This is a genomic window from Cupriavidus phytohabitans (genome assembly GCF_000426345.1).
Lineage (GTDB): Bacteria > Pseudomonadota > Gammaproteobacteria > Burkholderiales > Burkholderiaceae > Cupriavidus.
This window is the reverse complement of sequence record NZ_AUFE01000022.1, coordinates 1-54,712: the sequence shown is the minus strand read 5'-3', so window position 1 is coordinate 54,712 and position 54,712 is coordinate 1. Positions and strand designations below refer to the sequence as shown.

Annotated in this window: 63 protein-coding genes (1 of these 63 cut by a window edge); 7 read left to right on the top strand and 56 right to left on the bottom strand. The window is 65.1% G+C overall.

The genetic code is table 11. The features are described 5' to 3' along the window. From K309_RS0117410 to pilM, 11 genes are all read right to left on the bottom strand, one after another. A protein-coding gene (locus tag K309_RS0117410; RefSeq protein WP_029047618.1) for a glutamate synthase subunit beta crosses the window boundary here: on the bottom strand, positions 1-480 show its start. 984 nt of this gene lie to the left of the window's left edge; the window shows 480 of its 1,464 coding nt (coding positions 1-480); its start codon is at positions 478-480; the stop codon falls past the left edge of the window. Between the two features lie 122 nt (positions 481-602). Next, entirely contained in the window at positions 603-5,396 is a 4,794-nt protein-coding gene (locus tag K309_RS0117405; RefSeq protein ID WP_035877766.1) for a glutamate synthase-related protein, read from the bottom strand. A gap of 286 nt (positions 5,397-5,682) precedes the next feature. Next, on the bottom strand, positions 5,683-6,408 hold the full coding sequence (locus K309_RS0117400) for a transposase (protein WP_029047616.1): 726 nt from the start codon (positions 6,406-6,408) through the stop codon (positions 5,683-5,685). An 88-nt stretch (positions 6,409-6,496) separates the two neighbouring features. Continuing rightward, the gene (locus K309_RS0117395; protein ID WP_156914387.1) at positions 6,497-7,633 is read right to left on the bottom strand and encodes a deoxyguanosinetriphosphate triphosphohydrolase; all 1,137 of its coding nucleotides are present in this window, start codon (positions 7,631-7,633) and stop codon (positions 6,497-6,499) included. 57 nt (positions 7,634-7,690) lie between these two features. Then, complete coding sequence (gene aroB, locus K309_RS0117390) at positions 7,691-8,797, bottom strand: 3-dehydroquinate synthase (protein WP_029047614.1); 1,107 nt, start codon at positions 8,795-8,797, stop codon at positions 7,691-7,693. Next, a complete protein-coding gene (locus K309_RS36735; RefSeq protein ID WP_035877764.1) occupies positions 8,794-9,327 on the bottom strand; it encodes a shikimate kinase in 534 nt (177 codons plus the stop codon). Before K309_RS36735 ends, aroB begins: the two co-directional genes overlap by 4 nt. Positions 9,328-9,680: 353 nt before the next feature. Continuing rightward, positions 9,681-11,804 (bottom strand): type IV pilus secretin PilQ, encoded by a 2,124-nt coding sequence (locus K309_RS0117380; RefSeq protein ID WP_029047613.1) that lies wholly within the window; start codon positions 11,802-11,804, stop codon positions 9,681-9,683. Then, positions 11,801-12,298 carry a pilus assembly protein PilP gene (locus K309_RS0117375; protein ID WP_035877761.1) on the bottom strand — a complete coding sequence of 166 codons (498 nt, stop codon included), beginning with the start codon at positions 12,296-12,298 and terminating at the stop codon, positions 11,801-11,803. The genes K309_RS0117380 and K309_RS0117375 overlap by 4 nt, the downstream gene beginning before the upstream one ends. A gap of 68 nt (positions 12,299-12,366) precedes the next feature. After that, on the bottom strand, positions 12,367-13,038 hold the full coding sequence (locus K309_RS0117370) for a type IV pilus inner membrane component PilO (RefSeq protein WP_029047611.1): 672 nt from the start codon (positions 13,036-13,038) through the stop codon (positions 12,367-12,369). Positions 13,039-13,040: 2 nt separating this feature from the next. Then, positions 13,041-13,715, bottom strand: a complete 675-nt coding sequence (locus K309_RS0117365) for a PilN domain-containing protein (RefSeq protein WP_029047610.1) — start codon at positions 13,713-13,715, stop codon at positions 13,041-13,043. A gap of 18 nt (positions 13,716-13,733) precedes the next feature. Next, positions 13,734-14,804 carry a type IV pilus assembly protein PilM gene (gene pilM, locus K309_RS0117360; RefSeq protein WP_029047609.1) on the bottom strand — a complete coding sequence of 357 codons (1,071 nt, stop codon included), beginning with the start codon at positions 14,802-14,804 and terminating at the stop codon, positions 13,734-13,736. Between the two features lie 379 nt (positions 14,805-15,183). Here pilM and K309_RS0117355 point away from each other — a divergent pair, with 379 nt between their 5' ends. Next, positions 15,184-17,559: a penicillin-binding protein 1A gene (locus K309_RS0117355; protein WP_029047608.1), complete on the top strand. Its 2,376-nt coding sequence runs from the start codon at positions 15,184-15,186 to the stop codon at positions 17,557-17,559. A 77-nt stretch (positions 17,560-17,636) separates the two neighbouring features. On the opposite strand, the gene cyaY is transcribed toward K309_RS0117355, so the two are convergent. Beyond that, positions 17,637-17,972, bottom strand: coding sequence for an iron donor protein CyaY (cyaY, locus tag K309_RS0117350; RefSeq protein ID WP_029047607.1), 336 nt, complete (start codon positions 17,970-17,972; stop codon positions 17,637-17,639). A gap of 177 nt (positions 17,973-18,149) precedes the next feature. Here cyaY and lptM point away from each other — a divergent pair, with 177 nt between their 5' ends. Beyond that, positions 18,150-18,383, top strand: coding sequence for an LPS translocon maturation chaperone LptM (gene lptM / locus K309_RS0117345; protein ID WP_029047606.1), 234 nt, complete (start codon positions 18,150-18,152; stop codon positions 18,381-18,383). A 2-nt stretch (positions 18,384-18,385) separates the two neighbouring features. Beyond that, a complete protein-coding gene (lysA, locus tag K309_RS0117340) occupies positions 18,386-19,645 on the top strand; it encodes a diaminopimelate decarboxylase (protein WP_029047605.1) in 1,260 nt (419 codons plus the stop codon). A gap of 72 nt (positions 19,646-19,717) precedes the next feature. Here lysA and msrQ read toward each other — a convergent pair whose 3' ends face one another. The 8 genes from msrQ to K309_RS0117300 form a co-directional block, all read right to left on the bottom strand. Next, positions 19,718-20,410 carry a protein-methionine-sulfoxide reductase heme-binding subunit MsrQ gene (gene msrQ, locus K309_RS0117335; RefSeq protein WP_029047604.1) on the bottom strand — a complete coding sequence of 231 codons (693 nt, stop codon included), beginning with the start codon at positions 20,408-20,410 and terminating at the stop codon, positions 19,718-19,720. Then, positions 20,410-21,411, bottom strand: coding sequence for a protein-methionine-sulfoxide reductase catalytic subunit MsrP (msrP, locus tag K309_RS0117330; protein ID WP_029047603.1), 1,002 nt, complete (start codon positions 21,409-21,411; stop codon positions 20,410-20,412). Before msrP ends, msrQ begins: the two co-directional genes overlap by 1 nt. A gap of 131 nt (positions 21,412-21,542) precedes the next feature. Then, entirely contained in the window at positions 21,543-22,391 is an 849-nt protein-coding gene (locus K309_RS0117325) for an anti-sigma factor family protein (RefSeq protein ID WP_029047602.1), read from the bottom strand. Continuing rightward, entirely contained in the window at positions 22,388-22,927 is a 540-nt protein-coding gene (locus tag K309_RS0117320; RefSeq protein ID WP_029047601.1) for an RNA polymerase sigma factor, read from the bottom strand. The genes K309_RS0117325 and K309_RS0117320 overlap by 4 nt, the downstream gene beginning before the upstream one ends. Before the next feature lie 38 nt (positions 22,928-22,965). Beyond that, positions 22,966-23,403 carry a COG4315 family predicted lipoprotein gene (locus K309_RS0117315; RefSeq protein WP_029047600.1) on the bottom strand — a complete coding sequence of 146 codons (438 nt, stop codon included), beginning with the start codon at positions 23,401-23,403 and terminating at the stop codon, positions 22,966-22,968. 161 nt (positions 23,404-23,564) lie between these two features. After that, on the bottom strand, positions 23,565-24,776 hold the full coding sequence (ccsB, locus tag K309_RS0117310; protein ID WP_029047599.1) for a c-type cytochrome biogenesis protein CcsB: 1,212 nt from the start codon (positions 24,774-24,776) through the stop codon (positions 23,565-23,567). 15 nt (positions 24,777-24,791) lie between these two features. Then, positions 24,792-26,981, bottom strand: a complete 2,190-nt coding sequence (locus tag K309_RS0117305; RefSeq protein WP_029047598.1) for a cytochrome c biogenesis protein ResB — start codon at positions 26,979-26,981, stop codon at positions 24,792-24,794. 169 nt (positions 26,982-27,150) lie between these two features. Further along, on the bottom strand, positions 27,151-27,810 hold the full coding sequence (locus K309_RS0117300; protein ID WP_029047597.1) for a c-type cytochrome: 660 nt from the start codon (positions 27,808-27,810) through the stop codon (positions 27,151-27,153). A gap of 507 nt (positions 27,811-28,317) precedes the next feature. Here K309_RS0117300 and yihA point away from each other — a divergent pair. The 3 genes from yihA (at position 28,318) to K309_RS0117285 (ending at position 31,535) form a co-directional block, all read left to right on the top strand. Continuing rightward, entirely contained in the window at positions 28,318-29,031 is a 714-nt protein-coding gene (gene yihA, locus K309_RS0117295) for a ribosome biogenesis GTP-binding protein YihA/YsxC (RefSeq protein WP_029047596.1), read from the top strand. 268 nt (positions 29,032-29,299) lie between these two features. Continuing rightward, entirely contained in the window at positions 29,300-30,292 is a 993-nt protein-coding gene (gene hemB / locus K309_RS0117290; RefSeq protein ID WP_029047595.1) for a porphobilinogen synthase, read from the top strand. Between the two features lie 31 nt (positions 30,293-30,323). Beyond that, positions 30,324-31,535, top strand: a complete 1,212-nt coding sequence (locus K309_RS0117285) for a magnesium transporter CorA family protein (RefSeq protein ID WP_029047594.1) — start codon at positions 30,324-30,326, stop codon at positions 31,533-31,535. Positions 31,536-31,555: 20 nt separating this feature from the next. On the opposite strand, the gene dsbD is transcribed toward K309_RS0117285, so the two are convergent. The 34 genes from dsbD to K309_RS0117115 form a co-directional block, all read right to left on the bottom strand. Continuing rightward, entirely contained in the window at positions 31,556-33,457 is a 1,902-nt protein-coding gene (gene dsbD / locus K309_RS0117280; RefSeq protein WP_029047593.1) for a protein-disulfide reductase DsbD, read from the bottom strand. A gap of 72 nt (positions 33,458-33,529) precedes the next feature. After that, the gene (gene cutA / locus K309_RS0117275) at positions 33,530-33,895 is read right to left on the bottom strand and encodes a divalent-cation tolerance protein CutA (RefSeq protein WP_029047592.1); all 366 of its coding nucleotides are present in this window, start codon (positions 33,893-33,895) and stop codon (positions 33,530-33,532) included. A 128-nt stretch (positions 33,896-34,023) separates the two neighbouring features. Then, a complete protein-coding gene (gene rplQ, locus K309_RS0117270) occupies positions 34,024-34,419 on the bottom strand; it encodes a 50S ribosomal protein L17 (protein ID WP_010812373.1) in 396 nt (131 codons plus the stop codon). A 137-nt stretch (positions 34,420-34,556) separates the two neighbouring features. After that, complete coding sequence (locus tag K309_RS0117265; protein WP_010812374.1) at positions 34,557-35,537, bottom strand: DNA-directed RNA polymerase subunit alpha; 981 nt, start codon at positions 35,535-35,537, stop codon at positions 34,557-34,559. Between the two features lie 167 nt (positions 35,538-35,704). Beyond that, complete coding sequence (rpsD, locus tag K309_RS0117260) at positions 35,705-36,328, bottom strand: 30S ribosomal protein S4 (protein ID WP_029047591.1); 624 nt, start codon at positions 36,326-36,328, stop codon at positions 35,705-35,707. 301 nt (positions 36,329-36,629) lie between these two features. Next, positions 36,630-37,028, bottom strand: a complete 399-nt coding sequence (rpsK, locus tag K309_RS0117255) for a 30S ribosomal protein S11 (protein ID WP_010812376.1) — start codon at positions 37,026-37,028, stop codon at positions 36,630-36,632. A 24-nt stretch (positions 37,029-37,052) separates the two neighbouring features. After that, the gene (rpsM, locus tag K309_RS0117250; RefSeq protein WP_010812377.1) at positions 37,053-37,418 is read right to left on the bottom strand and encodes a 30S ribosomal protein S13; all 366 of its coding nucleotides are present in this window, start codon (positions 37,416-37,418) and stop codon (positions 37,053-37,055) included. 19 nt (positions 37,419-37,437) lie between these two features. Beyond that, positions 37,438-37,554: a 50S ribosomal protein L36 gene (rpmJ, locus tag K309_RS0117245; RefSeq protein ID WP_008642959.1), complete on the bottom strand. Its 117-nt coding sequence runs from the start codon at positions 37,552-37,554 to the stop codon at positions 37,438-37,440. 30 nt (positions 37,555-37,584) lie between these two features. Beyond that, positions 37,585-37,803 (bottom strand): translation initiation factor IF-1, encoded by a 219-nt coding sequence (gene infA, locus K309_RS0117240; protein WP_029047590.1) that lies wholly within the window; start codon positions 37,801-37,803, stop codon positions 37,585-37,587. 23 nt (positions 37,804-37,826) lie between these two features. Continuing rightward, positions 37,827-39,170: a preprotein translocase subunit SecY gene (gene secY, locus K309_RS0117235; RefSeq protein WP_029047589.1), complete on the bottom strand. Its 1,344-nt coding sequence runs from the start codon at positions 39,168-39,170 to the stop codon at positions 37,827-37,829. Between the two features lie 44 nt (positions 39,171-39,214). After that, complete coding sequence (gene rplO, locus K309_RS0117230) at positions 39,215-39,649, bottom strand: 50S ribosomal protein L15 (protein ID WP_029047588.1); 435 nt, start codon at positions 39,647-39,649, stop codon at positions 39,215-39,217. Positions 39,650-39,668: 19 nt separating this feature from the next. After that, on the bottom strand, positions 39,669-39,851 hold the full coding sequence (gene rpmD / locus K309_RS0117225) for a 50S ribosomal protein L30 (protein ID WP_010812381.1): 183 nt from the start codon (positions 39,849-39,851) through the stop codon (positions 39,669-39,671). 10 nt (positions 39,852-39,861) lie between these two features. After that, complete coding sequence (gene rpsE / locus K309_RS0117220; RefSeq protein WP_006160449.1) at positions 39,862-40,380, bottom strand: 30S ribosomal protein S5; 519 nt, start codon at positions 40,378-40,380, stop codon at positions 39,862-39,864. Between the two features lie 21 nt (positions 40,381-40,401). After that, on the bottom strand, positions 40,402-40,758 hold the full coding sequence (gene rplR, locus K309_RS0117215; RefSeq protein ID WP_010812382.1) for a 50S ribosomal protein L18: 357 nt from the start codon (positions 40,756-40,758) through the stop codon (positions 40,402-40,404). 11 nt (positions 40,759-40,769) lie between these two features. Continuing rightward, a complete protein-coding gene (gene rplF, locus K309_RS0117210; protein ID WP_029047587.1) occupies positions 40,770-41,303 on the bottom strand; it encodes a 50S ribosomal protein L6 in 534 nt (177 codons plus the stop codon). A gap of 10 nt (positions 41,304-41,313) precedes the next feature. Next, complete coding sequence (rpsH, locus tag K309_RS0117205) at positions 41,314-41,709, bottom strand: 30S ribosomal protein S8 (RefSeq protein ID WP_010812384.1); 396 nt, start codon at positions 41,707-41,709, stop codon at positions 41,314-41,316. 27 nt (positions 41,710-41,736) lie between these two features. Then, positions 41,737-42,042 carry a 30S ribosomal protein S14 gene (gene rpsN, locus K309_RS0117200; protein WP_010812385.1) on the bottom strand — a complete coding sequence of 102 codons (306 nt, stop codon included), beginning with the start codon at positions 42,040-42,042 and terminating at the stop codon, positions 41,737-41,739. Between the two features lie 9 nt (positions 42,043-42,051). Then, entirely contained in the window at positions 42,052-42,594 is a 543-nt protein-coding gene (rplE, locus tag K309_RS0117195) for a 50S ribosomal protein L5 (RefSeq protein WP_010812386.1), read from the bottom strand. A 25-nt stretch (positions 42,595-42,619) separates the two neighbouring features. Further along, positions 42,620-42,928: a 50S ribosomal protein L24 gene (gene rplX / locus K309_RS0117190; protein ID WP_010812387.1), complete on the bottom strand. Its 309-nt coding sequence runs from the start codon at positions 42,926-42,928 to the stop codon at positions 42,620-42,622. A 9-nt stretch (positions 42,929-42,937) separates the two neighbouring features. Further along, positions 42,938-43,306: a 50S ribosomal protein L14 gene (rplN, locus tag K309_RS0117185; RefSeq protein ID WP_010812388.1), complete on the bottom strand. Its 369-nt coding sequence runs from the start codon at positions 43,304-43,306 to the stop codon at positions 42,938-42,940. Between the two features lie 278 nt (positions 43,307-43,584). After that, entirely contained in the window at positions 43,585-43,863 is a 279-nt protein-coding gene (gene rpsQ, locus K309_RS0117180) for a 30S ribosomal protein S17 (protein ID WP_010812389.1), read from the bottom strand. Then, entirely contained in the window at positions 43,860-44,054 is a 195-nt protein-coding gene (rpmC, locus tag K309_RS0117175; RefSeq protein WP_008642937.1) for a 50S ribosomal protein L29, read from the bottom strand. The genes rpsQ and rpmC overlap by 4 nt, the downstream gene beginning before the upstream one ends. Positions 44,055-44,065: 11 nt before the next feature. Further along, positions 44,066-44,482 (bottom strand): 50S ribosomal protein L16, encoded by a 417-nt coding sequence (gene rplP, locus K309_RS0117170; RefSeq protein WP_006576240.1) that lies wholly within the window; start codon positions 44,480-44,482, stop codon positions 44,066-44,068. A gap of 2 nt (positions 44,483-44,484) precedes the next feature. Beyond that, on the bottom strand, positions 44,485-45,282 hold the full coding sequence (rpsC, locus tag K309_RS0117165) for a 30S ribosomal protein S3 (RefSeq protein WP_029047586.1): 798 nt from the start codon (positions 45,280-45,282) through the stop codon (positions 44,485-44,487). 9 nt (positions 45,283-45,291) lie between these two features. Further along, positions 45,292-45,621, bottom strand: coding sequence for a 50S ribosomal protein L22 (gene rplV, locus K309_RS0117160; RefSeq protein WP_003271370.1), 330 nt, complete (start codon positions 45,619-45,621; stop codon positions 45,292-45,294). A 9-nt stretch (positions 45,622-45,630) separates the two neighbouring features. Continuing rightward, on the bottom strand, positions 45,631-45,906 hold the full coding sequence (gene rpsS / locus K309_RS0117155; protein ID WP_029047585.1) for a 30S ribosomal protein S19: 276 nt from the start codon (positions 45,904-45,906) through the stop codon (positions 45,631-45,633). A 22-nt stretch (positions 45,907-45,928) separates the two neighbouring features. After that, on the bottom strand, positions 45,929-46,759 hold the full coding sequence (gene rplB / locus K309_RS0117150; RefSeq protein WP_029047584.1) for a 50S ribosomal protein L2: 831 nt from the start codon (positions 46,757-46,759) through the stop codon (positions 45,929-45,931). A 2-nt stretch (positions 46,760-46,761) separates the two neighbouring features. Then, positions 46,762-47,076 carry a 50S ribosomal protein L23 gene (gene rplW / locus K309_RS0117145; RefSeq protein WP_006576245.1) on the bottom strand — a complete coding sequence of 105 codons (315 nt, stop codon included), beginning with the start codon at positions 47,074-47,076 and terminating at the stop codon, positions 46,762-46,764. Further along, on the bottom strand, positions 47,073-47,693 hold the full coding sequence (rplD, locus tag K309_RS0117140; protein WP_029047583.1) for a 50S ribosomal protein L4: 621 nt from the start codon (positions 47,691-47,693) through the stop codon (positions 47,073-47,075). The genes rplW and rplD overlap by 4 nt, the downstream gene beginning before the upstream one ends. Positions 47,694-47,705: 12 nt before the next feature. Further along, complete coding sequence (gene rplC, locus K309_RS0117135; RefSeq protein WP_010812397.1) at positions 47,706-48,356, bottom strand: 50S ribosomal protein L3; 651 nt, start codon at positions 48,354-48,356, stop codon at positions 47,706-47,708. Positions 48,357-48,646: 290 nt separating this feature from the next. Continuing rightward, positions 48,647-49,147 carry a flavin reductase family protein gene (locus K309_RS0117130; protein ID WP_029047582.1) on the bottom strand — a complete coding sequence of 167 codons (501 nt, stop codon included), beginning with the start codon at positions 49,145-49,147 and terminating at the stop codon, positions 48,647-48,649. A 1-nt stretch (position 49,148) separates the two neighbouring features. After that, complete coding sequence (locus K309_RS0117125) at positions 49,149-50,390, bottom strand: styrene monooxygenase/indole monooxygenase family protein (protein ID WP_029047581.1); 1,242 nt, start codon at positions 50,388-50,390, stop codon at positions 49,149-49,151. Between the two features lie 34 nt (positions 50,391-50,424). Further along, complete coding sequence (locus K309_RS0117120; protein ID WP_029047580.1) at positions 50,425-51,213, bottom strand: SDR family oxidoreductase; 789 nt, start codon at positions 51,211-51,213, stop codon at positions 50,425-50,427. An 82-nt stretch (positions 51,214-51,295) separates the two neighbouring features. Then, complete coding sequence (locus tag K309_RS0117115) at positions 51,296-52,525, bottom strand: dienelactone hydrolase family protein (RefSeq protein WP_029047579.1); 1,230 nt, start codon at positions 52,523-52,525, stop codon at positions 51,296-51,298. Positions 52,526-52,847: 322 nt separating this feature from the next. On the opposite strand from K309_RS0117115, the gene K309_RS0117110 reads away from it, so the two are divergent. Continuing rightward, a complete protein-coding gene (locus K309_RS0117110; protein WP_029047578.1) occupies positions 52,848-53,867 on the top strand; it encodes an AraC family transcriptional regulator in 1,020 nt (339 codons plus the stop codon). A 95-nt stretch (positions 53,868-53,962) separates the two neighbouring features. Here the strand turns inward: K309_RS0117110 and rpsJ are convergent, their stop codons facing one another. Beyond that, positions 53,963-54,271 carry a 30S ribosomal protein S10 gene (gene rpsJ / locus K309_RS0117105; protein ID WP_006160488.1) on the bottom strand — a complete coding sequence of 103 codons (309 nt, stop codon included), beginning with the start codon at positions 54,269-54,271 and terminating at the stop codon, positions 53,963-53,965. A 78-nt stretch (positions 54,272-54,349) separates the two neighbouring features. Continuing rightward, positions 54,350-54,712 (bottom strand): EF-Tu C-terminal domain-related protein (locus tag K309_RS36730; protein ID WP_035877751.1); only part of this gene is annotated, 363 nt, incomplete at its 5' end.

The following is a 54,712-nucleotide window of genomic DNA, read 5'->3' as shown; positions in this document are numbered from 1 at the left end:
CTGCGCGGCAGCCATGCCGGCGGGGCCGGAGCCGACCACGGCGACGGTCTTGCCGGTCTTGTGGCGCGGCAGCTGCGGCTTGACCCAGCCCTCTTCCCAGGCCTTGTCGATGATGGCGTGCTCGATCGACTTGATGCCCACCGGCAGCTCGTTGATGCCCAGCGTGCAGGCGGCTTCGCACGGCGCCGGGCAGATGCGGCCGGTGAACTCGGGGAAGTTGTTGGTCTGGTGCAGCACCTCGATCGCCGACTTCCAGTCCTGGCGGTACACCAGGTCGTTGAAGTCGGGGATGATGTTGTTGACCGGGCAGCCGTTGTTGCAGAACGGGATGCCGCAGTCCATGCAGCGCGCACCCTGGAGCTTCGCTTCGCTGTCGGACAGCGCGAACACGAATTCCTTGTAGTGCTTCACGCGCTTGACTACCGGTTCGTAGCCCTCATTCTGGCGCGGAAATTCGAGAAAGCCAGTCGCCTTACCCATGTTGCGTCCTTGGTCATGCTGCGCGGGACCGGCGGCTTCGCCGGCCCTGCGGTGGGGTCAGTATCTTGTCAGGGCCGCCGCGGCTTGCCGCGACCCGTCGCTACGTTGGTTTGCTGCTGCGCTCAGGCCGCGATGGCTTCGCGGTCGCTGTCGCGGGCTGCCTGTTCCTTGGCGTACATCTCGCCCAGCGCGCGCTTGTACTCGGTCGGGAAGACCTTGACGAACTTGCGGCGTGCCGTGGTCCAGTCAGCCAGCAGCGCCTTGGCGCGCTCGGAACCGGTGTAGCGGAAGTGCTGCTCGATCAGGTTGCGCAGGATGGCTTCATCCAGCACGCGCTTGCCGTCGACCTTGTGCCACGAGGCCTGGGGCTGGCCCTTCTCCTGGTCGGCCGAGGCCAGCACGGCTTCCAGCGCCACCATCGAGGTGTTGCAGCGCTTGTCGAACAGGCCGTCCTCGTCATAGACGTAGGCCACGCCGCCCGACATGCCGGCCGCGAAGTTGCGGCCGGTGCCGCCCAGCACCACCACCGTGCCGCCGGTCATGTACTCGCAACCGTGGTCGCCGGTGCCTTCCACCACTGCCACGGCGCCGGAGTTGCGCACCGCGAAGCGCTCGCCGGCCACGCCGTTGAAGAACGCTTCACCGGCAATGGCACCGTACAGCACGGTGTTGCCGACGATGATGTTGCGGGTCGGGTCGCCGCGGAACTCGTGCGGGGCACGCACGATCACGCGGCCGCCCGACAGGCCCTTGCCGACATAGTCGTTGCCGTCGCCCACCAGGTCCAGCGTGATGCCGTGCGCCAGGAACGCGCCGAACGACTGGCCGGCGGTGCCTTGCAGCTGGATGTGGATGGTGTCGTCGGGCAGGCCTTCGTGGCCGTGCTGCTTGGCGACCACGCCGGACAGCATCGCGCCGACGGTGCGGTTGACGTTCTTGACCGGCTGGATGAACGACACGCGCTCGCCCTTCTCGATCGCCGGGCGGGCCTTGGCGATCAGCACGTGGTCCAGCGCCTTGCCGGCTTCCTGCGACAGGCCGTGATCCTGCACGTCGGTGTGGTACAGCGGCACGTCCGCGCCCAGCGACACCTGGTGGAAGATGCGGCTGAAGTCCAGGCCGCGTGCCTTCCAGTGTTCGATGCCTGGCTTGGTGTCGAGCAGGTCGGCGCGGCCGATCAGCTCGTCGAAGGTGCGGATGCCCAGCTGGGCCATGATCTCGCGGGCTTCTTCGGCAACAAAGAAGAAGAAGTTGACCACGTGCTCCGGCTTGCCCTGGAACTTCTTGCGCAGCTGCGGATCCTGCGTGGCCACACCCACCGGGCAGGTGTTCAGGTGGCACTTGCGCATCATGATGCAACCCTCGGCGACCAGCGGTGCCGTGGCGAAGCCGAATTCGTCGGCGCCCAGCAGCGCGCCGATGACGACGTCGCGGCCGGTCTTCATCTGGCCGTCGGCCTGCACGCGGATGCGGTTGCGCAGGCCGTTGAGCAGCAGCGTCTGCTGCGTCTCGGCCAGGCCCAGCTCCCACGGCGTGCCGGCGTGCTTGATCGACGACCACGGCGAGGCGCCGGTGCCGCCATCATGGCCAGCGATCACGACGTGGTCGGCCTTGGCCTTGGACACGCCCGCGGCCACCGTGCCGACGCCCACTTCGGACACCAGCTTGACCGAGATATCCGACGACGGGTTGACGTTCTTCAGGTCGTGGATGAGCTGTGCCAGATCCTCGATCGAGTAGATGTCGTGGTGCGGGGGCGGCGAGATCAGGCCCACGCCCGGCACCGAGTAACGCAGCTTGCCGATGTAGTCCGAGACCTTGTGGCCCGGCAGCTGGCCGCCTTCGCCCGGCTTGGCGCCCTGTGCCATCTTGATCTGGATCTGGTCGGCGGAAGCCAGGTACTCGGCGGTCACGCCGAAGCGGCCCGACGCCACCTGCTTGATCTTCGAGCGCAGCGAGTCGCCGTCCTGCAGCGGCAGGTCGGCCTCGACCACGTCGCCCAGCAGGCTCTTCAGGCTGTCGCCCTGCTTGATGGGAATGCCGCGCAGTTCATTGCGATAGCGCTTCTCGTCTTCGCCGCCTTCGCCGGTGTTCGACTTGCCGCCGATGCGGTTCATCGCCACGGCCAGCGTGGCATGGGCTTCGGTCGAGATCGAGCCGAGCGACATCGCGCCGGTAGCAAAGCGCCGCACGATTTCCTTGGCAGGCTCGACTTCTTCCAGCGGAATCGCCTTGGCCGGGTCGACCTTGAACTCGAACAGACCGCGCAGCGTCATGTGGCGCTTGCTCTGGTCGTTGATGATGTTGGCGTATTCCTTGTACGTCTGGTACGCGCCCTTGCCGTCGTCGGCGCGCACCGAGTGCTGCAGCTTGGCGATCGAGTCCGGGGTCCACATGTGCTCTTCGCCACGGATGCGGAAGGCGTACTCGCCGCCGGCGTCCAGCATGTTTTCCAGCACCGGGCTGTTGCCGAAGGCATCGGTGTGCAGGCGCAGCGCTTCCTCGGCCACTTCGAAGATGCCGATGCCCTCGACGTTCGACGGCGTGCCGTGGAAGTACTTCTGCACCAGCTCGCGCGACAGGCCGATGGCTTCGAAGATCTGCGCGCCGGTGTACGACATGTAGGTCGAGATGCCCATCTTGGACATCACCTTGAACAGGCCCTTGCCGACCGCCTTGACGAAGTTCTTGACCGCCTTTTCCGGCGACAGGTCGCCCGACAGGCCGCTGGCCATGTCGGCCAGGGTTTCCATCGCCAGGTACGGGTGCACGGCTTCCGCGCCGTAGCCGGCCAGCAGCGCGAAGTGGTGCACTTCACGCGCGGTGCCGGTCTCGACCACCAGGCCGGTCGACGTGCGCAGGCCCTTCTCCACCAGGTGGTGGTGGATCGCGGACGTGGCCAGCAGAGCCGGGATGGCGACATGGTCGGCATCCACCGGGCGGTCGGTCACGATCAGGATGTTGTAGCCCGAGCGCACCGCATCCACGGCTTCGGCGCACAGCGAGGCCAGGCGCGCTTCGATGCCTTCCTTGCCCCACGCGGTCGGGTAGCAGATGTTCAGTTCATACGAACGGAACTTGCCGCCGGTGTAGTGCTCGATGTTGCGGATCTTGGCGATGTCCTTGAAGTCCAGCACGGGCTGGGACACTTCGAGGCGCATCGGCGGGTTGATGTTGTTCAGCTCGAGCAGGTTCGGCTTCGGGCCGATGAACGATACCAGCGACATCACCATGTTCTCGCGGATCGGGTCGATCGGCGGGTTGGTCACCTGGGCGAACAGCTGCTTGAAATAGTGGTACAGCGTCTTGTTCTTGGACGACAGGATCGCCAGCGGCGAGTCGTTGCCCATCGAGCCGGTGGCTTCTTCGCCGGCCAGCGCCATCGGCGCCATCAGGAACTTGACGTCTTCCTGGGTGTAGCCGAAGGCCTGCTGGCGGTCCAGCAGCTTGGCCACCGGCTTCTTCTCGGCGGCGACGTCTTCGGGCTTGGCGTCGATCTCGTCCAGCTTGATGCGAACGGCGTCGATCCAGCTCTTGTACGGCTTGGCGTTGGCCAGGTTGTCCTTGAGTTCCTTGTCGTCGATGATGCGGCCCTGCTCCATGTCGATCAGGAACATCTTGCCCGGCTGCAGGCGCCATTTCTCAACGATGCGCGACTCGGGGAACGGCAGCACGCCGGCTTCCGAGGCCAGCACCACGACGTCGTCCTCGGTCACGTAGAAACGTGCCGGGCGCAGGCCGTTGCGGTCCAGCGTGGCGCCGATCTGGCGGCCATCGGTGAAGCAGATCGCGGCGGGGCCGTCCCACGGCTCCATCATGGCGGCGTGGTACTCGTAGAAGGCGCGACGGTTGTCGTCCATCAGCGTGTGCTGTTCCCAGGCTTCCGGGATCATCATCATCATTGCGTGGACGAGCGGGTAGCCGGCCATCGTCAGCAGTTCGAGGCAGTTGTCGAACGATGCCGTATCGGACTGGCCCGGGTAGATCAGCGGCCACAGCTTGGGCAGGTCGTCGCCCAGCACCGGCGACGAGATCGCGCCGGTACGCGCGTTGATCCAGTTGACGTTGCCCTTGACCGTGTTGATTTCGCCGTTGTGGGCGACCATGCGGTACGGGTGGGCCAGTTCCCAGGCCGGGAAGGTGTTGGTCGAGAAGCGCTGGTGCACCAGGGCCAGGGCCGACACGGCGCGCTGGTCCTGCAGGTCCAGGTAGTACTCGCCGACCTGGTTGGCCAGCAGCAGGCCCTTGTACACCACGGTACGGGCCGACATCGACGGCACGAAGTATTCCTTGCCGTGCTTGAGCTTGAGCGCCTGGATGGCGTGGCTGGCGGTCTTGCGGATGACGTAGAGCTTACGTTCCAGCGCGTCCGTGGTCATGATATCGCGGCCGCGACCGATGAAGATCTGGCGGATCACGGGTTCGGTCTTGCGCACCGTCGGCGACATCGGCATGCGGGCGTCGACCGGCACGTCGCGCCAACCCAGCACGACCTGGCCTTCCAGGCGGACCGTGCGTTCCAGTTCCTGCTCGCAGGCCAGGCGCGAAGCGTGCTCCTTCGGCAGGAAGATCATGCCGACGCCGTATTCGCCGGCGGGCGGCAGGCTCACGCCCTGCGCGGCCATTTCCTCGCGGTAGAACTGGTCCGGAATCTGGATCAGGATACCGGCACCGTCGCCCATCAGCGCGTCCGCGCCGACGGCACCCCGGTGGTCCAGGTTCTCCAGGATCTTCAGGCCCTGGGAAATGATCTCGTGGGACTTCTTGCCCTTGATGTGCGCGACCATGCCGACGCCGCAGGCGTCATGCTCGTTGGTCGGGTCATACATGCCTTGCGCCTGCGGACGCAGGTCGAGGGCGGAGGAAGACTCGCTGATTTGCTCGCTGGTCTGCGCTTGGGCCGAAAGGTTCTTCATTTGGTCCACGGGCTGAATTCCGGTGAAGGCTGCGCGAACTGCTGGACTACCGGAACGGGGACCGCGCGCTCTCTTTAAATCCACCCAAACCGGTGGACCGGCGGGAAGGGAAATGGGGACGAAGCTGTCTGCGGGCCGCAGCGGCGTACACGAGCGTGACGCGCCGCACAATGACTGTGGGTGGAGCAACTATATGGGAATCCTGAAAAGCCCGCAAAAATTTTAAATGGGGTCAGAACACATTTAATATCGCACCGTTTCGGTGATCCAATTAAATGGGGACACATTAATTCTGCGCGGCTGGCGTCACCTCCTCCGGCGCGGAACGCACCTTTTTGGGGCGTCCTTTCGGGAGGGGCTGGACACGTCGGGTTGCGCCACGCTCGAGTTGCGCCAGGAATACCTCGCCGCCGAGAGGCCAGCCACTGTGAGCGTGGCTGCGGAGGGTCTCCAGCGTGCGGCTGGAAAGCCCCTCGGCGGTCAGCATGCGGTAGTTCGACTGCCGCTCGAACGGAGTATTGCCAAGTTCCCAGTAGGCGGAGTGATCGCTCACAAATGGGCTGGCCTCAATGCCGGCGTGATGGCGATAGCTGCTCCAGCGATCGGCTTCCGGCGTCGATACTTCGCCCGCGCGCATAGCATTGCCTTCGACGTACAGCATGGCTGGCAGAATCCACGGTGTCGGGTCGAATACCGCCGAGCGGAAGCGTCCTTCCCACAGCGTGCCGGTACGATTGGCGACGCGATTGAAGTAGCGCGCATAGCGGCGGCCGACCGCCTGCATGGTCAGGCTCAACGAGTCCGGGCCCTTGGGCGTGGCCACGAGGTGGACATGATTGGGCCGCAGCGCGTAGGCGTGGACCGCCAGGTCATGCTCGCGCGCGGCCATGCGCAGGCAGTCGAGGTAGTGCAGGTAGTCGTCCGGGCCGAGAAAGACGTCCTGGCGATTGTTGCCACGTTGCAACACCAGGGCGGGAAGTCCGGCGGGGGAAAAACGGGGAAGTCGGGCCATGGCAGGTCATGCGAGCGTCGATGCCCACATGATAGCCTGATCCGTCCCCACTTTATCTGAAGAGCCGGCGCGCTTCCGCGCGTCTCGGTCAGTTGCCCTCGCTGACCGCGAAGATGCGCCGGTGCTCGCGGATCGCATAGCGGTCCGTCATGCCGGCGATGTAGTGGGCGATCAGCCGTGGCTGATCGGCGCCATGGCCGGCCTGGTATTGCGGCGGCAGCAGGCGCGGATCGGACATGAAGGCTCCGAACAGGTCGCCGACAATGCGCTGGGCCTTGGCCGACATCCGCATTACCAGGTAATGCCGGTACAGGTGCCGGAACAGGAAGCGCTTCAATGTCGCCGCTTCCTCATGGAGTTGTGGACTGAAGCCCACCAGCGGGCCGGCGGCGCGCACGGCGTCGATATTACGCGGGTTGGCGGCGGCGATATTGCGGCTGGTGGTCTCGATCAGGTCGACGATCAGCGTGTTGATCATGCGCCGGACGGTCTCATTGATGGCACGCCGGCCATTCACGTCCGGGAAGGCATCGGCCACCTCGGCGCGATGGCGCGCCCACATCGGGACTTCGTCCAGCTGCTCCAGCGTCAGCAGGCCGGAGCGCAGGCCATCGTCGATATCGTGGTTGTTGTAGGCGATCTCGTCGGCCAGGTTGGCGAGCTGTGCCTCCAGCGACGGCTGCGTGCCCTCCAGGAAGCGCCGGCCCAATTCGCCCAGCGCCGCGGCATTGACGCGCGAGCAATGCTTCAGGATGCCCTCGCGGGTCTCGAAGGTGAGGTTCAGGCCATTGAAGCCGCCGTAGCGCTCCTCCAGCTCATCCACCACCAGCAGGCTCTGCAGGTTGTGCTCGAAGCCGCCATGATTCTTCATGCAGGCGTTGAGCGCATCCTGCCCGGCATGGCCGAAGGGCGTGTGGCCGAGGTCGTGCGCCAGCGAGATGGCCTCGACCAGGTCTTCGTTGAGGCGCAGGTTGCGCGCGATCGAACGGGCGATCTGCGCCACCTCCAGGCTGTGCGTCAGCCGGGTGCGGAACAGGTCCCCCTCATGGTTGACGAAGACCTGGGTCTTGTACTCGAGCCGCCGGAACGCGGTGCTGTGGATGACCCGGTCGCGGTCGCGCTGGAATTCGCTGCGCGACTGCGAAGCGGGTTCGGCGTGCACCCGCCCGCGCGTCTGCGCGGAGCGGGCGGCGTACGGGGCGAGGTGGCTTTCAAAGTCGGTCATGCGGCAATCCATTGGCTGGAGGTTTGGGGGCCTGGGTTGCGAGGCATAACCGGTCAATCACGCGACCGTGGCCTCGGTGGGAGGTTTAAGCACCGCGTGCTGCAGCGTGGCACGCAGGTCGGCGTCCGGCACCGTGGTGATGAACGCCTCGCCGAGCTTCTTCAGCAGGATGAACTTGATGCTGCCGGCCTCGGCCTTCTTGTCGACCTTCATCAGTTCGATATACCGGTCGGTGCCCAGTTCCGGCGCCACCACCGGCAGGTTGGCTGCCTGGGTCAGCTGGCGGATGCGGGCGCGCGTCTCGGTATCGATAAAGCCCAGCCGCAGCGACAGGTCCGCGGCCATCACCATGCCGCAGCCCACCGCTTCGCCGTGCAGCCAGGCGCCGTAGCCCATACCGGCCTCAATCGCGTGACCGAAAGTGTGGCCGAAGTTGAGGATGGCGCGCAGGCCGCCTTCGCGCTCGTCCTGCGCCACCACGCCGGCCTTGATTTCGCACGAACGCTGCACCGCCACCGCCATCAACTCAGGATCGCAGTCGTTCAGCGCCTTGATGTTGCGCTCGATCCAGGCAAAGTATTCGGCGTCGGCGATGGCGCCGTGCTTGATCACCTCGGCCATGCCGGCGGCCAGTTCGCGCGGGGGCAGCGTGCGCAGCGTGTCGATATCGGCGATCACCGCATTGGGCTGGTGGAACGCGCCGATCATGTTCTTGCCGAGCGGATGGTTGATGCCGGTCTTGCCGCCCACCGACGAATCCACCTGCGACAGCAACGTGGTCGGCACTTGGATGAATGGCACGCCGCGCATGTAGCAGGCGGCGGCAAACCCGGTCATGTCGCCCACCACCCCGCCGCCCAGCGCGACCAGCGTGGTCTTGCGGTCGGCGCCGGCCTGCAGCAGCGCATCGAAGATCAGGTTCAGCGTTTCCCACTGCTTGAAGGCCTCGCCGTCGGGCAACGTGACCGTGCGTACGGTCTTGCCGAGCGATTTCAGGCAGGCCTCGACGCGCGCAGCGTACAGCGGCCCCACTGTTTCGTTGGTGACGATGACGGCGTGCTGGCCGCGCACGTGCGGGCGCAGCAGCTCGGCATTGTCGAGCAGGCCGGTACCAATATGGATGGGGTAGCTGCGCGCTCCCAGGTCGACTTCAAGCGTGATCATGGATGGGTGGGGTCCTGCGGCGCCGGTTGCGCGGGATCGATCGCAAAGCCGGCCATTTCGAGTTGCATCAGCACCATATTAGCAAGCTGCGCCACCGAAGGCTTGCCGGTTTCAATAATGAAATCCGCCACCTCGCGGTAAAGCGGGTCGCGCTGGGCGTACAGCGCCTCTAGCTTGCCCTTGGGGTCTTCGGTCTGCAGCAGCGGGCGGTTCCGGTCGTGCCGGGTACGCAGCCACAGGTCGTGGGGGCTTGCGCGCAGGTAGACCACGGTGCCGCGGGCTTTCAGCACCTCGCGGTTTTCGGCGCGCAGCACCGCGCCGCCGCCGGTGGCCAGCACGATGCCCTGGCGCCCGGCCAGTTCGCGGATCATCGCGGCCTCGCGGTCGCGGAAACCGGCTTCGCCCTCGACCTCGAAGATCACCGGGATGCGCACGCCGCAGTGGGCCTCGATCTCGTGATCGGAATCGAAAAACGGATAATGCAGGCGCCGCGCCACCGTGCGGCCCACGGTGGTCTTGCCGGCGCCCATCAGGCCGACGAAAAAGAGATTGGGTCGATCGGATTCCGGTCGGTCGGATTCCTGTCGATCGGGGTGCGGGCGCGGTGCCGACCCTGTCGCAGAGGCTGTCACGGGACTGTCGTTCGGGAGCGCGGCGCCTGGGCCACCCTCCCCGGTTAGGAACTGCATCATCTTCTTATGTTGTGGTGCGCACGGCAAGTGCCGGCATGCAGCATCAGCCACATCCACGCATGTCTTGCCGCGCATGCCGGGCTCCTCCTGGCCTGGCCGGCCACCGGTCCAGTCCGGCGGCAACAAAAAAGGCCGCATCTGTCGATGCGGCCTGCCAGTCTACTGTATCCGGCGTCGAACCCCCGGCGCGGTCACCGCAGCGACACGCTTTCGTTAAGGATCCGCGGCGTGAGGAACACCAGCAGCTCGGTCCGGTTGCGGACCTTGGCGTTGTTCTTGAACAGGTAGCCGAGCACCGGGATATCGCCCAGCAGCGGCACCTTGTCGGTGTCGTTGGACTCCGTCTGCGTGTAGATGCCGCCGATCACCACGGTGCCGCCGTTTTCCACCAGCACCTGCGTCTGCACGTGCTTGGTGTCGATGGCAAAGCCCGAAGTGGTCTGGATACCGACGCTGTCCTTGTTGACGTCCACGTCCAGCAGCACATTGCCTTCAGGCGTGATCTGCGGCGTCACCTCCAGCTTCAGGTTGGCCTTGCGGAACTGCACCGAGGTGGCGCCGCTTGAGGTGGCGGCCTGGTACGGCAGCTCGGTGCCCTGCTCGATCAGCGCCTTGATGTTGTTGGCCGTGACCACGCGCGGGCTGGAGATGATCTTGCCCTTGCCGTCCGCCTCGAGCGCCGACAGCTCCAGCGCCAGGAAGCGGGTGGCCGCGCTGTTGAACAGGCTGACCGCGATGTTGGCCGGGTTGGTGCCGTTGATCGAGGCGGCCGGCAGACTCAGGAACGGGCCGTTGTCCGAGGTTGCGCCCGGCAGCACGTTGTTATAGGTGTTGCCGACTCTCGCGTTGTTGTACTGCCCGGCAAAGCCCAGCTTCACGCCGAGATTGCGGCTGAAGGAATCGGTCGCCTCGACGATGCGCGCCTCGATGATGACCTGGCGCACCGGGATGTCGATCTTGCCGATAAAGCTCTGCACCTCTTCCAGCTTGCTGGCGATATCCGACACGAACAGCTGGTTGGTGCGCGCATCGGCGGTCAGCGAGCCGCGCTTGGACAGCATGCGCGCGCTCGCGCCCGCGCCACCCGCCACGCCGGCCGGGGCCGCTGCGCCGCCGCCGGCACTCATGCCCAGCAGCATCCGGCGCACGTCTTCAGCGCGCTGGTAGTTGAGCTGGAATACCTGGCTGCGGATCGGCTCGAGGTCATTGATCTGCTGCTGCGACTCGAGCTCGAGCTTTTCCTTGGTCTGGAGTTCCGCCTTGGGCGCCACCCACAGCACATTGCCATTACGGCGCGAGGCCAGTCCCTTGGCATCCATCACGATCTGCAGGGCCTGGTCCCACGGCACATCCTTCAGCCGCAGCGTGATATTGCCCTGCACGCTTTCGCTGGTGATGATGTTCAGGTTGGTGAAGTCCGCGAACACCTGCAGCAGTGAACGGATGTCGATGTTCTGGAAGTTCAGCGACAGGCGCTCGCCACGGTAGCCCGGGCCGCTGATCAGCTTGGTCGGGTCTTCCTTGACTGGCCTCACCTCGACCACGAACTGCGTGTCGGTCTGGTAGGAACTGTATTCCCAGTGGCCGCGCGGCTCGATGCTCAGGCGCGCATTGCCATTGGTGTCGGAGGCAACCAGGCTCTGCACCGGCGAGCCGAAGTCGCTGACATCAAAGCGCCGCCGCAGGTGCTCAGGCAGCGTGGTGCCGAGGAAATCGACCACCACGTTCTTGCCCTGCTGCGCGATATTGATGCCCGAATCGCGCGAGGACAGGTCCACCACGACGCGTCCGGCGCCGTCCGCACCGCGCCGGAAGTCGATATGGCGCACCGACGGCCGCGCCGCCGCGGCCGCAGGCGTCATCGCCGCCGGCGCGAACGTGGGCGCGGCGTTCTTGACCGCGGGCGCCACATTGTCCAGCGCGACCACGAAGACATTGCCGCGCTGGTCGGTGCGATAGGTTGCGTTGCGCGTGAGCTCGAGGATCACGCGGGTGCGGTTGCCGATCTGCACCACGTTGGCGGCCTTGACCAGCTTGCCGTTGTAGTCATACTGCGCGCGCCCGTTGGCGATGCCGGTATCGGCAAAATCGATCGCCAGCCGTGCCGGGTTCTGCGTGGTGAAATCCATCGGCTTCTGCGCCGGTGGCCGTTCGAGTTCGATCGTGAACACGGTCTGCTCGCCGACCGTACTGACGTCGACCGCCTTGATCCGGTTGCTTTGTGCCAGTGCTGCCGGCGCGGCAATCAGCAGCAACAGCGCCAGCATTGCGCTTGCGGCGCCCGCGAGCGCACGATACCAGCGCGCGGGGGTCATGCCGACACCTCCAGCTTGAGGCTGGTCATTTTCTCTTTCCACTCGGATACCCCCTCCCGGACTAATTCGCGCAACACGATCTCCTGATCGGTGATGCGGACCACCCGGCCGTAACTCTGGCCGAGATACTGACCCACCTTCACGTGGTGGATCTTGTTATCGACGCGTACGATGCCGAAGGTCTCCCCCTGCTTTTTCAGTATCCCGAGCATCTTGAAATTCTCGAGGGGGTAGTCTTCCAGCGGCTGGCGCGGCCGCCCGGCTTCGGGCGAATCCGGCAGCGTCTTGTTCAGTTCGCCGATCTTGGCCTGGGCGAAGGGCTCCGGAGCATTGGCCGCGGCGTATTCGCGCGCCACGTAGGGCCTGGCTTCGGGCAACGGCTCGGGCGGCTTGGCGCGGGCGTTGCGCGTGGCATCCATCCACTGGCGCAGCGCGTCTTCGTCGCTGGCGCCGCAGGCGCCCAGCAGGCCCACGGCAAGCGCCGCAGCCGCCATCACGCGTGGCGATGCCTGCAGGCCCGACCATGCCGAGCCGCGAGCACGATGGGTGCGATGAGTGCGGCTCATTTGGCACCTCCCGTCTTGGCGGCGGCGGCAGCCGCGGCGGCCTTGCGTTGCGCGGCCTGCTCGTCCGGATCGAGCGCACGGTACGCCATTGCGACGGCCTCCATGGAGAGGCCGCCCTCCTTGGTATGGGCAAGCTGCAGGCTTTGCATCGACACGATCCGCGACAGCGCGGCCACGTCGGCGTTGAATTGCGCCACCTCGTGGTACCGGCCGGTCACGCGCAGGTTCACCGGGATCTCGGCGAAGTAAGGCTTGAGCACCGCCGCCTGCGGCTTGAACAGCTCGAACTGCAGGCCGCGCGCCACGCCGGCATGGTTGACGTCGGCCAGCAGCGCATCCATCTCGGTCTTGTTGGGCAGTTGCCGCTCCAGCAGGGCAACGCGCTGCTCGACCTGCTTCTTCTGTTCGCGCAATGCGTCGAGGTTGGCCACCTGCGCCACCTTGGACTGGTACGCCTGCTTCAGGTTTTCCTGTTCCAGCCGCTGGCGGTCGAGCTCGTCGAACTTGCCGCTCCAGTAGAACTGCCAGCCCAGCAGCAGCACCAGCGCCGCCGCCATCACGGCAAACAGCACGCGCGGCGCGGCCGGCCACGTTTCCGGCTCGTTGAGGTTGAGCCCGCGGAACTGGCTCGTCAGGTCGGCCAGGTTGATTTCACTATTGAGCGCCATGGTCAGGCTGCCTTTCCGGATGCGGCTGCTGGTGCGGGAGCTGAAGCGGGTGCGGTGGCGGGATTGCCCGGCGTAGCCTGCTTGCCATTGGCGCCCGGCGGCGTCTCCGGCGCGCGGTACGCGAAGCGCATCGAGAAATCGAACAGCCGGCGCTGCTCGCGCAGGTTGTTGGTCATCGTGACCGCCTTGGACTCGACCAACTCGGCCTTGTCCAGCCACGGCACACCGCCAAGGTTGCGCAGCAGTTCGGAAATGCGCTCGTTGGACTGCGCCACGCCAGCGATGGTGAAGGCCTCGCCCGCCTGCTTCAGGCTGGTGAGGTAGACGCCTTCCGGCACCTGGCGCACCAGTTCTTCCAGCAGCTGGACCGGGCGGTTGCGCTCGGTCTGCAGGCTTTCCACCGCCTTCTGGCGCTGCAGCAGCGCGTCGATATCCTTCTTGAGGTTGTTGACCTCGCGGATCTGGCCATCGAGCCTGGCGTTCTCCGCGCTCAGCACCTGGTTCAGCGCGACCACGGAGTCGATGCGCCCGTCGATATAGAGCCCGCCCAGCAGCAGCACCGCGGCACCGGCCGCGGCAGCGCCGCCCAGCATGGAATACACCTTCTTGCGCCGCGCCGCCTTGCGGGCTTCATGGTAAGGCAGCAGGTTGACCGAAGGCAGCGTGTTCGTGGACATTCGAATGCCTCCGGTGCGTTATTGCAGGCCGCGCAGGGCCAGGCCGGCACTGACGATATACGCCGGCAGGTCGCGCTGCAGGTAGCGCTCGTTGACCTTGGCGTGGGTCGCCATGTTGGCGAACGGATTCGCCAGCGTGGTCGTGATCTTGGTCTGCTGCTGGATCGCCGCCTGCACGCCCAGCAGCGAGGCATGGCCGCCGGACAGCAGGATCTCGTCGACGCGTCCCAGGCTGGAGCTGGCGATGAAGTTGCCGATGGCGGCCTGGACTTCCAGCGCCAGCGCATCGAGTGACGGCTTGAGCAGCTGCGCGCGCCACGCTTCGGGCAGCGTGTTCTTGCGCTTCTTGATCTCGGCCTTGAGCGCGTCGAGCGTGAACATGCGCGCCGCGCTCTGCGTGAGCTGGTCGCCGTAGCTGTTCAGCGGTTGTTCGTAGAGCTCTTTCCAGCCCTGGTAGAAGATCGCCTTGGAGCGGCTGCCGCCGAGGTGGACCACCGCCACCACGGGCAGCGCGCGCGCGTCGGCCTCGGACATCTCCTGTGGCACGCCCAGCATCTGCACGATCGAGCGCTGCACCGCGTACTCTTCGACGTCCATCACCTGCGGCTTGAGGCCGGCCATTTCGGCAGCGGTCACACGCTCCTGCACGCGGTCGCTGTTGGCCGCGGTGACGCGCACGCCGATGCCGCCCTCGGTCTCGCTGGGGCCGATCACGGCGAAGTCGAAGTTGACCGCCTGCGATGGCGGATAGAGCCGGTGTGCCTCGGACTCGACCTGCGAATACAGTTCGTCCTCGGACAGGTTGTCCGGCAGGCTGACCGTCTGCGATTCGGTCAGCATGGACGGCACGCCCAGCACCACCTCTTTCGAGCGGATGCCGGCCTTGCCGAGCGCACGCTTGAGCGCGATCCCGACGGCTTCAATGTTGATGACGTTGCCATCGGCAACGGCATTGCGGTCCAGCAGTTCGCTGGCGCACTTTTCCAGCCGATAGTCGTGCTTGCCGCCACCGACGGACAACTCGACTACCTTGATACTGGACGACCCGATATCCACGCCGACCGTAGTCCGGCGCAGAAGCCCCGACAAAATGCCCCGTCGCAAGGTGACCCCCCTGACTTTGAACTCGCCCACGGCATGTACGCTCTAATCGGGCGAGCCTTGTTTCTTGACCGAAACACTTGCTCTTATATGTTGGCCGATTCTCACAAAAACCGGCATCGGTGGCAACGTGCCGGTCTGACCACGATTTTTTTTTCAGAAGGCTCTCGCCAATCCGTTGCCAAAACCCCACGGTCGTCGGGTTCCCTTCCTCCTGAGCTTGCTGCATGCAACTTCGCCCTGCTTGCCGCCTTCCGCTGTCTTACATCTTGTAACAGCGCGGTAGCGGCGCGCGGGGCACTGCGCGCGCGGAGCGCCCGATGCCGGAAGATATAATGCCCGGCACCCCTGACTAGGTATTTTCCTTATGGCCACAGCACAACAGAAGCCGACCCATCCTGCCCGCCGCCCGATCTGGGCGCGCTTCATGTTCTGGGCGGTGGGGCTGGTTGTTGCCGGTGCCGTCATGATCGCGCTGCTGCTTGGCTATGCGCTGCTGGTGGCCGCGCCCAACCTGCCCTCGCTGGACACCATCACCGACTACCGGCCCAAGATCCCCTTGCGGATCTACACGGCGGACAATGTGCTGATCGGCGAGTTCGGCGAAGAGCGCCGCAACTTCGTGCCGATCGCCGAAATCCCCGATGTGATGAAAAAGGCCGTCCTGGCGATCGAGGACGACCGCTTCTACGAACACGGCGGCGTCGACTTCGTCGGCGTGATGCGCGCGGGGCTGGCCAACTTGCGCGGGGGACTGTCGCAAGGTGCGTCGACCATCACCATGCAGGTGGCGCGCAACTTCTTCCTGTCGAGCGAGAAGACCTATACCCGCAAGATCTACGAGATGCTGCTGGCGTACAAGATCGAGGCCAACCTGAACAAGGACCAGATCCTCGAGCTGTACATGAACCAGATCTACCTGGGCCAGCGCGCGTACGGCTTCGACAGCGCCGCGCGCGTGTACTTCGGCAAGTCGGTGCGCGACGTGACGCCGGCCGAAGCCGCGATGCTGGCCGGCCTGCCCAAGGCGCCGTCGGCGTACAACCCGGTAGTCAACCCGCGCCGCGCCAAGGTGCGCCAGGAATACATCCTGCAGCGCATGCGCGACCTGCGCTACATCACGCCCGAGCAATATGACGCAGCGGTGCGCGAGGAACTGAAGGTGCGCACCGAGGGCAACGAGTTCTCGACCCACGCCGAGTATGTCGCCGAAATCGTGCGCCAGCTGATGTATGCGCAATACCGTGAAGAAACCTATACGCGCGGGCTGACGGTCTACACCACGCTGACCAAGCCCGACCAGGATGCGGCGTACGAATCCGTGCGCACCGGCATCATGAACTACGAGCGCAAGCACGGCTACCGCGGCCCCGAGGCCTTTATCGACCTGCCTTCCGATCCGGCCGAGCGCGAGCAGGCGATCGACGATGCGCTGGTCGAGCACCCGGGCAGCGGCGACCTGCGCTCGGCCGTGGTCACCAGCGTGTCGTCGAAGCAGGTCAGGGCCACGCTGCTGTCGGGCGAGGTGGCGACCATCGAAGGCTCGGCGCTGCGCTTTATCTCGCCATCGATGTCGGCAAACGCGCAGCCCAAGATGAAGATGCGCCCCGGCGCGATCATCCGCGTGACGCAGGATGACAAGGGCAACTGGTCGGTCACGCAGCTGCCGGAAGTGGCAGCCGCGTTCGTGTCCCTGAACCCGCAGGACGGCGAGATCCGCTCGATGGTGGGCGGCTTCGACTTCAACCGCAACAAGTTCAACCACGTGACGCAGGCCTGGCGCCAGCCGGGTTCGAGCTTCAAGCCGTTCATCTATTCGGCGGCGTTGGAGAAGGGCTTCTCGCCAGCCACGGTGATCAACGACGCACCGCTCACGATCGGTCCCGATACTGGCGGCCAGGTGTGGGAGCCGAAGAACTACGACGGCCGCTTCGAAGGGCCGATGACCATGCGCCGCGCGTTGGCCAAGTCGAAGAACCTGGTTTCGGTGCGGATCCTGCGCGCGATCGGCACGCAGTATGCGCAGGACTACATCACCCGCTTCGGCTTCGAGGCCGACAAGCATCCCGCCTATCTGCCGATGGCGCTGGGCTCCGGCGCCGTGACCCCGCTGCAGATGGCGGGCGCGTATTCGGTGTTCGCCAACGGCGGCTACCGCGTCAACCCTTACCTGATCCAGAAGGTGGTGGACGCGCGCGGCAACGTGATCTCCGAAACGCATCCGCAACGCGCCGGCACCGATGCCGTGCGCGTGCTCGACGCACGCACCGCGTTTATCGCCGACACCATGCTGCGTGACGTGGTCCGCTACGGCACCGCCAACAGCGCCAAGCAGCGCCTGGGCCGCAACGACCTGGCCGGCAAGACCGGTACCACCAACGATGCGGTCGATGCCTGGTTCGCCGGCTACACGCCCAACCTGGTGGCGATCGCCTGGATGGGCTACGACCAGCCCAAGAGCCTGGGCGTGCGCGAGACCGGTGGCGGGCTGGCGCTGCCGATCTGGGTCGGCTACATGAGCAAGGCGCTCAAGGGCGTGCCCGAGTCGCCGGAGCGGCCGGCGCCCGAAGGCGTGCTGATGGTGGGTGGCGACTGGACCTTCGAGGAGAACGCGGGCGGTGCCGGCGTGGCCTCGGTCGGCCTGGGCGATCCGTGGCCGGGCAAGCCGGACGAATCCACGACACCGTCGCCGGATACCGAGCAGGAGAAGAAGAAGATCCTGGAAATGTTCGGCGGCGCCTGACGGGCCGCCAGCATCCGCCAGAAAGCAGAAAAGCCGGCCCGTGGCCGGCTTTTTCTTTGCACAACGCGTGCTGTGCTTCAGCCCAGCCTGAGCGCGGTGCCGGCCTGTTCGCTCACATAGCCCGACAGCGCCGCGTACAGCTCGCCGCCGTTGCGCGTGTCGACCCAGCGCTCGCCTTCGCGGCGGAAGTGGAAGCCGCCGGAGCGCGCCGCCACCCACAGTTCCTGCATCGGCGCCTGGCTGTTGATGATGATCTTGGAGCCGTTCTCGAACTCCAGCTCCATCACGTTGCCGGTGCGGCTGATTTCCACATCGGCATCGGCCGCGTCGGCGGCCGCTTCGACCGCGGCTTCGATGCGGTCCAGCTCCTGCGTGGCCAGGGCCAGGAACTCGCTTTCGCTCAAGGGGGGCATGCTAAACTCCGAGACCGCCGTTGCCGCCGCTGCCCGGATCGGGCGTACGTGGCGCGAACGGCTTTTTTGTTGAGAATTCATGTAGCGCAGAGCTTGGACGACCCGGCCGGATATGCGTCATTGGCGTCATTGCGCCGGAATCCGCCAACGCCATGCCAACAGCCTAAAGGACGACCGATGCTGCGTCGTGTTGCGATTGTATCGGCGTTTGCCGCCACCCTTGCGATGCCCCTGCTGGCCGGATGCGGCATCCGCGGGCCGCTGACCATGCCCAAGGTACCGCCCGAGCCGACCGCGCCAACCGTGGCCGATCCCGGACTGGGCCGCACCGATGTGGTGCCGCTTCCGGCGCCCGCTCCGGGCCCGGCCAGCCAGCCGGCATCGTCGCCCGCCGCCCCCACTACCCGATAACCATGACCGCTTTTTTCCATCGCCAGGACGGTGCGCTTGCCGTCGAGCAGGTGCCGCTGGCGCAGATCGCCGCTGAATTCGGCACGCCCACCTACGTCTATTCGCGCGCGGCGCTGACCGCCGCGTACCAGGCCTATGCAGCCGCCTGCCAGGGCCGCAAGGCGCAGGTCCAGTACGCCATGAAGGCCAACTCCAACCTGGCGGTGCTGCAGGTGTTCGCCAGGCTGGGCGCGGGCTTCGACATCGTTTCGGGCGGCGAACTCAGGCGCGTGCTGGCCGCCGGCGGCGACGCGCGCAAGGTGGTGTTCTCGGGCGTGGGCAAGAGCGCGGCGGAGATGGAACTGGCGCTGGCGCACGACGTGCGCTGCTTCAATGTCGAGTCGATCCCCGAGCTGGACCGCCTGAACGAGGTTGCCGGCCGGGTCGGCAAGCGCGCGCGCGTGTCGCTGCGCATCAACCCGGATGTCGACGCCAGGACCCATCCGTATATTTCCACCGGCCTGAAGGGCAACAAGTTCGGCATCGCCTTCGAGGACGTGCTGCCGACCTACCGCGCCGCGGCGGCGCTGCCGCACCTGGAAGTGACCGGCATCGACTGCCATATCGGCTCGCAGATCACCGAGGTCGAGCCCTACCTGGAAGCGCTGGACAAGGTGCTGGACGTGGTCGAGGCACTTGAGCGCGAGGGCATCAACCTCGAGCACATCGACGTGGGCGGCGGCCTGGGCATCACCTATACCGACGAGACGCCGCCCGACATCACCGGCTTTGCCACCACGCTGCTGGAACGCGTGGCCGCGCGTGGCCACGGCCACCGCGAGGTGCTGTTCGAACCGGGCCGTTCGCTGGTGGGCAATGCCGGCGTGCTGCTGACGCAGGTGGAATTCCTCAAGCCCGGCGCAGCCAAGAATTTCTGCATCGTCGATGCGGCCATGAACGACCTGGCCCGACCGGCGATGTACGAGGCTTACCACCGCATCGAGCCGGTCGCGCTGCGCGACGCTGCGCCGGTGACTTACGACATCGTCGGCCCGGTGTGCGAGTCGGGCGACTGGCTCGGCCGCGACCGCGCGCTGGCGGTGCAGCCGGGCGACCTGCTGGCGGTGATGTCCGCTGGCGCGTACGGCTTTACCATGAGCTCGAACTACAACACCCGCCCGCGCGCCGCCGAAGTGATGGTGGACGGCGCCCGCGTGCACCTGGTGCGCGAGCGCGAACTGGTTGAAGACCTGTTCCGCGACGAGCGCCTGCTGCAGGACTGATCGCCACCGCGCAGCCGGCTACGCGGCCGGTTGCGGCGCTGCGGGGCTGCTGCGCTGCGGCGCTGCGGCGCATCAGGCAGCCCTGCCCTTGCGCGCCCCCCACCAGACCCGCATCCCCAGCAGCACGAACACCACCGCGGCATAGATCGAGACTTCGCCGAAGTCGTTCTTGCCCGCCTTATGCCACCAGTAGTGCAGGATCGCCAGCACGGCGGTTGCATAGACCAGCTTGTGCAGCGCCTGCCAGCGCTTGCCGCCCAGGCGGCGCACCATGCCGTTGGTCGACGTCAGCGCCAGCGGCACCATCAGCACGAAGGCCGTGAACCCCACCGTGATAAAGGGACGCTTGTACACGTCCTTGATCATGTAGGCCAGGTCAAAGCCGCGATCCACCCCGATCCACAGCAGAAAGTGCTGCAAGCCGTAGAAGAACGCGAACAAACCCAGCATGCGGCGCAGCCTGATCAGCCAGTTCCAGCCGGTCAGCCGGCGCAGCGGCGTGATCGCCAGCGTCAGGCACAGCATCACCAGTGTCCAGGTGCCGGTGGAGCGGGTGACGAATTCCAGCGGGTTGGCGCCGTATTGCCCGGTTGCGCCCAGGTAAAGCAGCCGGATGAACGGCAGCAGCGCCAGCAGCCACAAGGCGATCTTGATGGCGCGCACGCGCTGCGGCGACAGGGCAGCCAGGCCGGCCGGCTGCTTGCGCGCCACACCGCCTGCGGCAGTCGCGGCGTTGGTAGTGGAAGCCATGCGTTCACCCACCATCAGAAGTTCTTCTTCAGGTCCATGCCCTGGTACAGCGATGCCACCTGCTGGCCGTAGCCGTTGAACGGCAGCGTCTTGCGCTTGGGCGCGAAGAGCGCGCCGAAACCGCCGCCGCGCTCTTCGCCGATGCGGCGCTCGGTCGCCTGGCTCCAGCGCGGGTGGTCGACGTCGGGGTTCACGTTGGAATAAAAACCGTATTCCTGCGGCGCCGCCAGGTTCCAGCTCGTGGGTGGCTGCTTGTCGACAAAGCGGATCCTGACGATCGACTTGGCGCTCTTGAAGCCGTATTTCCACGGCAGCACCACCCGTACCGGCGCGCCGTTCTGGTTGGGCAATACCTCGCCGTACAGGCCGAAGGTCAGCAGCGCCAGCGGGTGCAGCGCCTCGTCCATGCGCAGGCCTTCGCTGTAGGGCCAGTCGAGCACGCTGCTGCTGATGCCGGGCATCTGCTTCTTGTCGGCGAGCGTGATGAATTGCACATATTTCGCCCCGGGTTGCGGTTCGACGCGCCTGATCAGCTCGGCCAGCGGATAGCCGATCCACGGGATCACCATCGACCATCCTTCGACGCAGCGCAGGCGGTAGACGCGTTCCTCCATCGCCGCGATTTTCATCAGCTCATCGAGATCGTAGACCTTGGGCTTCTTCACCAGCCCTTCCACCGACACCTGCCATGGGCGCGGGCGCAGCGTGCCGGCGTTGCGCGCCGGGTCGGACTTGTCGGTGCCGAACTCGTAGAAGTTGTTGTAGGTGGTCACATCCTCGTAAGGCGTACGCTTCTCGGTCACGACGTAGGCATTGTTGGGCGTGGCCGCCAGCTTCGGGCCGTGCTGTCCCTGCGCCCAGGCGTTGCGGGCAAACCATGGCGCCAGCGTGGCGCCGGAGACGCCTGCAGCGGCCAGCGCCAGCATGCGGCGACGCGCCTCGAAGACATGGCGGGGGGTGATCTCGCCGGCGGCGATATCGCCGCCGCGCAGCCATTTGGGGGAAGGAATCAACATGGTTTTCCTCGTTGCCTTGCGCTTGCAGGATTGGACTCAGGGCTTGGTCGTGGCGTGCGGGCCAATCCTGACAAAATTTTTCGGTGCGGCGCAGGGGCGGCGCATGTGCGGCGTAGGCGCCGCGCCAGCGGCTACCCGCCCTGGTATTGCTGGTAGACCGCCTGCGCCAGCGTCAGCAGCCGGGCGCGCTCCAGTGGCCCGGCCAGCGCAAAGCCGAGGTCGCGGTCGATCCAGTAGAACGCCATCGGCGCCGGCCCTGTAGCCGGCCTCGCAGGCGGCCGCAGGGTGCCTTCGCGCGGCATGCGCTCGACGCGGAAGCCGGTGTCGGGCGTGCCCTGCGCCATGCGCCGCAACTGCAGCGACAGGCGCGTGCCGTCGTCCGCTTCGTACATCAGAATGGCGGACGGGCCGCCTTCGGCCACGCCCAGCCGCCCGCCGATCAGGTGGAAGCCCTGTGCGCGCAGGTCGGGCACTTGCAGCGCCATGCCGAGGCGCTTGGACAACCACGCGATCAGGTGTGCCTCGTCGCTGGCGGCGACCTCCACCGGGTGGCGCATTTCCGGCGCGTAGACCACGTGCGTGGCAAGCGCCTCGCGAGCAAAGCGCTCGCCGGGTGCCATCGCCACGGTGCTGCTACCCATCCGATCGTGGGCCATCCAGCCGAGCACGCCCCCGAGCGCCAGCAATGCCATCGACGCGCAGCCCGCGGCCAGCGTGATGGTCCAGCGCGGCGCGCGCCGGCGCACGGCCTGGCGCGGCTCGCCGTGAAGGGCGGGCGGCAGCGCGGCCAGCGGCACTGGTTCGTTCAATACGGGATCCAGCATGCCGTGCAGCGCATCGGCCTGGCGACGCCACGCGGCGACCTGCGCCGCTGCATCCGGGTGCTGCGCCAGGTACGCTTCCACCGCGGCGCGACGCGCGCCGGACAACTGGCCGTCGGCGTAGGCATGGAGATCGGCTTCGTGGATCGCGGACATCATTTCACCCGCTGCAGTGAGCTGGCGGCAGCCATTGGCTGGGCGGAGGCAGCGCCGTCGAGCAGTCGCCGCATCTGCTCGCGTGCACGTGCCAGCCGCGACATTACCGTGCCTTGCGGGATGTCGAGCACGCGCGCCGCCTCGGCATAGGTCAGTTGCTCCAGGCTGACCAGCAGCAGCACCGAACGCTGGGCTTCGGGCAACTGCGCCAGCGCCTGAAGCAGGTCGCGGCGCAGGCCAGGGTCCGCCACAGGCGCGCTGACCTCGGGCAGGGTATCGGTGGCCACCACCAGGTCCTTGCGCCGCAAGCTGTTGAGGCGCAGCCGGTGCATCAGGGTCAGCAGCCACGGCAACAGGCCGTCGGCGCCGTCGCCCCACCAGGCGCCGGGGCGCAGGCGGAAGTGCCAGCGGTAGCGCAGCGCGCGCTCGAGTGTGTCCTGCACCAGGTCGTCGGCCTGCGCCGCGTCGCCGGTGAGGCCGCGCGCATGGCGCCGCAGCCGCGGCGCCAGCGCTACGAGCTGGCCTTCAAAGCCTTCCATGCCGTGGCTTGCTTCAGGGCGTCCCGGACATCAGCCCGTCAGGGCTTGGCGACGTGCCAGACGTTGTTGAGATTGTCGCCAGTCTTGTCGCCAGGCTTGGCGTCCTTGGCAAAGCGGTACAGCGGCATGCCGCGGTAGGCCCACTGCTTGGCGCCGTCATCACGCGTGATGACGGTGTACTGGCCCGACGCGCTGGAGCCCGGCGCGGCCATCAGCGGCGGCCAGTTGGTGGCACAGGGGCCGTTGCAGGCGCTCTTGCCGCTGTTGGCGGTGTCGCGGTCGAAGGTGTACAGCGTCAAGCCCTGCGGATCGGTCAGCACGCCACTGGTCACCTTCACCGTGGGCGGCATGTTGCCGGCGCTGCTGCCGCCCATGCCCATGCCGGAACATCCGGCGAGCAGGACTGCCGCGCAGCCGACCGCCAGCGCGGCGGGACGAACGAGGGATGCTGCAGAGGTAAGACGCACACGTGCCATGATCTTGTTCTCCATGCTAACCGGTGCCGCCAGCCGGCACCGCTCCTCCAGTAAACACCGGATGGGATGCCTTTATTCCGTCACGTTGCAAAAATGTCGAAAAAAAACCTGCCCGGAGGCAGGTTTTTTTGCATTGCACCATGGTGCGTCTCGCGTGGCGCTCAAAGTTCGCCGTAGCTATGCAGGCCGGACAGGAACATGTTGACGCCAAGGAAAGCAAAGGTCGTCACCAGCAAGCCGACCAGCGCCCACCACGCAGCCACCGTCCCGCGCAGCCCCTTCATCAGGCGCATGTGCAGCCATGCCGCGTAGTTCAGCCACACGATCAAGGCCCAGGTCTCCTTCGGATCCCAGCTCCAGTAGCCGCCCCAGGCTTCGGCCGCCCACAGCGCGCCGAGGATGGTGGCGATGGTGAAGAAGGCAAACCCGACCGCGATGGCCTTGTACATCACGTCATCGAGCAATTCCAGCGACGGCAGCCGCTCGGCAAGGATGCCGCGCTGCTTGAGCAGGTACGCGACCGACACCATCGCCGCCAGCGCAAAGGTGCCGTAGCCGATAAAGTTGGCCGGCACGTGGATCTTCATCCACCAGCTCTGCAGCGCCGGCACCAGCGGCTGGATTTCCTGAGCGTTGCGGGTGACCGTGTACCACAGCAGGAAGCCCACCGCTGCCGACACAACCAGCATCACGAACGGGCCCAGCGCGCGCGTGCCGTAGCGGCCTTCGTAATACAGGTAGAACAGCGAAGTGATCAGCGTGAACAGCACGAACACTTCATACAGGTTCGAGATGGGGATATGGCCGATGTCGGTGCCGATCAGGTACGACTCGTACCAGCGCACCAGCATGCCGGTGAAGCCCAGCACGATCGCACCCCAGCACAGCTTGCTGCCGATGCTGTAGCCGGTGTCCGAGCGCGTTGCCAGCCCGACCCAATAGAACAGCGTGGACAGGAACACCAGCGCGCTCATCCACAGGATGGCCGACTGGCTCGACAAGAAGTACTTGAGGAAGAAGGCCTGGTCCGCGCGCGCGAGCTGGCCCTGGTAGAGCTGGATCGCGAACAGCGACAGCACCGTCAGTCCCAGCATCAGCGGACGTACCGCCTTCCAGTGCCAGCCGAGCAGTGCAAAGGTAGGCACCGCGCTGATCAGCACGGCCTTGTCGTAGCCATCCATCCACTGCCCGTATTGCGATAGCGCAATGCCCGCGCCGACGGCCAGCGCCAGCGCGAACAGCCAGTCCACCCACGTCAGCCGGCGCAGGAAGGAAGGTTCGAGATAGGCCTCATCGCCGGCGCCCCCGTGGGCGGGCGTGGCTTGCGTGGCGCCACGCATGGTTTGGTCGCCCGGATTCACGTTTGAAGACATAGCGTACCTGCTCGTTTAATGGCTGCCGCCTTGATGAGGCGCTTCAGCGGGGGTTCCGCCGGCGGCACGGCCGACGTCGTCGCGCAGTGCCGTGAATTCCTTTTCGAAGTCCATCGTGCGGCGCTGGGTCGACATCGCCATCAGTACATGGCTGCTGGACGGCGTGGCCATTCCCTCGGCGGGCTTGTCCTTGATCCAGACCCAGACGCGGCGCTCGCGGATATAGAACATCGCGAACACGCCCAGCGTCAGCAGCAGACAACCAAGATACACGATGTTCTTGCCCGGCGCACGGGTCATCTGGAACACGCTGGCCTTGATTTCCTTGAACTCGTCGAGCTGCAAGAATACCGGCGCGCCGTAGAAAAAACTGTCCGACAGCGCACTGATCGCCTGCTGAAGGAAGGTGCCGCTTTGTGCGCTGTTGGGCACCACCGGCAGGTTGTCCTGGGCGCGTGCCAGCTGCCACAGCTCCCACATCGAGCCATTCAGGATCTTCAGCAGCACGTCGGCGGCCTTCTGCTGGTCGGCCTGTGGCACCGACTTTTCCAGGAATGCCGCGATCGCGGTGAAGCCGCCCGGCGGCGAGTCCGGCGTCGGTCGCGTGGCGCCGGCAAACAGGTCGAGCGCGCGCAGCGCGCTTTCGGCAAGCTGGCGGCGCAGGTCGGCCTTGTCATCTCCCGGCATCGAGGCCAATGCAAAGCGGCGCGCGGCCTCGCCGCGCAGCGCGCGGTCCTGCAACGCAGCGCGCAGGCGCATCCAGTCGGCAACGCTGCCCTGGTCGTCAGCGGGAATGCGCAGGTAGCGGAATTGCTCGCTCGGCGATTCGCGCATGCCGGCCAGGAACACCGACTGCCCGTCCATCTGCACGGGCACCATGTAGTTGTTGTACTCGCGCGCCTGCCCGGTGCGATCGCGCAGCTTGTACTGCACCGAGGGGCCGACGTTGCGCAGCGTCTTGGCGCGGTCGGCACTGGCCGCGGCACCCAGGTGCTTCTCCAGCGTCTCGTTCAGCGATTTGCGCGCGACGCCGCGCGCATCGGGCTTGCCCGAGGCGTCAGTGACATTCTCGATATTCATCAGCCGGAAGTCGCTGAACTCCACCGTCACGCCTTCGCTGTCCGCACTGGTGCCGGTGCCCTTCAGCGGCGCATTGCCGCCCACGGCACCGTCGATGGCGAAGGTGCCGCGTGCAGCGCCCTGCATCGGATAGCCGACGAACTTCAGGCGCGAGCCGCCATCCTCGAAGCTGGACTGGTAAATGGCGATGCCGTTGACGATCAGCGGCTCGTTCACCTTGATGGTGGCCTCGGTCTGCTTGCCAGTGACGCGGTCGGTGACGATCACGTCGGAGGCGAACAGCTTGGGCATGCCGGTCTCGTAGAAATCGATCGAGAACTTCTTGAGCGTCAGCGCGAACGGCAGGTCCTGCACCAGCGCGCCGTCGGCGACGTTCAGGATGGCCGTGGACACGGTCTGCCCCTCGGGCACATACGCATTGCCGCGAAAGCCAGGGTTGGTCGCCGGCAGGCGGTGCTGCGGCGGTATCTCGCTGATCACCGCGTTGCCGCTGATCGGGGTCTTGCCGCCCAGCCACATCTGCGCGCGGATCAGCATGTCGCCATCGAGCAGGCCGCCGATGCAGATCACCACGATGGCGGTATGCGCCAGGATATAGCCGACCTTGTTGGCGGCCCCCGCCTTGCCCGCCAGCAGCGTGGCGCCCTCATGGTCGACGGCCTTGACGCGGTAGCCGCGGTTGCGCAGCAGCGCCGACAGCCTGCCGACCGCCTCGGTGCGCGTGCGAGCGCCGTCGAATTCGCCGCGATGGTGGAAGGCGCGCAGGCTGCGCTCGCGCACATGGTCCTTCCATGAGCGCATGTCCCCGATCATCTTGGGCGTGTTGCGCACCAGGCAGAGCGTGGTGGACACCACCAGGAAGGCCAGGATCAGCAGGAACCACCACGAGCCGTAGACCTTCTGCAGCGACAGCGTATGGAACACATCGGCCCAGAACGGACCGAACTGGTTGACGTAGTTCGGATACGGCTCGTTCTGCTTGAGCACGGTGCCGATCACGCTGGCGATGGAGATCACGGTCAGCAGCGCGATCGCGAAGCGCATCGAGGACAACAATTCGACCGCGTCGCGCAACACGCGGTGAGAGGTCTTCAGGTGCAGCCCTGAAGTGGAAGCGGTCGACATGTGCAGTGAAACCTAAGACAACGTGCTGCTTTGAAATGAAAAAGGGTGGACTTGCTGGAACGAGCAGGCCACCCTTTTCGATTTTGACTGGCGCGTTCGGTTGCATGCCACGCGGGCAGCATGCCGAAGCGCCGGCGCCCGGCGGCGCCAGCGTACTGCGCTAACGTCGTTACCGGACGCCGGCGACGTAGTCCGCCACCGCCTTGATCTCGGCATCCGACATCTTGGCGGCGATGGTCGTCATGACCGAATTGTTCTTGCGGGTGCCCTGGCGGAACGCCACCAGCTGTGCCTCGGTGTATTCCGACCATTGTCCGCCAATACGCGGATACTGGGCCGGAATGCCGGCGCCGGTGGGGCCATGGCAGGCGGCGCAGGCCGGCACGCCCTTGGCGGCGATACCGCCACGGTAGATCTTCTGGCCTTCCTCGATCGTGTTCTTGTTCTTGGCGGTGGCCGGCTTGATCGGCTGCTTGGCCAGGTAGGCGCCAATGTTGCGCATTTCCTCGTCAGTCAGCACCGATGCCATCGGCACCATGATTGCGTTGTTGCGCGCCTTGGACTTGAAGTCGGCCAGTTGCTTGTGGACGTATTCCGGATGCTGGGCGGCCAGCTTGGGGTTGGCGGCGGCCGCGCTGTTGCCGGCTGCGCCGTGGCAGCTCAGGCAGGCGGGCACATTGCGATCGGGTGCGCCTTGCGTGTACAGCGTCTCACCCTTGGCCGGGTCGGCCTTTGCGGCGGCCTGCTCTGCGGCAGATGCCAGTCCGGAAAGGGCGGCTGCAGGAACGGCCAGTGCCAGGACACCCAGAATCTTCGCAATGCGGTTCATTCGCACACCTTCTCTGAATTGTTTTTGGATACCGTAATGCGTGCCGGCCGGCACTCTGCCGGCGGTGAGGACGCGCCGGGACAAAGGCCTGACATCGTGGCGACCCGCGCGGATGACCGATCCGCTGCGGTTTGCCTGGCGGCAGACTCCCGCCAGCCCTTGCTCCGCCGCTGCGGCACCTGAGGTGCAACACATATGCGAAACAAGGCCGTGCCCACGATAGGACGACACAACGAGGCTTCCCGTCCGGACAACGGCAGCCGAGCCACGCGGCAAAGGGATGTCGCGCGTCACCCGGTCAGGAGACCGTAAACCGGCGTATTGTACAATAAGTTATGTGCCGGATTGATGCCTTGCGCCCTGCTGTGCCGTGTTGAAACGGGCTTGCGCTGCGCCAAATCAAACCCGGCAAGCGGCCCGGCCGCACCCCTCCCCACCCTGGCGGTAACCCGGCCACGGCCAGCGCCAATTGCGCCGCCGCGGCGCCCCGCCCTACCGCTATCGCGTATGTCCCTTCTCCACCAGGCCCGCTTCTTCATTACCGTCAACCACCTGCGGGACCTGCCCGCCACGGCCGTTCCCGAGGTCGCGTTCGCCGGCCGCTCCAACGCCGGCAAGTCCACCGCCATCAACATCCTGTGCAACCAGAAGCGGCTGGCGTTTTCCTCGCGCACGCCCGGACGCACGCAGCACATCAACTATTTCACGGTGGCCCCGGTCAAGGCGCCGGAACCGCAGGCGTTCCTGGTCGACCTCCCCGGCTATGGTTATGCAGAGGTGTCGGGCTCGGCCAAGTACCACTGGCAGGGCCTGCTCAGCGACTACGTGCAGACGCGGCCGCAGCTGTCGGGCCTGATCCTGATGATGGATGCACGCCGGCCGTTCACCGATCTCGATTGCCAGATGGTCGAGTGGTTCCTGCCCACCGGCAAGCCGATCCACGTGCTGCTGACCAAGGCCGACAAGCTCACCAACAGCGAGAACGCCAAGGCACTGCGCGAGACGCGCAAGATGCTGCAGGGCTATGCGGAGCAGCTTGAAACGCCGGTGCCCCTGACGGCACAGTTGTTTTCGAGCCTCAAGCGTCGCGGCATCGAAGAAGCGCAGGGTGTGATCGCCGGGTGGCTCAACCTGCCGGAAGCGCAGAAGAACGCGGCGCAAGACGTTGTCACGGCACCGACGGCGGCTGAACCTCCCGCTTCGGAAGGTCCTGCGGCATAACGCCGCAGCGTAGCCAGCACGCAAAAAAAACCCCGCTGCAAGCAACGGGGGCGAACTTTCCCGCCGCTGGGGCGGGTACCCGCTCAGGGAGGAGTAGCGGGGGACACCCGCGCCACGCAAGGCGCAACGCATAGTGTCCGCGAGTATGATGGCGGGCACGCACAAAAGTTTAGTTTTTCTTCAGCCGGCAACTTTGCGCCGCGCGCGCAGTGCTCGCCGGCTGGCAAATAGGACACTTCTGTCCCGTCTCCAGCACAAGAAGCCTGCCATGTCGACCTTCCCCGAGTACCGCCCGCGGCGTATGCGCCGCGACGATTTCTCCCGCCGCATGATGCGCGAGCATCGCCTGTCGCCGGACAACCTGATCTACCCCGTGTTCATCCTTGACGGCCAGAACCAGCGCCAGTCCGTGGCCTCGATGCCGGGCGTCGAGCGGGTTTCCGTGGACCTGCTGATGCCGGTGGCCGAAGACTGCGTCAAGCTTGGCATCCCGGTGCTCGCGCTGTTCCCGGTGATCGACCCGTCGCTGAAAACGCCGGACGGCATCGAGGCCATCAATCCCGAAGGCCTGGTGCCGCGCGCGGTTCGAGCGCTGAAGGACCGCTTCCCCGAACTCGGCGTGCTGTGCGACGTTGCGCTCGACCCCTACACCAGCCACGGCCAGGACGGCGTGCTGGATGAGAACGGCTACGTCATCAACGACACCACCGTCGAGATCCTGGTGCGCCAGGCGCTGGCCCAGGCCGACGCGGGCGTCGACATCGTGGCCCCGTCCGACATGATGGACGGCCGCATCGGCGCGGTGCGTACGGCGCTGGAAGACAACGGCCACATCCACACCCGCATCATGGCCTATTCGGCCAAGTACGCATCGGCCTTCTATGGCCCCTTCCGCGACGCGGTCGGCTCTGCGGCCAACCTGGGCAAGGGCAACAAGATGACCTACCAGATGGACCCATCCAACACCGACGAGGCCCTGCGCGAAGTGGCGCAGGACATCCTCGAAGGCGCCGACATGGTGATGGTCAAGCCCGGGATGCCGTACCTCGACATCGTGCGCCGCGTGAAGGACGAGTTCCGCTTCCCCACCTACGCTTATCAGGTCAGCGGCGAGTACGCGATGCTGAAAGCCGCCGCGCAGAACGGCTGGCTCGACCACGACAAGGTCATGATGGAATCGCTGCTGGCCTTCCGCCGCGCTGGCGCCGACGGCATCCTGACCTATTTCGCACGCGACGCCGCGCGCCTGCTGGCCGCCTGACCTGTATCGCCCTATCGGGAACCAAGCGCCTATGGAACTGCTCGGCTTCTCGGCCAGCCAGGTACACCCGCTCGCCTCGCTCGCAGAGGCGGGCAGCTTCCTCAGCGGCAATGCCGCAGCGCTGTTCGTGTGGGCGGACTTTTCTACCGAGGAAGTCACCGCCGCCCCTGATGCGTGGCGCGAAAATGTGCGCCAGCTCGCCGGCGCCGCGATCCTCGACCTGCACCTGGCCGACGCCACCAATGCCGCGCATCCGTCGTATTTCGACACGACCAATGCATACGACATGGTGATCTTCCGCAAGCTGACCTTCGAGACCAGCCGTGCAATCGCCGAGGCCGAACCGCAGGAGCCAGCGCCGGCCGGCGCGCCCAAGACGTCGGGTGATGGAACCGCCCGCGCACGGCGTTATCCACCCGGCTTCCTGCCCGCGCTGGCCAGGATCGATACGCAGCCGGTTACGTTCTTCGTCTTCGATACGCTGCTGGTCACGGTACGCAATGGCCCGTCGCGCACCGTCGACCAGGTGCGCCAGCGCCTGCTCGAGCTTTGCCAGGCACCGCGCCCGCAGACGGCACCCGCGCGCGGCAATGGCCAACCGTTGCTGCACGGCGTGCGTCCGCCGAACCGGCCCGAGGACCTGATGCTGCGCCTGCTCAATGCGATGGTGGACCGCTACCTCGAGCTGCGCGCCCCGCTGACACGCCAGCTCGACCGCTGGCAGCGCGCGCTGCTGAACTCGCGCCGCAGTTTTTCCAGTTGGGAAGGGCTGCTCGACGCGCGCATCCAGCTGCGCAAGCTGGAACACCTGAGCGAGGAGCAGCGCGATGCGCTGCAGGAATTCCGCGACAGCTTGCTGGACAACCGCTACAGCAGCGACCAGCACGGCCCGGTAGCCATCCCTGGGCGCGATGAAGTGTTGCTGGTGCGCATCAACGACGTCATGGAACATATCCAGCGCGTGCTTGCGCATGCGCGCCGGCTGGAGGATTCAATCGAGTCGGCGGTGCAGATCCACTTCTCGGCGGTGGCCCACCGCACCAACCGCACCATGCGCATGCTGACGCTGATCACGGCGCTGTTCATGCCGCTGACGCTGATCACCGGCATCTTTGGCATGAACTTCGAGCGCATGCCGTGGCTGCAGGCACCAGACGGATTCTGGTGGTCCATGGGCCTGATGGGGGCGGTGGTGGTGGTGCTGGGCGCGCTGTGGGCAGTGGCGCGGCAGCTGGAGCGCTAGCGCAGGCGCAAGTACGCCTCTCAGGTGCTGGTGCGCTTGCCGAAGGCGCGCTCCAGGCTCTCCAGGAAACGGTTGGCCGACTGGTAGCCGATCACCCGCACCGGCCGCTCGCGCCCATCCGGCCCGAACAGGATGATCCCTGGCGGCCCGAACAGCCCGAAGCGCTTGAGCAGCGCCTTGTCGTCGGCATTGTTGGCGGTCACGTCCGCCTGCAGCAGCACGATTTCGGACAACCGCGCGCGCACGCGCGGGTCGACGAAGGTCATGCGCTCCATTTCCTTGCAGCTGACGCACCAGTCGGCATAGAAATCGAGCAGCACCGGCTTGCCCGCGGCGGCGGCCTGTGCCACGCGGGCATCCAGTTCGGCAACGCTGCGCACGCGCTCGAAGCGCACTGCCTGGGCGGCGCTCGCGCCTTCCGCACCACTGCGGCCCGCGCTCAGGTGCGACAGCGGCTGCAGCGGATCGCGCCCGCCCGACGCCACGCCGATCAGCACGATGGCCGCGGCGATCGCGAACAATACGCCAAGCCCCTTGCCCACGCGCGCCAGGTTGCGCGGATCGGCCCCGAGCCCGTCAAACGCGCCGAGGAACACGGCGGCCATCAGCAGCAACGCCGCCAGCAGCAGCATCGTCGTCCATGCCGGCAGCACCGGCCCGAGCATCCACAACGCCACACCCAGCAGCAGGAAGCCGAAGAAGCGCTTGGTCACCTCCATCCAGCGGCCGGCGCGCGGCAGCAGGTTGCCCGCGCCCACGCCCACCAGCACCAGTGGCACGCCCATGCCGATCGCCATCGCAAACAGCGCCGCGCCGCCGATGACCGCGTCGCGGGTCTGCGCGATATAGGCCAGCGCCCCCGCCAGCGGCGCGGTCACGCACGGGCCGACGATCAGCGCCGAGATCGCGCCCATCGCTGCCGCACCAGCCACCTGGCCGCCCTGGCGGCGGTTGGACGACTCCGTCAGCCGCGTCTGCCAGCGCCGCGGCAGCTGCAGCTCGTACAGGCCGAACATCGACAGTGCCAGCGCCACCATCAGCGCGGCGAACAAGCCGAGCACCCATGGCGTCTGCAGCGCGGCCGACAGGCCTTCGCCCAGCAGCCCGGCAGCTACCCCGACGGCGGTGTACACCACCGCCATGCCCAGCACATAGGCCAGCGACACCACCAGCGCACGGCTGCGCGTGACATGCTCGCCGACGACGATCGACGACAGGATCGGCACCATCGGCAGCACGCACGGCGTGAAGGTCAGCAGCAGGCCCAGGCCGAAGAAAAGCGCCGCGATCAGGCCCACGTTGCGGCTCGCCAGCGCGCCGGCGATGCGGTCGCTGTCATCGGCACGCAGCGACGCAGCGGGAGCCGGCTGGGCCGGCAGTGGGGCCGCAGCGGGCGCATCGGAGCGCCCGCGCTTGCCGAACAGGTCGGCCAGGCCGGTGCTACCGACCTTGTAGACGCTTTCCATCGGTGGATAGCACAGGCCCTTGTCGGCGCAGCCCTGCGAAGTGACCGTCAGCGTCCACTTGCCGTCAGCCGGCGCTGCCGCCACCGGCACGCGGATGGTCACGCTGTCTCGATACGTCTCCATCTCCTTGCCGAAGGTATCGTCGAACTTGACCTTGCCTGGCGGGAAGTCCGGCGTGCCGAGCTTCACGGCGGCAGGCTCCGTCGCAAAGGCGAATCGCTCCCGGTACATGTAGTAGCCGGGCGCGACATCGAAACGCACCTCCACGGTGCTGTCGTCGATCTGGCGCGCAGCGAAGCGGAAGGCTTGCTCCGGCGGCAGGAAGTCGTCTTCCGTCGCTGCCTGCGCCGCACCAGCCAGGCAAAACCAGGCCAGTACCGCCAGCAGGACTGCGGCAATATGCCGCGCCTGGACCAGCCCGCGTGCCCGCTCCGGAAGTGCCAAACCGATGTTCATGAAGCTGTTTCCTGTCTGTCCTGAGCAATCGATCCTGCCGTACCCGCTGCTGCGCGGCAGTCCCATTGGCCCTTATTCCGCCGGGCGCACGCCGGTATTGGTCTCGGTGCCGACCCACGCCAGGTAAGGCGCAAAACCCGCTGTCACCGGCACTGCGATAATCTCCGGCACGTCATAGGGGTGATGTTGCCGGATCACCGCCTCGAGTGCAGCGTAACGCGCGCGCGTGGTTTTGATCAGCAGCGGCCATTCCCGCGCCTGCTCCAGCACGCCTTGCCACCAGTACTCGGATTCCACCGGGGCCAGACGGTTCACGCAGGCCGCCGCGCGCGCCTCCAGCACGGCCCGGGACAGCCGCGCCGCGGTCTCGTCATCCGGGGTATTGGTGATCACCACGAGCACCTCGGCGGGGTCGGGTGACTTGCTGGCATCGGGCATCGGCACTCTCCTGGAACGGCTGGCAATGGCGGCTGGCGCCCAAAACAAAAGAGCCAGGCGGATGCCTGGCTCGATTGTAAGCGGTGTGCCCGGAACCGTCGCATGACGGCAGCGGACAGGAAATGCACTTATTCCGCGGCTTCTTCAGCCGGGGCTTCGGTGATTTCCGGACGATCCACCAGTTCGACCAGCGCCATCGGCGCGTTGTCGCCCTGACGGAAGCCGAACTTCAGGATGCGGGTGTAGCCGCCCGGACGGGTGGCGTAGCGCGGGCCCAGTTCGGTGAACAGCTTGGTGACCATGTCGCGGTCGCGCAGGCGGGCGAAAGCCAGGCGGCGATTGGCAACGGTGTCCTTCTTGGCCAGCGTGATCAGCGGCTCGACGACCTTGCGCAGTTCCTTGGCCTTGGGCACGGTGGTCTTGATCAGCTCGTGCTGGAACAGCGAGTTGGACATGTTGCGCAGCATCGCGAGGCGGTGCGACGAGGTGCGGTTCAGTTTCCGCAGACCATGACGGTGACGCATGATGATTCCTTTCAGTTAAGTGTTTGACCAGCTCTTCTATCGTCCGATACGGCTGGACGCGGGCCGGTAGTCATACGAGCCCCGGCCGAAGCCAGGGCGGTTACCGCGGTACAGGGGGCTAAGCCCCTGCGCCACAATTACTTTTCCAGACCTGCGGGCGGCCAGTTCTCGAGCTTCATGCCGAGGGTCAGGCCACGCGAGGCGAGGACTTCCTTGATCTCGTTGAGCGACTTGCGACCCAGGTTCGGGGTCTTCAGCAGCTCGTTCTCGGTACGCTGGATCAGGTCGCCGATGTAGTAGATGTTCTCGGCCTTCAGGCAGTTGGCCGAACGCACCGTCAGCTCCAGGTCGTCGACCGGGCGCAGCAGGATCGGATCGATCTGCGGCGTGCGGCTCGAAGCAGCCTCGGCTGCCGACTCGGTGCCTTCCAGCGCGGCGAACACGGACAGCTGGTCGACCAGGATGCGGGCCGACTGGCGGATCGCTTCCTCGGGCGAGATCACGCCGTCGGTTTCGATGTTCATCACCAGCTTGTCCAGGTCGGTACGCTGCTCGACGCGAGCGGACTCAACGGCGTACGACACGCGGCGCACCGGCGAGAACGAGGCGTCCAGCACGATGCGGCCGATGACCTTGCCCGACTCGTCGCCAAACTTGCGCACGTTGCCCGGCACATAGCCACGGCCCTGCTCGACCTTGATCTGCATGTCCAGCTTGCCGCCGGCCGACAGATGGGCGATCACGTGGTTCGGGTTGATGATCTCGACGTCGTGCGGCAGCTCGATATCGGCAGCCGTGACTACGCCTTCGCCATCCTTGCGCAGCGACACCGTGACCTCATCACGGTTGTGCAGCTTGAACACCACGCCCTTCAGGTTGAGCAGCAGGTTGACGACGTCTTCCTGCACGCCGTCGATGGTGGAATACTCGTGGACCACCCCAGCGATCGTGACTTCGGTCGGGGCATAGCCGACCATCGACGACAGCAGCACGCGACGCAGGGCGTTACCGAGCGTATGGCCGTAGCCGCGCTCGAACGGCTCCATCACGACTTTGGCGTGATGGTCGCCCAGAGGCTCGACGGCGATGATTTTTGGCTTGAGGAGTGCTGTTTGCATTAGGTTGTCCTTTTCAATACCCTCGGCTCGTTACACCGATAAGGCTGACGTTTGGAACCTGAAAATTCCCATCGCAACGATGGGCGAAGCCCGACCGCGCGTAGCGCGCGTCGGGCTGAAAGAGAAGCTTTGCGGAGCACGCAAGCGCTGCGCCATCTGCTCGCGGATTAACGCGAGTACAGTTCGACGATCAGGCTTTCGTTGATGTCACCGGAAATATCGGCGCGATCCGGAACTTGCTTGAAGGTGCCTTCGAACTTCTTGGAATCAACGGCAACCCAGGTCGGGAAGCCCGACTGCTCGGCCAGCGACAGCGCTTCGGCGATACGGACTTGCTTCTTCGACTGCTCGCGGATGGTAATGACGTCGCCCGACTTGATCTGGGCCGACGGCACGTTCAGGGTCTGGCCGTTCACCAGGATCGCCTTGTGCGAAACCAGCTGGCGCGCTTCAGCGCGGGTCGAGCCGAAGCCCATGCGGTACACCACGTTGTCCAGGCGCGATTCCAGCAGTTGCAGCAGGTTTTCGCCGGTGTTGCCCTTGCGGCGGTCGGCTTCTGCGAAGTAGCGGCGGAACTGGCGCTCGAGCACGCCGTAGATGCGCTTGACCTTCTGCTTTTCACGCAGCTGGTTGCCGTAATCGGAGGTGCGGGCACCCGAGGTGCGGCCGTGCTGGCCCGGCTTGCTGTCCAGCTTGCACTTGTCGGCGAGCGAGCGACGCGAGCTCTTCAGGAACAGGTCGGTGCCTTCACGGCGGGAAAGTTTGGCCTTCGGGCCGGTATAACGTGCCACGTTGTCTTCCTTTGGTCTATCACGGCGCCTTCTTGACGCGCCGCGAGTCCGTCAACGCAGTGCCTCCCAGAACACTGGGAAGACCGTGACGGACGGTGGGCTTATGAAGCGCGTCCTGGCCGGATGTGGCCGGGTGCGACGCTGAAAGCATTTACAGTACATCGACCACCGGATGTGCTTTATGCGACATCCCGTCGATGCAAAACGAAAACCTGCCGCATCAAATGCAGCAGGTCAACGCGCGATCTTACCATATCCGAAACCGGCAGGTAAACCCGCCGGGCCCGGACAACGCCAGCGCTTAGATGCGGCGGCGCTTCGGCGGACGGCAGCCGTTATGCGGAATCGGCGTGACGTCTTCGATGATCGCGATCTTGATGCCCAGCGCGTTCAGCGCGCGGACAGCCGACTCACGGCCAGGGCCGGGGCCCTTGATGCGCACTTCCAGGTTCTTGATGCCCTGGTCTTGCGCCACGCGGCCGGCGTTTTCGGCAGCAACCTGGGCAGCGAACGGGGTCGACTTACGCGAACCCTTGAAGCCCTGGCCACCGGCGGTCGCCCACGACAGAGCATTGCCCTGACGGTCGGTGATCGTGATGATGGTGTTGTTGAACGAGGCGTGGACGTGCGCAATGCCGTCGGCAACGTTCTTCTTGACCTTCTTACGCGCGCGAGCGGCGTTATTCGGACCTTTTGCCATTAGTTTCTTCCTCTGCCTTCGGCTTTACTTCTTCAGAGCCACGCCGGCCTTGCGCGGACCCTTGCGGGTACGGGCGTTGGTACGGGTACGCTGACCGCGCATGGGCAGGCCCTTGCGGTGACGCATGCCACGATAGCAACCAAGGTCCATCAGACGCTTGATGTTCATCGTGGTTTCACGACGCAGGTCACCCTCGACCGTGACCTTGCCCACTTCGTCACGAAGCTTTTCCAGGTCGGCGTCGGTCAGATCCTTGACCTTCTTGTCAAACGGTACACCGGTGGCCTCGCAAATCTTGCGAGCGCGCGAGCGGCCGACACCATAAATGGCCGTCAGGCCGATTTCGGTGTGCTTGTGGTTCGGGATGTTAACCCCTGCGATACGTGCCATTCGTCAATCCTCTTTCCGATTAGCCTTGGCGTTGCTTGTGGCGGGGATCCGACGAGCAGATCACGCGCACGACACCGTTGCGCTTGATGATTTTGCAGTTGCGGCAAATGCGCTTAACAGAAGCCAGCACTTTCATAATTTTCCTCTTCCTTCAATTCCTGTTCGCTCACTTCGTCCGGAAGACGATTCGTGCGCGCGACAGATCATATGGGGTCAGCTCGACCGTCACCTTGTCACCCGGAAGGATCCGGATGTAGTGCATTCTCATCTTGCCGGAGATATGACCCAGGACTACATGGCCATTCTCCAGCTTGACTCGGAACGTCGCATTGGGCAGGTTTTCCAGGACCTCGCCCTGCATCTGGATGACGTCGTCTTTAGCCATACCTAGCCTGTACCGATCCGAAGTCAGCGCAAGGTCAGATTGCCCTTGAAATTCGCCTTCTTCAGCAGCGACTCATACTGCTGCGACATGACATAGGACTGAACCTGAGCCATGAAGTCCATCGTGACGACCACGATGATCAGCAGGGAGGTTCCGCCGAAATAGAACGGAACGTTCCAGCGCAGCACCAGGAATTCCGGCAACAGGCAGACCAGTGTGATGTAGATCGCACCAGCCAGCGTCAAACGCACCAGGATCTTGTCGATATAGCGCGTCGTCTGCTCGCCCGGACGAATGCCCGGAATGAAGGCACCGCTTTTCTTCAGGTTGTCTGCCACTTCACGGCTGTTGTAGACCAGGGCCGTGTAGAAGAAGCAGAAAAATACAATCGCAGCAGCGTACAGCAGGATGTAGACCGGCTGGCCCGGCGACAGCGTGGCAGCCAGGTCCTTGATGAACCCACCCACCGAGCCGGTCGCGTCAGACGTGAACCAGCCCGCGATCGTTGCCGGGAACAGGATGATCGACGATGCGAAGATCGGCGGAATCACCCCTGCCATGTTCAGCTTCAGCGGCAGGTGCGACGACTGGCCGCCATACACCTTGTTGCCGACCTGACGCTTGGCATAGTTCACCAGGATCTTGCGCTGGCCCCGCTCGACGAACACCACGGCGAAGGTCACACCGATCACGATCGCCACGATGAAGATCGCCGCGATGATGCTCATGGAACCCGTGCGGACCAGTTCGAACAGTCCGCCGATCGCGTTGGGCAGGCCCGCCGCGATACCGCCGAAGATGATGATCGAGATGCCGTTGCCGAGACCCCGCTCGGTGATCTGCTCACCCAGCCACATCAGGAACATCGTGCCGGTCACCAGCGTGATCACCGCCGTGGCCCGGAACATCAGGCCAGGATCCAGCACCAGCCCAGGCTGCGACTCCAGCGCCACCGCAATCGAGAGCGCCTGGAACGTGGCCAGGACCACGGTGCCGTAGCGCGTGTACTGCGTGATCTTGCGCTGGCCTGCCTGCCCTTCCTTCTTCAGCGACTCCAGCTGCGGCAGCACGATCGTCAGCAATTGCATGATGATCGACGCCGAGATGTACGGCATGATGCCGAGCGCGAAGACGGTAAAGCGCGACAGCGCCCCGCCCGAGAACAGGTTGAACATCCCGAGGATGCCACCCGACTGACTCTGGAAAAGCTTCGCAAGCTGCTCCGGATCGATACCGGGCACCGGAATATGAGCGCCGATGCGGTACACGATCAGGGCCAGCACCAGGAACATCAACCGGCGCTTGAGGTCGCCGTACTTCGCCGTGTTCCTGGCTTGCGCGCTTGCATTGGGTTTCGCCGTGGCCAAACGATGCTCCGACTATAACTGCCTATGCTGCGATAAATGCCTTGTCAGGCTGCGATCTGGCCGCCGGCGGCTTCGATCGCGGCCTTGGCGCCAGCGGTGGCGCCCAGACCCTTGATCGTTACCTTGCGGGTCAGCTCGCCGGCCTTGATGACCTTGGCGCTCTTGACCAGGTCGCTGACCAGGCCAGCCTGCTTCAGAACCAGCAGGTCGACTTCGGCCGCTTCCAGGCGCTCGATGTCACGCAGCGTGACTTCGGCGGTGAACGCCTTGGTCAGCGAGGTGAAGCCGCGCTTCGGCAGGCGACGATACAGCGGCATTTGACCGCCTTCGAAGCCCACCTTGTGGAAGCCGCCCGAACGCGACTTCTGACCCTTGTGACCGCGACCGGCGGTCTTGCCCAGGCCGGAGCCGATACCGCGGCCGACGCGACGCTTGGCGTGCTTCGAACCGGTGGCCGGTTTCAGGTTGTTCAGTTGCATCTTGCTCTCCAAGTCCCGATCAGGCCAGAACCTTGACCAGGTACGAGACCTTGTTGATCATGCCGCGCACGGCGGGCGTGTCCTGCAGCTCCGACACCGAGTTGATGCGGCGCAGGCCCAGGCCACGCACGGTGGCGCGATGATCCTCGCGCGTGCCGATCAGGCTGCGCACGAGTTGCACTTTTACGGTTTTCTGCGACATTGCGTTCACCTTAACCCAGGATGTCTTCGACCGACTTGCCACGCTTGGCGGCGATTTCGCCCGGCGTGCTCATCTTCTGAAGGCCGTCCAGCGTGGCGCGAACCATGTTGTACGGGTTGGTGGAGCCGTGCGACTTGGTCACCACGTTGGTGACGCCCATCACTTCGAAGATCGCGCGCATCGGGCCGCCGGCGATCACGCCGGTACCTTCCTTGGCGGGCATCATCAGCACCTTGGCGGCGCCGTGCTTGCCAACGACTTCGTGTTGCAGCGTGCCGTTCTTCAGCGAGACCTTGACCATCTTGCGACGGGCTTCGTCCATTGCCTTCTGAACAGCAACCGGCACTTCCTTGGCCTTGCCCTTGCCCATGCCGATGCGGCCATCGCCGTCACCAACCACGGTCAGCGCTGCGAAACCGAGAATCCGGCCACCCTTCACCACCTTGGTGACACGGTTGACCGAGATCATCTTCTCGCGGAGGCCGTCGTCGCGTTCGTCCTGTTGGACTTTTGCTTGCATCTTTGCCATGACGTATCTCTCTCTATGCGCTTAGAACTTCAGGCCGGCTTCGCGGGCGGCGTCTGCCAGGGCCTTCACGCGGCCATGGAAACGGAAGCCGGCGCGATCGAACGCGACGGTTTCCACGCCGGCAGCCTTCGCCTTCTCGGCGATGCGCTTGCCAACCACGGTGGCGGCAGCGGCGGTAGCGCCCTTGCCATCCAGTTCCTTGCGCACTTCCACCTCGGCGGTCGACGCGGAAGCCAGCACCTTGGTGCCGCACTCCGAGAAAACCTGGGCGTAAATATGCGAATTCGTACGGAACACGGTCAGACGATTGACTTTCATCTCCGCGATCTTGGCGCGGGTCTGACGTGCACGGCGCAAACGAGCGTCTTTCTTGTTCATCATTGCACCCCTTACTTCTTCTTGGTTTCCTTCAGGATGACGCGCTCGTCGCTGTAACGCACACCCTTGCCCTTGTAGGGCTCGGGCGGACGGTACGCGCGGACTTCCGCGGCAACCTGACCGACTTTCTGCTTGTCCGCACCCTTGATGATGATCTCGGTCTGCGTCGGCGTTGCCGCCGTCACGCCTTCCGGCATCTCATGGATCACGTCGTGCGAGAAACCAAGCTGGAGCTTCAGCGCAGCGCCTTGCAGCTGGGCACGGTAGCCCACGCCAACGAGGTTCAGCTTGCGCTCGAAACCGGTGGTCACGCCCTTGACCATGTTCGCCACCAGGGCGCGCATGGTGCCTTGCAGGGCGTTTGCTTCACGCGACTCGTCAGCCGGCGAGAAGGTCAGCGTGTCATTCTCGACATTGACCTTGACCAGGCTGTGAATCGGCTGCGACAGCGTACCCAGCGGACCCTTCACGGAGAGCACGCCAGCTGCCACGTTCACTTCCGCGCCCTTGGGGAGCGCGATGGGAGCCTTACCTACACGGGACATGGTTCTCTCCTTAAGCGACGTAGCAGAGAACTTCGCCGCCCACGCCGGTGGCGCGAGCCTTGCGGTCGGTCATCAGACCCTGCGGGGTCGAGATGATCGCCACACCCAGGCCGTTCATCACTTGCGGAATGTCGCTGCGGCCCTTGTACACGCGCAGGCCGGGCTTCGAGACGCGCTCGATGCGCTCGATCACCGGACGGCCGGCGTAGTACTTCAGGCCGATGCTCAGTTGTGCCTTGCCGCCATCTTCCTGGACGGCGTAGTCGTCGATGTAGCCTTCGTCCTTCAGGACCTTGGCGATTGCCACTTTCAGCTTCGACGACGGCATGACAACCGACGCCTTCTGCACGCCCTGGGCGTTGCGGATGCGCGTCAGCATATCGGCGATAGGATCGCTCATGCTCATACTGTTTCTCCTGTAGCCTGTGCGTAATTACCAGCTGGCTTTCGTCAGACCCGGGATTTCGCCCTTGAAGGCGATTTCGCGGATCTTGTTACGCGCCAGGCCAAACTTGCGGAAGGTACCGCGGGGACGACCGGTGATCGCGCAGCGGTTGCGCTGGCGAGTCGGGTTCGCGTTGCGCGGGAGCTGTTGCAGCTCGAGACGCGCGCTGTAACGCTCTTCTTCCGACTTCTCTTGGTCGTCGATAATGGCCTTGAGGTTGGCGCGCTTGGCGGCGTACTTCGCCACCAGCTTGGCGCGCTTCTTCTCACGTTCAATCAGAGCCAGTTTAGCCACGGTTACCCCTTAATTGCGGAACGGGAACTTGAACGCACCGAGGAGTGCCTTGGCTTCCTCGTCGTTCTTTGCCGTCGTCGTGATGCTGATGTTCAGACCACGCAGTGCGTCGATCTTGTCGTACTCGATTTCGGGGAAAATGATCTGCTCTTTCACACCGATGTTGTAGTTGCCACGACCGTCAAACGAACGGCCCGACACACCACGGAAGTCACGCACGCGCGGCAGGGCCACGGTGACGAAACGATCGAGGAATTCGAACATGCGCTCGCCGCGCAGGGTCACCATCGCACCGATGGGGTAGCCCTGGCGGATCTTGAAGCCGGCGATGGCCTTCTTGGCCTTCGTCACGACCGGCTTCTGACCGGCGATCTTGGTCAGGTCGCCGACGGCGTTTTCAATGATCTTCTTGTCATTGATCGCTTCGCCAAGGCCCATGTTCAGGGTGATCTTGGTGATGCGCGGCACTTCCATGACCGACTTGTAACCGAACTGTTCGATCAGCTTCGGCACAACCTGTTCTTTGTAAAACTCTTGCAGACGTGCTGCCATGCTCAACTCCTAAACGTGCCCAGAATCAAGCTGCCACGACGGCGCCGGTGGTCTTCAGCACGCGCACGCGCTTGCCGTCTTCCACCTTGATGCCGACGCGCGACGGCTTGCCATTGGCATCCACGAGCGCAACGTTGGAAATATGCAGCGGCATGACCTTGTCAACCACGCCACCGGTGGTGCCCAGCATCGGGTTCGGGCGCGCATGCTTCTTGGCGATGTTCACGCCTTGCACCGCAACCTTGTCACCGAGCACGGCCTGCACGGTACCGCGCTTGCCCTTGTCCTTGCCGGTCAGGACGATGACTTCATCGCCTTTGCGAATCTTGTTCATGTCGGCTCCTTACAGCACTTCCGGAGCGAGCGACACGATCTTCATGAAGCGCTCGGTACGGAGTTCGCGAGTCACCGGCCCGAAGATACGGGTGCCGATCGGCTCGAGCTTGTTGTTCAGCAGGACGGCGGCATTGCCGTCGAACTTGATCAGCGAACCGTCAGCGCGGCGCACGCCCTTGGCGGTACGCACGACGACGGCGTTGTAGATGTCGCCCTTCTTCACGCGACCGCGCGGCGCTGCGTCCTTGACGGTCACCTTGATGATGTCGCCAACGCTTGCGTAGCGGCGCTTGGAGCCACCCAGCACCTTGATGCACAGCACTTCGCGCGCACCAGTGTTATCGGCCACTTCGAGCCGGCTTTCTGTCTGAATCATGGTGTTTGTCTTCCCAACTTAATCCGCCAGGTGCCATAGCGCCCGTCGGTCAGTCTTGGTCCCGTCGGTTCCGGCCTTGCGCCAGCACCGTATGGGTTGATCAACTTTGAAGTCGGTAGGAACCTGGCAATCCCGACAGATCGTCGAGGCCGCCTGGCCCTGGCTCGCTCAACAGGCCCGCCCGGGTGGTACTGCTAAGGCGAACGCAATAAAGCGGAAGTCCAGGATTATAGCTACATAATCCTGGACTTGCAAGTCAAGCTAAGAACGTGTTGTTCTTAGATGACGCGTGCAGCCTCTACCAGCCGGGAAACCACCCAGGACTTGGTCCGCGACAGCGGACGGCCTTCCTGGATTTCGACCTTGTCGCCTTCCTTGTACTGGTTGGCTTCGTCGTGTGCGTGGTACTTCTTGGAACGCAGCACGTACTTGCCGTACAGGGGATGCTTGACGCGGTTTTCCACCAAGACCGTAACGGTCTTGTCCATCTTGTCGCTCACGACACGGCCGACCAGGGTGCGGCGAAGCGACTTTTCCGTTTGTGCAGCTTCAGTCATTTCGCGTTCGCCTTTTCAGTCAGCACGGTTTGCACGCGCGCGATGTCCTTGCGAACCTTCTTCAGCTGGCTGGTGTTCTGCAGCTGTTGGGTTGCCTTTTGCATGCGCAGGCTAAATTGGGCCTTCAGCAGCTCGGAGAGCTCCTGGTTCAGGCCTGCGGCGTCCTTGCCGCGAAGTTCGGATGCTTTCATCCCTGCTCTCCTTACGTCCCGACCTGGCGCACCACGAAATTGGTGGCGATCGGCAGCTTGGCCGCCGCAAGGCGGAACGCCTCACGCGCCAGCTCTTCGCTCACGCCATCCATTTCGTACAGCATCTTGCCCGGCTGGATTTCAGCCACGTAGTATTCCGGATTGCCCTTGCCGTTACCCATACGGACTTCAGCGGGCTTCTTCGAGATCGGCTTGTCCGGGAAGATCCGGATCCAGATGCGGCCGCCACGCTTGATGTGACGGGTCATCGCACGACGTGCCGACTCGATCTGACGAGCCGTCAGACGGCCACGGCCCATGGCCTTCAGGCCGAATTCGCCGAAAGACACGGCGTTACCACGGGTAGCCTTACCCGTGTTGCGGCCTTTCTGCTCCTTGCGGTATTTTCTGCGCTTAGGTTGCAGCATCGTTATTCTCCACTCTTCCCATCTGCGCCAGGCGCAGCGCGACGACCGGCACCGGCACCGCCGCGGCGGTTGCCACCCGGACGGCCTTCGCCTTCACGGCGGCGACCTTCCGGACGACCCGGGCGACGACGACGGTCGTCTTGCGGCTCTTCCACCACCGGCGCTTCATTGCGGCCGAGGTGATCACCCTTGTAGACCCACACCTTGACACCGATGATGCCGTAGGTGGTTTCTGCTTCGGAGAAGCCGTAGTCGATGTCGGCGCGCAGGGTGTGCAGGGGCACACGGCCTTCGCGGTACCACTCGGTACGTGCGATTTCGATACCGTTCAGACGGCCGGCGCTCATGATCTTGATACCCTGGGCACCCAGGCGCATCGCGTTCTGCATGGCGCGCTTCATGGCGCGGCGGAACATGATGCGGCGCTCGAGCTGCTGGGTGATCGAGTCGGCGATCAGCTGAGCATCGGTTTCCGGCTTGCGGATTTCCTCGATGTTCACGTGCACGGGCACGCCCATGCGACGCTGCAGTTCGGCCTTCAGCAGTTCGATGTCCTCACCCTTCTTGCCGATCACCACGCCCGGACGCGAGCTGTAAATGGTGATACGGGCATTGCGGGCGGGGCGCTCGATGACGACGCGGCCAACCGATGCGTTCTTCAGCTTCTTCTTCAGGAAGTCGCGAACTTCGATGTCTTCCTTCAGCATGCCGGCGAACTTCGTGTTGCTGGCGTACCAGCGCGAAGCCCAGTTACGGCTGACAGCCAGACGGAAGCCAGTCGGATGAATCTTCTGTCCCATCGTGACTCCTTAGTTGCCGAGCGTCACAGTGATGTGACAGGTTTGTTTCTCGATGCGGTTGCCGCGGCCCTTCGCCCGTGCGGTGAAGCGCTTGAGCGAGGTTGCCTTGTCGACGTAGATCGATTTGACCTTCAGTTCGTCGATGTCGGCGCCTTCGTTGTGCTCAGCGTTGGCGATGGCCGATTCGACCACCTTCTTCACGATCCCGGCAGCCTTTTTCGGGCTGAACGTCAGGACATTGAGCGCGCGCTCGATCGGCAGACCACGGATCTGGTCAGCGACCAGGCGCGTCTTCTGGGCGGAGATGCGGGCACCGCGATGAATCGCTTTCACTTCCATGATGGCACCTTACCTCTTCGCTTTCTTGTCAGCCGCGTGGCCCTTGAACGTGCGGGTGATCGCAAATTCGCCGAGCTTGTGGCCAACCATGTTTTCCGTCACGTACACCGGCACGTGTTGACGGCCGTTGTGCACGGCGATCGTCAGGCCAATGAACTCCGGCAGAATGGTCGAGCGGCGCGACCAAGTCTTGATGGGCTTCTTGTCCTTGCCGCTGACTGCAACTTCCACCTTCTTCAGCAGGTGGGCGTCGCAGAACGGACCCTTTTTAGCGGAACGAGTCATATCTTTAGCTCCTACCTACCGATTAACGCTTGTGGCGCTTCTGGACGATCATGCTGTCCGTGCGCTTGTTGCTGCGGGTGCGGTAGCCCTTGGTCGGGGTACCCCACGGCGACACCGGATCGCGGCCAGCAGCGGTCTTGCCCTCGCCACCACCGTGCGGGTGGTCGACCGGGTTCATCACAACGCCGCGGACCGTCGGGCGGATACCGCGCCAGCGGGTCGCACCGGCCTTGCCGATGACGCGCAGGCTGTGCTCTTCGTTGCCAACTTCACCGACGGTGGCGCGGCACTCGATGTGCACGCGGCGCACTTCGCCGGAGCGCAGGCGAACCTGGGCGTACAGGCCTTCACGGGCCAGCAGCACAGCGGAACCGCCTGCAGCGCGGGCGATCTGGGCGCCCTTGCCCGGCAGCATTTCCACGTTGTTGATCGTGGTACCGACCGGAATGTTGCGGATCGGCAGGTTGTTGCCAGCCTTGATCGGCGCTTCCGAGCCATTCAGCAGCGATTGGCCGGCAACCATGCCCTTGGTGGCGATGATGTAGCGGCGCTCGCCGTCGGCGAACACGACCAGCGCGATGTTGGCGCTGCGGTTCGGATCGTATTCCAGGCGCTCGACCTTGGCGGGGATGCCGTCCTTGTCGTTGCGCTTGAAATCGACCACGCGGTAGTGGTGCTTATGACCACCGCCCTTGTGGCGGGTGGTGATATGACCATTGTTGTTACGTCCCGACTTCTGGAATTGCTTTTCCAGCAGCGGAGCGTGCGGGGCGCCCTTGTGAAGGTCCTTGTTGACCACCTTCACCATCGAGCGACGACCCGGGGAAGTCGGCTTGGTCTTGACGAGTGCCATGATTACTTGGCCTCCGCTTCAAAATTGATTTCCTGACCCGGCTTCAGCGACACGTAAGCTTTCTTCACGTGGTTGCGACGGCCCATGAAACGGCCGAAGCGCTTTTGCTTGCCCTTCTGGTTCAGGATCTGAACGGACTGCACCTCGACCTTGAACAGCAGTTCGACGGCGGCCTTCACTTCTGCCTTGTTGGCATCGCGGGCGACTTCGAACACGACCTGTTCATTCTTGTCGGCGACCAGGGTTGCCTTTTCGGAAACCACCGGCGCGAGCAGCACCTGCATCAAACGATGATCGTTCTTGGCTACTTGCGTCATTTCAGCAACTCCTCGATCTGCGCGACAGCCGCCTTGGTCACCAGCACCTTCTTGTAGTGCACGAGCGACAGCGGGTCAGCCTGGCGCGGCTCGACAACTGCCACGTGCGGCAGGTTGCGCGAAGCCAGGTAGAGGTTTTCGTCGAGGCTGTCGGTGATGATCAGCACCGAGTCCAGGCCCATGGCCTTGAACTTGTCGGCCAAGAGCTTGGTCTTGGGCGCGTCGACGGTAAAACCGTCCACCACATTGATACGGCCTTCACGTGCGAGCTGCGAGTAAATCGAGCGCATGCCGGCACGGAACATCTTCTTGTTGACCTTCTGGCTGAAGTTCTCTTCCGGCGAATTCGGGAAGATACGGCCACCCCCGCGCCACAGCGGCGACGAGGACATACCGGCACGGGCGCGACCCGTACCCTTCTGGCGCCACGGCTTCTTGGTCGTGTGCTTGACCTCTTCACGATCCTTCTGCTTACGGTTACCGCTGCGAGCGTTGGCCTGGTAAGCGACGACGATCTGGTGAACGAGGGCTTCGTTGTAGTCACGGCCGAACACTTCGGGCGAAGCGGCAACGCCTGCGCCGATCTGGCCATTGTCCTGGAGGAGCTTGAGTTCCATTACATGCGCTCCTTAAGCTTTGGCTTTGGCCTTGACGGCCGGGGTAACGATGACCTTGCCGTTCTTGGAGCCGGGGATGGCGCCCTTGACCAGCAGCAGCTTGCGCTCTGCGTCGATCTTGGCGATCTCCAGGTTCTGCACGGTGCGGGTGACATCGCCCAGATGACCGGTCATGCGCTTGCCCGGGAACACGCGGCCCGGATCCTGCGCCATACCGATCGAGCCCGGCACGTTGTGCGAGCGCGAGTTACCGTGGGTGGCACGGCCGGAGGCGAAGTGGTAGCGCTTGATGGTACCGGCGTAGCCCTTACCGATGGTCACGCCCTGCACGTCGATCTTCTGACCGACTTCGAACAGGTCGACCGACAGCGAACCGCCAGCTTGCAGTTCGGCAGCCTTGGCTGCGTCGATACGGAATTCGCGGATGATTTCGCCGGCTTCCACGCCGGCTTTGGCGAGGTGACCCGCCAGCGGCTTGGTGACGCGGCTTGCGCGTCGTGCGCCGAAGGTGACTTGAACCGCGGTGTAACCGTCGGTCTCGTCCGTCTTGATTTGCGTCACGCGGTTGTCGCCGACCTCGACCACGGTCACGGGAATCGCTTCACCGTCGTCCGTGAAAATACGGGTCATGCCAACCTTGCGACCTACAAGGCCAAGGCTCATGGTTTGCTCCATTCCCAGCTGCGATTGGCCGGGGCTGATTGATACACGAAAACTGTGCTTGCGCTGTGCGCGAATGGGCTGCGCTAAAGAGGACTGCGCCTGGCCAAAACGGCCAACCCACTACCCGGAGACACGGGTAGCCTTACATTATAACCCTTCCATAAGGAAAGGGCAATAAGCAATTGCGATTTGCCGAGGGGTGTTGCACGCAGGATTCAGGCAGATGTGCGCAAAAGCTGGCACGAAGGCGGCGCGGCGGGCGGCACGCGCCGCCCGCCGGCACGCGCAGGTCAGGCCGCGACCCGCACAAACCCCCCGCCGTAGAAGACCAGCGGCTCGCCCTCCTCCGCCGCGATCGACTCCACCGCGCCCACGATCAGCAGGTGGTCGCCGACGGGGTCGGCGCGTTCGACGCGGCACGCGAGCGTGGCGAGCGCCTCGTCAAGGTAGGGCACGCCCTGGCCGCAGCGTGTATGACGCACGCCGGCGAACTTGTCCGCCGCCGGGGTGGCGAAGCGGCGCGCCAGGTCGCCGTGCCCCGCGCGCAGGATGCTGACGCCGAACGGCCGGCCTGGCTCGAACAGCCCGGCATTGGGCGAGTGCGACGCCAGGCTCCACAGGATCAGCGGCGGCGCCAGCGACAGGGACGCGAACGAGTTGACGGTGATGCCGACCGGGCGCTGCTGCGCCGTACAGGCACCGATGACCGCCACGCCCGTCGCGTAGCGGCCGCAAACCCGGCGCAGCTCGCGCGGATCGAGCAGGGGCGCGGCATGACTGGTGGTGTCCATGTCAGGCAGCCTGCGGCAGATGGTGGTCGATCAGCTGGTGGCAGGCCTGCGGGTCCATCCACCACGGGAAGTAGTCTGGCGGGTTGTCGAAGCCGTTGGCGATGCGCGCCGCCAGCGCCGGCGCCTGCCCCGCCGCGCCCAGCAACGCGAGGATATGGGGCGGCGGCGGGGTCAGCAGCGAGTTGGTCCACGCCACCACATCGCCGGCGTATTGCCAGTAGCGGGCGAAGGTCCGCTCCATCCAGTCGCGATCGAACGGCTGCTCGCCGCGGGCAAGGATGGCATCGAGGTAGACCTTGCAGCATTTGGCGGCATTGTTCGAGCCTTGCCCGGTGATCGGATCGTTGACCACCACGGCATCGGCCATGCCGAACACCGGCCGGCCCGATGGCAGCGTCAGCACCGGCTTGCGCACCGTCGGCGCGAAGCGGCCTGACAGGATGCCGTTGTCGTCGGTCAGCGCCACGTGCTCGCAGCGCCCGGCTTCCCACGGCGCATAGGTGCGCAGGATGCGCAGGCTTTCCGCAAGGTGCTGCGCGGGCGTGCGCGCTTCGGCCCAGCGGTCCATCGGACCGCCAGGAATGCCCTCGAACACCATGATCTCGCACGGCCCCGACAGCGTCAGCGCGGGAAAGACAAAGTATTCCCCGACGCCCGGGATCAGGTTGAAGCAAACCCGCGAGAACGGTTCGCGCGGCACCATGCCGGTCACGTAGGTCAGCGCCAGGGCGCGTTGCGGCTTGTCGAACGGGCTGCGCTGCGCATCGCGTTCGAAGCGGCTGACGATCTCGCCCTTGCCGGCAGCGAGCAGCACCAGGTCGTGGTCGCGCGCCAGGTCTTCCAGCTCGTCCACGCCGACATCGACGATGCGAAGGTCGCCGCCACGCTCGGCGAAGGCTTCCATCCACGCCGGCATCTTCAGCCGCTGGTCGACCGCCTGCGCCGGCCGGTCCAGCGGCGCGGCCCAGTCGATGACCTTTGCACCGGGCTGCTCGGGATGCGGCACGGCCAGCCCGATGCCCTCGACCGGCGGGCAGGTGTCGTCCCACCAGTTGAGGCCGAGATCACGCTCGGTCTGCAAGGCGCGGTCGAACATGCACTGGCTCGACATGACCTTGCCGGCGCGGACCTGATCCGGCGTGCGGTTGGACAGCAGCGTGACCTGGTAGCCGGCCGCCTGCAGCCCGAGGGCCATTTGCAGGCCGGACTGCCCGGCCCCGACGATGGCGATGCGTTGGCGCATGATGTTGTCTCCTGGTTTGGATGCGGGGATGGCGTCAGCCGGCCAGCTTGCCGATGGCCGGGACGTTCTGCTCCGGGCCCATGGCGCTGTAGCCACCGTCGACGGCGTAATCCGCGCCGGTCACGAAGCTGGCATGGTCGGAACACAGGAACAGCGCCACCTGCGCGACCTCGTCGGGTTCGCCGACGCGGCCCAGCAGATGGAATGGGGCTGCAACGGCATCGGTACGGGCGCGGTTGCCGCCGCTGACCTCGTCCATCAGCCGGCACCAGGTCCAGCCGGGCGAGACCGAGTTCACGCGGATGCGGTCGGGCGCCAGGTCCATCGCCATGCTGCGCGTCAGCTGCGCGATGGCCGCCTTCGATACCGGATAGAGCCAGCGCCCGGTCTGCGCGACGTTGGCCGAGATGCTGGTGAAATTGACGATGGCGCCGCCGCCGCGCGCGCGCATCAGCGGCTGCACCGCCTGCGCCAGCATCACGCCGGACACGACGTTGACGTCGAGCGCCGCCAGCCAGTCGGCACGGCTGGAGCGGAAGCCGTCGTCGAGATAGGTGCAGGCGAGGTTGACCAGGAAGTCCACGCCGTCAAAGCGTTGCGCGACCTGGCTGACCGCATCGCGGACCTGCTCGTCCTGCGTGATGTCGGCCGCGATGTAGAGTGCGTCCTTGCCCAGCTCGGCGGCGACCCGCTCGCCGTTGGCGGCGTCGATATCGAAGATCGCCACGCGCGCGCCGGCCTCGACGAAGGCCCGCGCCACGCCCGCGCCGATCAGTGTGGCGCCGCCGGTGACGATGGCTACCTTGTCCTGCAATCCCTTCATTGTTGTCTCCTTGTTTGCCAGCGGTGTCCGGTACCGGGCGGGCCTCTGCGGGCCCACTCCGGGTTCAATGCTGCAACGCTCGCTACCTGCCCTCGCTCTCCTGCCAGCGCGCCATCAGCGTGTTCGACGGCAGCGTTTCATCGAGCAGCTTGCGCGCGGTCTCCACACCCGCCACCGGCAGACCTGCCGGATCGAGCTTGCCGATCTGCACCAGCACGCTGGCCTGGTCCCAGTAGATATGCTCGTGATAGAGCTTGTCGCCACGGAATTTGACGACGGCGATCAGCGGAATCTCCACGCGCCTTCCGGTGGGCGGCACGCCCGGCAGCATCCAGTCGATCTCGCAGGTATGCGTGAAGCAGAACAGTAGTTCGTCGACGATCTGCGTGGCGCCGACCGTTCGCGACAGCGGGATCAGCGTAGTATCGGGCGGATTGCTGTGGACAAAGTGGTTCTGGTAGAAGCGCCGCAGCTGCGCGTAGCCGACGCCGCCGGTCATGGTCGGGATATGGTTCACATAAGGCTGCGGCACCATCGTCGCCATGGTGGCATCAACGTCGCGCGTGGCGAATTCATACTCGCAGTGCTTGTCCCACAGCGCGGAGAAATCGTAGTGCGGCCCCATCTCACGGCGCAGCGCGGCGATCGCGCGCTGGTGCGCCATCAGCGCGGAGGGCTTGTCGAAGTGCTCGCCGCCAGCGCGCGCAAAGGCGTGGTCGACACCGGGGTAGACATAGACCTCGATGTTGTCGCGCCCGGCGAGGGCTTCGCGGATCGCGGCCTGCGCCTGCGGTGGGCAGAAGCCGTCTTTCTCCGCGATATGCAGCACCAGGCGGCCCCGCACCTGGCCGGCTTCGCCCAGCGCGTGCTCGATGCCCACGCCGTAGTAGGCCACCGCGCAGGCCACGTCCGGCAGCCGGCACGCCGCAAGGTAAGCCAGCTTGCCGCCCAGACAGAAGCCCAGCACGCCAGTGTGGCCGGCGCATTCCGGGCGCGCCCGCAGCGTCTCCAGCGCCGCACCCACGTCCTGCACGCCCCTGGCTTCGTCGAACTGCTGGTAGAGGCCAAGCGCACGCTGGAAATCCTCGCCGCGATCAGTTAGCTCGATGCCGGGCGCGAGGCGCCAGAACAGGTCGGGAACCAGCACGGTGTAACCCTCTTCAGCGTAATAGTCGGCGACCTGCCGCATGGTGGCATTGACGCCGAAGATCTCCTGGCACAGCACGATTCCCGGACCCTTGCCTGTCGCGGGAACGGCGAGATAGCCGCTGAAACTGCCTTCGGGGGTCTGGATCTGGATGGTCTGGCCCATGGCCTGCTCTCCTTGTCGTAGTCTCTTGACGGTGTCCGCTGGCGCCGCCGTGCTGGCTTCCATGATGGTGGCTCCGCACCGCAGCAAACTAGCCGCCGGCTGCAGCGGCTATCCGATTAGTGCAGGAAACTGCGAACCCGGTCAACGCTGCATCGCTGACGGCAAGAGCATCCGCTATAGTGGATCGCGTGGGAAACCGCGAGCCGGCGTGCGTGCCGGCCGCGTTCCCCGGACCATGCGGCGCGCACGGCGCCAGGGCTCCGCCGGCACCCGCTGGCCGCCCTGCCCGGCAGCACCGCGGCCACGCCAGAGGAGCGAGACAATGCAGCTGCCCCCCGCCGCCACGGCGGTCCCGACCCAGGGCCCGCTGGCGAGCGCCCTGCTCGGCGATCCCGCCCGGTGCGTGTTCGCCTCGACCGACCTGGCCGAGACGCGCGCCGCCGTCGGCCGTGTATTCAAGCCGCACCGCCTCGACGTGCGCGGCACGCGCCTGCAGGCGCGCATGCACCATGCGCCGCTTGGCGCGGTCTCTTTCAACCGCCTCGCCTACGGGGCCGAGGTCACTATCGATCCCGGTCCGCTCGGCGACTTCCTGCTGGTGCAGATGCCGCTGTCAGGGCAGGCCGATATCCGCTGTGGCGACCAGCACATCATCTCGACGCCCGATTGCGCTTCGGTGCTGACGCCCAGCGATCCGCTGGCCATGCGCTGGAGCGCCGACAGCGACCAGCTGATCGTGCGCATCGAACGCAGTGCGCTGGAACGCGTCTGCGCCGCGCACCTGGGCCGACGCCCCGCGCGGCCGCTGCGCTTCGCGCTCGGCATGGCCTGGCGCTCGGGCGCCTGGCATGAGCTGATGCGCTACCTCGCGGCAATGCTTGAGACCGCGCCCGAGACCACGCGCCATCCGCTCACCGCCTGCCAGCTCGAGCAGCTGGTCATCGGCACGCTGCTGACATGGCAGCCGCACGACCTGTCGGAGGCGCTGCGCGAGCACGGCAAGCCGTTGGCGCCGCGGCATGTGAAGGTGGTGGAGGAATACATGCATGCCAACGCCGATGCGGAGTTGACGCCGGCCTTGCTGGCGGAGGTCGCTGGCGTCAGCGTGCGCAGCCTGTTTGCCGGCTTCCGCGAGCATCGCGGCACCGGGCCGATGACTTACCTGCGCACCGTGCGGCTGGAGCGGGTGCGGCGGGATCTGCTGAACGACGCATCGATTTCATCGGTCAGTGCGGCTGCGTTGCGCTGGGGATTTGCGCACCTGGGGCGGTTCAGTGCCGAGTATCGGCGGGTGTTTGGAGAGTGTCCGGCGCAGACGCTGAGGCGGCGCGGAGCAGGCTAGCCCGCTCCGCACAAGAGGGACCGCCCAAAACAAAACGGCGAACCACACGGTTCGCCGTTTGCTGCATCAAGCCGCCTGGGCGGCCCGAAACATCTTTACACCTTGATCTCGACGTCCACACCGGCCGGCAGGTCGAGCTTCATCAGCGCGTCAACCGTCTTGTCGGTCGGATCGACGATGTCCATCAGGCGCTGGTGAGTGCGGATCTCGAACTGATCGCGGCTGGTCTTGTTGACGTGCGGCGAACGCAGGATGTCGAAGCGCTGGATGCGGGTCGGCAGGGGCACCGGGCCCTTGACGATCGCGCCGGTACGCTTGGCGGTATCCACGATTTCGGCAGCCGACTGGTCGATCAGGCGATAGTCGAAAGCCTTCAGGCGGATACGGATCTTCTGGTTCTGCATGATATTTCCTTAAAAGAGCGATTGGGCAACATGCCCAGTTAGATGGGGACATGCCCGCGGGCATGTCCCAGGAAGTGCTTAGTCGAGGATCTTTGCCACGACGCCGGCGCCGACGGTACGGCCACCTTCGCGGATAGCGAAGCGCAGGCCTTCTTCCATGGCGATCGGGGCGATCAGCTTGACGGTGATCGACACGTTGTCACCCGGCATGACCATTTCCTTGTCCTTCGGCAGCTCGATCGAGCCGGTCACGTCGGTCGTGCGGAAGTAGAACTGCGGGCGGTAGTTGTTGAAGAACGGGGTGTGACGGCCGCCTTCGTCCTTCGACAGGATGTACACCTCACCGGTGAAGTGGGTGTGCGGCTTGATCGAACCCGGCTTGCACAGCACCTGGCCGCGCTCGACGTCTTCACGCTTGGTGCCGCGCAGCAGCAGACCGAC

Excerpts from the sequence above, each read along its gene's own strand:
- rplV (WP_003271370.1), bottom strand. The coding sequence starts at position 45,621 with ATGGAAGTGAAAGCGATTCATCGCGGTGCCCGCATCTCCGCCCAGAAG.
- K309_RS0117365 (WP_029047610.1), bottom strand. The coding sequence starts at position 13,715 with ATGTCCACGAACACGCTGCCTTCGGTCAACCTGCTGCCTTACCATGAA.
- K309_RS0117320 (WP_029047601.1), bottom strand. The coding sequence starts at position 22,927 with ATGGAAGGCTTTGAAGGCCAGCTCGTAGCGCTGGCGCCGCGGCTGCGG.
- dsbD (WP_029047593.1), bottom strand. The coding sequence starts at position 33,457 with ATGAACATCGGTTTGGCACTTCCGGAGCGGGCACGCGGGCTGGTCCAG.
- hemB (WP_029047595.1), top strand. The coding sequence starts at position 29,300 with ATGTCGACCTTCCCCGAGTACCGCCCGCGGCGTATGCGCCGCGACGAT.
- rpsM (WP_010812377.1), bottom strand. The coding sequence starts at position 37,418 with ATGGCACGTATCGCAGGGGTTAACATCCCGAACCACAAGCACACCGAA.
- rplF (WP_029047587.1), bottom strand. The coding sequence starts at position 41,303 with ATGTCCCGTGTAGGTAAGGCTCCCATCGCGCTCCCCAAGGGCGCGGAA.
- K309_RS0117355 (WP_029047608.1), top strand. The coding sequence starts at position 15,184 with ATGGCCACAGCACAACAGAAGCCGACCCATCCTGCCCGCCGCCCGATC.
- K309_RS0117115 (WP_029047579.1), bottom strand. The coding sequence starts at position 52,525 with ATGGGCCAGACCATCCAGATCCAGACCCCCGAAGGCAGTTTCAGCGGC.
- rpmJ (WP_008642959.1), bottom strand. The coding sequence starts at position 37,554 with ATGAAAGTGCTGGCTTCTGTTAAGCGCATTTGCCGCAACTGCAAAATC.
- K309_RS0117130 (WP_029047582.1), bottom strand. The coding sequence starts at position 49,147 with ATGGACACCACCAGTCATGCCGCGCCCCTGCTCGATCCGCGCGAGCTG.
- rplD (WP_029047583.1), bottom strand. The coding sequence starts at position 47,693 with ATGGAACTCAAGCTCCTCCAGGACAATGGCCAGATCGGCGCAGGCGTT.
- rpsJ (WP_006160488.1), bottom strand. The coding sequence starts at position 54,271 with ATGCAGAACCAGAAGATCCGTATCCGCCTGAAGGCTTTCGACTATCGC.
- K309_RS0117285 (WP_029047594.1), top strand. The coding sequence starts at position 30,324 with ATGGAACTGCTCGGCTTCTCGGCCAGCCAGGTACACCCGCTCGCCTCG.
- rpsH (WP_010812384.1), bottom strand. The coding sequence starts at position 41,709 with ATGAGCATGAGCGATCCTATCGCCGATATGCTGACGCGCATCCGCAAC.
- rpsK (WP_010812376.1), bottom strand. The coding sequence starts at position 37,028 with ATGGCAAAAGGTCCGAATAACGCCGCTCGCGCGCGTAAGAAGGTCAAG.
- K309_RS0117110 (WP_029047578.1), top strand. The coding sequence starts at position 52,848 with ATGCAGCTGCCCCCCGCCGCCACGGCGGTCCCGACCCAGGGCCCGCTG.
- lysA (WP_029047605.1), top strand. The coding sequence starts at position 18,386 with ATGACCGCTTTTTTCCATCGCCAGGACGGTGCGCTTGCCGTCGAGCAG.
- K309_RS0117375 (WP_035877761.1), bottom strand. The coding sequence starts at position 12,298 with ATGGCGGCTGCGGCGCTTGCCGTGGGCCTGCTGGGCGCCTGCGGCGCC.
- K309_RS0117305 (WP_029047598.1), bottom strand. The coding sequence starts at position 26,981 with ATGTCGACCGCTTCCACTTCAGGGCTGCACCTGAAGACCTCTCACCGC.
- yihA (WP_029047596.1), top strand. The coding sequence starts at position 28,318 with ATGTCCCTTCTCCACCAGGCCCGCTTCTTCATTACCGTCAACCACCTG.
- rplN (WP_010812388.1), bottom strand. The coding sequence starts at position 43,306 with ATGATTCAGACAGAAAGCCGGCTCGAAGTGGCCGATAACACTGGTGCG.
- rpsQ (WP_010812389.1), bottom strand. The coding sequence starts at position 43,863 with ATGACTGAAGCTGCACAAACGGAAAAGTCGCTTCGCCGCACCCTGGTC.
- rplX (WP_010812387.1), bottom strand. The coding sequence starts at position 42,928 with ATGAACAAGATTCGCAAAGGCGATGAAGTCATCGTCCTGACCGGCAAG.
- rplB (WP_029047584.1), bottom strand. The coding sequence starts at position 46,759 with ATGGCACTCGTCAAGACCAAGCCGACTTCCCCGGGTCGTCGCTCGATG.
- K309_RS0117325 (WP_029047602.1), bottom strand. The coding sequence starts at position 22,391 with ATGATGTCCGCGATCCACGAAGCCGATCTCCATGCCTACGCCGACGGC.
- rplP (WP_006576240.1), bottom strand. The coding sequence starts at position 44,482 with ATGCTGCAACCTAAGCGCAGAAAATACCGCAAGGAGCAGAAAGGCCGC.
- K309_RS0117400 (WP_029047616.1), bottom strand. The coding sequence starts at position 6,408 with ATGGCCCGACTTCCCCGTTTTTCCCCCGCCGGACTTCCCGCCCTGGTG.
- rplW (WP_006576245.1), bottom strand. The coding sequence starts at position 47,076 with ATGACGCAAGTAGCCAAGAACGATCATCGTTTGATGCAGGTGCTGCTC.
- K309_RS0117370 (WP_029047611.1), bottom strand. The coding sequence starts at position 13,038 with ATGGCGCTCAATAGTGAAATCAACCTGGCCGACCTGACGAGCCAGTTC.
- rplE (WP_010812386.1), bottom strand. The coding sequence starts at position 42,594 with ATGGCAGCACGTCTGCAAGAGTTTTACAAAGAACAGGTTGTGCCGAAG.
- rplC (WP_010812397.1), bottom strand. The coding sequence starts at position 48,356 with ATGAGCCTTGGCCTTGTAGGTCGCAAGGTTGGCATGACCCGTATTTTC.
- K309_RS36735 (WP_035877764.1), bottom strand. The coding sequence starts at position 9,327 with ATGGGCGCCGGCAAGACCACCGTGGGCCGCACGGTGGCGCGGCGCCTG.
- msrP (WP_029047603.1), bottom strand. The coding sequence starts at position 21,411 with ATGTTGATTCCTTCCCCCAAATGGCTGCGCGGCGGCGATATCGCCGCC.
- rplO (WP_029047588.1), bottom strand. The coding sequence starts at position 39,649 with ATGCAACTGAACAACCTGAAACCGGCCACCGGTTCGAAGCACGCCAAG.
- infA (WP_029047590.1), bottom strand. The coding sequence starts at position 37,803 with ATGGCTAAAGACGACGTCATCCAGATGCAGGGCGAGGTCCTGGAAAAC.
- lptM (WP_029047606.1), top strand. The coding sequence starts at position 18,150 with ATGCTGCGTCGTGTTGCGATTGTATCGGCGTTTGCCGCCACCCTTGCG.
- rplQ (WP_010812373.1), bottom strand. The coding sequence starts at position 34,419 with ATGCGTCACCGTCATGGTCTGCGGAAACTGAACCGCACCTCGTCGCAC.
- cutA (WP_029047592.1), bottom strand. The coding sequence starts at position 33,895 with ATGCCCGATGCCAGCAAGTCACCCGACCCCGCCGAGGTGCTCGTGGTG.
- K309_RS0117300 (WP_029047597.1), bottom strand. The coding sequence starts at position 27,810 with ATGAACCGCATTGCGAAGATTCTGGGTGTCCTGGCACTGGCCGTTCCT.
- aroB (WP_029047614.1), bottom strand. The coding sequence starts at position 8,797 with ATGATCACGCTTGAAGTCGACCTGGGAGCGCGCAGCTACCCCATCCAT.
- ccsB (WP_029047599.1), bottom strand. The coding sequence starts at position 24,776 with ATGTCTTCAAACGTGAATCCGGGCGACCAAACCATGCGTGGCGCCACG.
- K309_RS0117265 (WP_010812374.1), bottom strand. The coding sequence starts at position 35,537 with ATGCAAACAGCACTCCTCAAGCCAAAAATCATCGCCGTCGAGCCTCTG.
- rplR (WP_010812382.1), bottom strand. The coding sequence starts at position 40,758 with ATGAACAAGAAAGACGCTCGTTTGCGCCGTGCACGTCAGACCCGCGCC.
- rpmD (WP_010812381.1), bottom strand. The coding sequence starts at position 39,851 with ATGTCGCAGAAAACCGTAAAAGTGCAACTCGTGCGCAGCCTGATCGGC.
- msrQ (WP_029047604.1), bottom strand. The coding sequence starts at position 20,410 with ATGGTGGGTGAACGCATGGCTTCCACTACCAACGCCGCGACTGCCGCA.
- K309_RS0117120 (WP_029047580.1), bottom strand. The coding sequence starts at position 51,213 with ATGAAGGGATTGCAGGACAAGGTAGCCATCGTCACCGGCGGCGCCACA.
- cyaY (WP_029047607.1), bottom strand. The coding sequence starts at position 17,972 with ATGCCCCCCTTGAGCGAAAGCGAGTTCCTGGCCCTGGCCACGCAGGAG.
- rpmC (WP_008642937.1), bottom strand. The coding sequence starts at position 44,054 with ATGAAAGCATCCGAACTTCGCGGCAAGGACGCCGCAGGCCTGAACCAG.
- K309_RS0117125 (WP_029047581.1), bottom strand. The coding sequence starts at position 50,390 with ATGCGCCAACGCATCGCCATCGTCGGGGCCGGGCAGTCCGGCCTGCAA.
- K309_RS0117380 (WP_029047613.1), bottom strand. The coding sequence starts at position 11,804 with ATGACCCCCGCGCGCTGGTATCGTGCGCTCGCGGGCGCCGCAAGCGCA.
- rpsS (WP_029047585.1), bottom strand. The coding sequence starts at position 45,906 with ATGACTCGTTCCGCTAAAAAGGGTCCGTTCTGCGACGCCCACCTGCTG.
- rpsE (WP_006160449.1), bottom strand. The coding sequence starts at position 40,380 with ATGGCAAAGATGCAAGCAAAAGTCCAACAGGACGAACGCGACGACGGC.
- rpsC (WP_029047586.1), bottom strand. The coding sequence starts at position 45,282 with ATGGGACAGAAGATTCATCCGACTGGCTTCCGTCTGGCTGTCAGCCGT.
- K309_RS0117315 (WP_029047600.1), bottom strand. The coding sequence starts at position 23,403 with ATGGCACGTGTGCGTCTTACCTCTGCAGCATCCCTCGTTCGTCCCGCC.
- K309_RS0117395 (WP_156914387.1), bottom strand. The coding sequence starts at position 7,633 with ATGACCGACTTTGAAAGCCACCTCGCCCCGTACGCCGCCCGCTCCGCG.
- K309_RS0117405 (WP_035877766.1), bottom strand. The coding sequence starts at position 5,396 with ATGAAGAACCTTTCGGCCCAAGCGCAGACCAGCGAGCAAATCAGCGAG.